56 protein-coding genes (2 of these 56 only partly in view) are annotated in these 54,013 nt (G+C 68.7%); 23 read left to right on the top strand and 33 right to left on the bottom strand.

Annotated features, from left to right (window positions below):
* The 3 genes in view from ACT4MF_RS04095 to ACT4MF_RS04085 are tightly spaced (at most 3 nt apart) and all read right to left on the bottom strand, a layout consistent with a single transcriptional unit that may run on beyond the window.
* Positions 1-2,725 carry the 5' portion of a molybdopterin-dependent oxidoreductase gene (locus ACT4MF_RS04095; protein WP_444681814.1) on the bottom strand. Its footprint begins 533 nt before the window's first position, so the window shows 2,725 of its 3,258 coding nt (coding positions 1-2,725); its start codon is at positions 2,723-2,725; its stop codon lies beyond the left edge, outside the window.
* Positions 2,722-3,993, bottom strand: coding sequence for an NrfD/PsrC family molybdoenzyme membrane anchor subunit (nrfD, locus tag ACT4MF_RS04090; RefSeq protein ID WP_099256645.1), 1,272 nt, complete (start codon positions 3,991-3,993; stop codon positions 2,722-2,724). The genes ACT4MF_RS04095 and nrfD overlap by 4 nt, the downstream gene beginning before the upstream one ends.
* Positions 3,994-3,996: 3 nt before the next feature.
* A complete protein-coding gene (locus tag ACT4MF_RS04085; protein WP_444681813.1) occupies positions 3,997-5,025 on the bottom strand; it encodes a 4Fe-4S dicluster domain-containing protein in 1,029 nt (342 codons plus the stop codon).
* 346 nt (positions 5,026-5,371) lie between these two features.
* Here ACT4MF_RS04085 and ACT4MF_RS04080 point away from each other — a divergent pair, with 346 nt between their 5' ends.
* On the top strand, positions 5,372-7,207 hold the full coding sequence (locus ACT4MF_RS04080) for a bacterio-opsin activator domain-containing protein (RefSeq protein WP_444681812.1): 1,836 nt from the start codon (positions 5,372-5,374) through the stop codon (positions 7,205-7,207).
* 28 nt (positions 7,208-7,235) lie between these two features.
* Here the strand turns inward: ACT4MF_RS04080 and endA are convergent, their stop codons facing one another.
* Positions 7,236-8,408: a tRNA-intron lyase gene (endA, locus tag ACT4MF_RS04075; protein ID WP_444681811.1), complete on the bottom strand. Its 1,173-nt coding sequence runs from the start codon at positions 8,406-8,408 to the stop codon at positions 7,236-7,238.
* 118 nt (positions 8,409-8,526) lie between these two features.
* Between endA and ACT4MF_RS04070 the strand changes: the two genes are divergently transcribed.
* On the top strand, positions 8,527-10,812 hold the full coding sequence (locus ACT4MF_RS04070; protein ID WP_444681810.1) for an AAA family ATPase: 2,286 nt from the start codon (positions 8,527-8,529) through the stop codon (positions 10,810-10,812).
* A 9-nt stretch (positions 10,813-10,821) separates the two neighbouring features.
* A complete protein-coding gene (locus ACT4MF_RS04065; protein WP_444681809.1) occupies positions 10,822-11,727 on the top strand; it encodes a hypothetical protein in 906 nt (301 codons plus the stop codon).
* 22 nt (positions 11,728-11,749) lie between these two features.
* On the opposite strand, the gene ACT4MF_RS04060 is transcribed toward ACT4MF_RS04065, so the two are convergent.
* The 4 genes from ACT4MF_RS04060 to lwrS form a co-directional block, all read right to left on the bottom strand.
* The gene (locus ACT4MF_RS04060) at positions 11,750-12,241 is read right to left on the bottom strand and encodes a CopG family ribbon-helix-helix protein (RefSeq protein ID WP_444681808.1); all 492 of its coding nucleotides are present in this window, start codon (positions 12,239-12,241) and stop codon (positions 11,750-11,752) included.
* Between the two features lie 25 nt (positions 12,242-12,266).
* On the bottom strand, positions 12,267-12,626 hold the full coding sequence (locus ACT4MF_RS04055) for a PadR family transcriptional regulator (RefSeq protein ID WP_444681807.1): 360 nt from the start codon (positions 12,624-12,626) through the stop codon (positions 12,267-12,269).
* 367 nt (positions 12,627-12,993) lie between these two features.
* The gene (locus tag ACT4MF_RS04050; RefSeq protein WP_444681806.1) at positions 12,994-13,647 is read right to left on the bottom strand and encodes an HAD family hydrolase; all 654 of its coding nucleotides are present in this window, start codon (positions 13,645-13,647) and stop codon (positions 12,994-12,996) included.
* Positions 13,648-13,772: 125 nt separating this feature from the next.
* Positions 13,773-14,138 carry an LWR-salt protein gene (lwrS, locus tag ACT4MF_RS04045; protein ID WP_444681805.1) on the bottom strand — a complete coding sequence of 122 codons (366 nt, stop codon included), beginning with the start codon at positions 14,136-14,138 and terminating at the stop codon, positions 13,773-13,775.
* Between the two features lie 64 nt (positions 14,139-14,202).
* Between lwrS and uppS the strand changes: the two genes are divergently transcribed.
* Positions 14,203-15,219 carry a polyprenyl diphosphate synthase gene (gene uppS / locus ACT4MF_RS04040; protein WP_444681804.1) on the top strand — a complete coding sequence of 339 codons (1,017 nt, stop codon included), beginning with the start codon at positions 14,203-14,205 and terminating at the stop codon, positions 15,217-15,219.
* A 36-nt stretch (positions 15,220-15,255) separates the two neighbouring features.
* Here uppS and ACT4MF_RS04035 read toward each other — a convergent pair whose 3' ends face one another.
* Together ACT4MF_RS04035 and ACT4MF_RS04030 are read right to left on the bottom strand one after the other, a co-directional pair.
* Positions 15,256-15,714 (bottom strand): NOB1 family endonuclease, encoded by a 459-nt coding sequence (locus ACT4MF_RS04035; RefSeq protein WP_099256754.1) that lies wholly within the window; start codon positions 15,712-15,714, stop codon positions 15,256-15,258.
* A complete protein-coding gene (locus ACT4MF_RS04030; RefSeq protein WP_099256756.1) occupies positions 15,714-15,959 on the bottom strand; it encodes a PRC-barrel domain-containing protein in 246 nt (81 codons plus the stop codon). Before ACT4MF_RS04030 ends, ACT4MF_RS04035 begins: the two co-directional genes overlap by 1 nt.
* A 184-nt stretch (positions 15,960-16,143) precedes the next feature.
* Between ACT4MF_RS04030 and infB the strand changes: the two genes are divergently transcribed.
* Positions 16,144-17,937, top strand: a complete 1,794-nt coding sequence (infB, locus tag ACT4MF_RS04025; protein WP_099256757.1) for a translation initiation factor IF-2 — start codon at positions 16,144-16,146, stop codon at positions 17,935-17,937.
* A gap of 36 nt (positions 17,938-17,973) precedes the next feature.
* Here infB and ACT4MF_RS04020 read toward each other — a convergent pair whose 3' ends face one another.
* Complete coding sequence (locus tag ACT4MF_RS04020; RefSeq protein ID WP_444681803.1) at positions 17,974-18,699, bottom strand: TOBE domain-containing protein; 726 nt, start codon at positions 18,697-18,699, stop codon at positions 17,974-17,976.
* Positions 18,700-18,809: 110 nt separating this feature from the next.
* On the opposite strand from ACT4MF_RS04020, the gene ACT4MF_RS04015 reads away from it, so the two are divergent.
* Genes ACT4MF_RS04015 through ACT4MF_RS04005 form a run of 3 tightly spaced genes read left to right on the top strand, consistent with a single transcriptional unit; the run spans position 18,810 to position 21,243 of the window.
* Positions 18,810-19,736, top strand: a complete 927-nt coding sequence (locus ACT4MF_RS04015) for an ABC transporter substrate-binding protein (protein ID WP_099256760.1) — start codon at positions 18,810-18,812, stop codon at positions 19,734-19,736.
* Positions 19,737-19,777: 41 nt separating this feature from the next.
* Positions 19,778-20,491 carry an ABC transporter permease gene (locus tag ACT4MF_RS04010; RefSeq protein ID WP_099256774.1) on the top strand — a complete coding sequence of 238 codons (714 nt, stop codon included), beginning with the start codon at positions 19,778-19,780 and terminating at the stop codon, positions 20,489-20,491.
* Positions 20,491-21,243 (top strand): amino acid ABC transporter ATP-binding protein, encoded by a 753-nt coding sequence (locus tag ACT4MF_RS04005; RefSeq protein WP_099256762.1) that lies wholly within the window; start codon positions 20,491-20,493, stop codon positions 21,241-21,243. The genes ACT4MF_RS04010 and ACT4MF_RS04005 overlap by 1 nt, the downstream gene beginning before the upstream one ends.
* A gap of 15 nt (positions 21,244-21,258) precedes the next feature.
* Here the strand turns inward: ACT4MF_RS04005 and ACT4MF_RS04000 are convergent, their stop codons facing one another.
* The 3 genes from ACT4MF_RS04000 to ACT4MF_RS03990 all read right to left on the bottom strand — a co-directional run bounded on the left by ACT4MF_RS04000 (position 21,259) and on the right by ACT4MF_RS03990 (position 25,022).
* A complete protein-coding gene (locus ACT4MF_RS04000; RefSeq protein WP_444681802.1) occupies positions 21,259-21,828 on the bottom strand; it encodes an HIT family protein in 570 nt (189 codons plus the stop codon).
* Positions 21,828-22,736: a type II methionyl aminopeptidase gene (map, locus tag ACT4MF_RS03995; RefSeq protein WP_444681801.1), complete on the bottom strand. Its 909-nt coding sequence runs from the start codon at positions 22,734-22,736 to the stop codon at positions 21,828-21,830. Before map ends, ACT4MF_RS04000 begins: the two co-directional genes overlap by 1 nt.
* 105 nt (positions 22,737-22,841) lie before the next feature.
* On the bottom strand, positions 22,842-25,022 hold the full coding sequence (locus ACT4MF_RS03990; protein ID WP_444681800.1) for a histidine kinase N-terminal 7TM domain-containing protein: 2,181 nt from the start codon (positions 25,020-25,022) through the stop codon (positions 22,842-22,844).
* Positions 25,023-25,101: 79 nt separating this feature from the next.
* On the opposite strand from ACT4MF_RS03990, the gene ACT4MF_RS03985 reads away from it, so the two are divergent.
* The gene (locus tag ACT4MF_RS03985) at positions 25,102-25,569 is read left to right on the top strand and encodes a peroxiredoxin (RefSeq protein WP_444681799.1); all 468 of its coding nucleotides are present in this window, start codon (positions 25,102-25,104) and stop codon (positions 25,567-25,569) included.
* 172 nt (positions 25,570-25,741) lie between these two features.
* Positions 25,742-26,533, top strand: a complete 792-nt coding sequence (locus ACT4MF_RS03980; RefSeq protein ID WP_444681798.1) for a hypothetical protein — start codon at positions 25,742-25,744, stop codon at positions 26,531-26,533.
* A gap of 307 nt (positions 26,534-26,840) precedes the next feature.
* Here ACT4MF_RS03980 and ACT4MF_RS03975 read toward each other — a convergent pair whose 3' ends face one another.
* The gene (locus ACT4MF_RS03975; RefSeq protein ID WP_444681831.1) at positions 26,841-28,082 is read right to left on the bottom strand and encodes an RNA-guided endonuclease InsQ/TnpB family protein; all 1,242 of its coding nucleotides are present in this window, start codon (positions 28,080-28,082) and stop codon (positions 26,841-26,843) included.
* Between the two features lie 99 nt (positions 28,083-28,181).
* Here ACT4MF_RS03975 and ACT4MF_RS03970 point away from each other — a divergent pair, with 99 nt between their 5' ends.
* Positions 28,182-28,538 (top strand): hypothetical protein, encoded by a 357-nt coding sequence (locus ACT4MF_RS03970; protein WP_144050476.1) that lies wholly within the window; start codon positions 28,182-28,184, stop codon positions 28,536-28,538.
* Between the two features lie 101 nt (positions 28,539-28,639).
* Here ACT4MF_RS03970 and ACT4MF_RS03965 read toward each other — a convergent pair whose 3' ends face one another.
* From ACT4MF_RS03965 to ACT4MF_RS03955, 3 genes are all read right to left on the bottom strand, one after another.
* Complete coding sequence (locus ACT4MF_RS03965; protein WP_444681797.1) at positions 28,640-29,566, bottom strand: DMT family transporter; 927 nt, start codon at positions 29,564-29,566, stop codon at positions 28,640-28,642.
* Positions 29,567-29,654: 88 nt separating this feature from the next.
* Positions 29,655-30,701 carry a geranylfarnesyl diphosphate synthase gene (gene idsA3 / locus ACT4MF_RS03960; RefSeq protein ID WP_099255615.1) on the bottom strand — a complete coding sequence of 349 codons (1,047 nt, stop codon included), beginning with the start codon at positions 30,699-30,701 and terminating at the stop codon, positions 29,655-29,657.
* The gene (locus ACT4MF_RS03955) at positions 30,698-32,050 is read right to left on the bottom strand and encodes a ribonuclease J (protein ID WP_099255614.1); all 1,353 of its coding nucleotides are present in this window, start codon (positions 32,048-32,050) and stop codon (positions 30,698-30,700) included. The genes idsA3 and ACT4MF_RS03955 overlap by 4 nt, the downstream gene beginning before the upstream one ends.
* 251 nt (positions 32,051-32,301) lie before the next feature.
* Between ACT4MF_RS03955 and ACT4MF_RS03950 the strand changes: the two genes are divergently transcribed.
* The 4 genes from ACT4MF_RS03950 to ACT4MF_RS03935 all read left to right on the top strand — a co-directional run bounded on the left by ACT4MF_RS03950 (position 32,302) and on the right by ACT4MF_RS03935 (position 34,748).
* On the top strand, positions 32,302-32,955 hold the full coding sequence (locus ACT4MF_RS03950; RefSeq protein WP_099255613.1) for a hypothetical protein: 654 nt from the start codon (positions 32,302-32,304) through the stop codon (positions 32,953-32,955).
* Positions 32,952-34,244 carry a hypothetical protein gene (locus tag ACT4MF_RS03945; protein WP_444681796.1) on the top strand — a complete coding sequence of 431 codons (1,293 nt, stop codon included), beginning with the start codon at positions 32,952-32,954 and terminating at the stop codon, positions 34,242-34,244. Before ACT4MF_RS03950 ends, ACT4MF_RS03945 begins: the two co-directional genes overlap by 4 nt.
* A gap of 88 nt (positions 34,245-34,332) precedes the next feature.
* Positions 34,333-34,575 carry an LSM domain-containing protein gene (locus ACT4MF_RS03940; RefSeq protein ID WP_444681795.1) on the top strand — a complete coding sequence of 81 codons (243 nt, stop codon included), beginning with the start codon at positions 34,333-34,335 and terminating at the stop codon, positions 34,573-34,575.
* Positions 34,572-34,748: a 50S ribosomal protein L37e gene (locus ACT4MF_RS03935; protein WP_008848129.1), complete on the top strand. Its 177-nt coding sequence runs from the start codon at positions 34,572-34,574 to the stop codon at positions 34,746-34,748. Before ACT4MF_RS03940 ends, ACT4MF_RS03935 begins: the two co-directional genes overlap by 4 nt.
* A 188-nt stretch (positions 34,749-34,936) precedes the next feature.
* Here ACT4MF_RS03935 and ACT4MF_RS03930 read toward each other — a convergent pair whose 3' ends face one another.
* The 4 genes from ACT4MF_RS03930 to ACT4MF_RS03915 are packed head-to-tail and all read right to left on the bottom strand — an operon-like array spanning position 34,937 to position 38,954.
* Positions 34,937-36,025: a deoxyhypusine synthase gene (locus ACT4MF_RS03930; RefSeq protein WP_444681794.1), complete on the bottom strand. Its 1,089-nt coding sequence runs from the start codon at positions 36,023-36,025 to the stop codon at positions 34,937-34,939.
* Positions 36,026-36,076: 51 nt separating this feature from the next.
* Positions 36,077-36,361: a ubiquitin-like small modifier protein 1 gene (locus ACT4MF_RS03925; RefSeq protein ID WP_444681793.1), complete on the bottom strand. Its 285-nt coding sequence runs from the start codon at positions 36,359-36,361 to the stop codon at positions 36,077-36,079.
* Between the two features lie 23 nt (positions 36,362-36,384).
* On the bottom strand, positions 36,385-37,647 hold the full coding sequence (locus tag ACT4MF_RS03920) for a cation:proton antiporter regulatory subunit (protein WP_444681830.1): 1,263 nt from the start codon (positions 37,645-37,647) through the stop codon (positions 36,385-36,387).
* Between the two features lie 50 nt (positions 37,648-37,697).
* Entirely contained in the window at positions 37,698-38,954 is a 1,257-nt protein-coding gene (locus ACT4MF_RS03915) for a potassium channel family protein (RefSeq protein ID WP_099255606.1), read from the bottom strand.
* A 133-nt stretch (positions 38,955-39,087) separates the two neighbouring features.
* Between ACT4MF_RS03915 and ACT4MF_RS03910 the strand changes: the two genes are divergently transcribed.
* Complete coding sequence (locus tag ACT4MF_RS03910) at positions 39,088-40,281, top strand: NAD-binding protein (RefSeq protein WP_099255605.1); 1,194 nt, start codon at positions 39,088-39,090, stop codon at positions 40,279-40,281.
* A 44-nt stretch (positions 40,282-40,325) separates the two neighbouring features.
* Here ACT4MF_RS03910 and ACT4MF_RS03905 read toward each other — a convergent pair whose 3' ends face one another.
* The 6 genes from ACT4MF_RS03905 to sdhC form a co-directional block, all read right to left on the bottom strand.
* Positions 40,326-40,961, bottom strand: a complete 636-nt coding sequence (locus ACT4MF_RS03905; protein ID WP_099255604.1) for a uracil-DNA glycosylase — start codon at positions 40,959-40,961, stop codon at positions 40,326-40,328.
* 82 nt (positions 40,962-41,043) lie between these two features.
* Positions 41,044-41,271 carry a helix-turn-helix domain-containing protein gene (locus ACT4MF_RS03900; RefSeq protein ID WP_099255603.1) on the bottom strand — a complete coding sequence of 76 codons (228 nt, stop codon included), beginning with the start codon at positions 41,269-41,271 and terminating at the stop codon, positions 41,044-41,046.
* A gap of 222 nt (positions 41,272-41,493) precedes the next feature.
* A complete protein-coding gene (locus ACT4MF_RS03895; protein ID WP_099255602.1) occupies positions 41,494-43,323 on the bottom strand; it encodes an FAD-binding protein in 1,830 nt (609 codons plus the stop codon).
* A 52-nt stretch (positions 43,324-43,375) separates the two neighbouring features.
* Positions 43,376-44,266 carry a succinate dehydrogenase/fumarate reductase iron-sulfur subunit gene (locus ACT4MF_RS03890; RefSeq protein ID WP_099255601.1) on the bottom strand — a complete coding sequence of 297 codons (891 nt, stop codon included), beginning with the start codon at positions 44,264-44,266 and terminating at the stop codon, positions 43,376-43,378.
* 3 nt (positions 44,267-44,269) lie between these two features.
* On the bottom strand, positions 44,270-44,644 hold the full coding sequence (locus tag ACT4MF_RS03885; protein ID WP_099255600.1) for a succinate dehydrogenase/fumarate reductase transmembrane subunit: 375 nt from the start codon (positions 44,642-44,644) through the stop codon (positions 44,270-44,272).
* A gap of 1 nt (position 44,645) precedes the next feature.
* Positions 44,646-45,074 carry a succinate dehydrogenase, cytochrome b556 subunit gene (gene sdhC / locus ACT4MF_RS03880; RefSeq protein WP_099255599.1) on the bottom strand — a complete coding sequence of 143 codons (429 nt, stop codon included), beginning with the start codon at positions 45,072-45,074 and terminating at the stop codon, positions 44,646-44,648.
* A gap of 258 nt (positions 45,075-45,332) precedes the next feature.
* Here sdhC and ACT4MF_RS03875 point away from each other — a divergent pair, with 258 nt between their 5' ends.
* From ACT4MF_RS03875 to ACT4MF_RS03860, 4 genes are all read left to right on the top strand, one after another.
* Positions 45,333-45,527: a cold-shock protein gene (locus tag ACT4MF_RS03875; protein WP_004046659.1), complete on the top strand. Its 195-nt coding sequence runs from the start codon at positions 45,333-45,335 to the stop codon at positions 45,525-45,527.
* A 136-nt stretch (positions 45,528-45,663) separates the two neighbouring features.
* A complete protein-coding gene (locus tag ACT4MF_RS03870) occupies positions 45,664-46,389 on the top strand; it encodes a TetR/AcrR family transcriptional regulator (protein WP_099255598.1) in 726 nt (241 codons plus the stop codon).
* 27 nt (positions 46,390-46,416) lie between these two features.
* Positions 46,417-47,793 (top strand): MFS transporter, encoded by a 1,377-nt coding sequence (locus ACT4MF_RS03865; protein ID WP_444681792.1) that lies wholly within the window; start codon positions 46,417-46,419, stop codon positions 47,791-47,793.
* Positions 47,794-47,988: 195 nt separating this feature from the next.
* Positions 47,989-48,465 carry a 50S ribosomal protein L11 gene (locus tag ACT4MF_RS03860; RefSeq protein ID WP_099255597.1) on the top strand — a complete coding sequence of 159 codons (477 nt, stop codon included), beginning with the start codon at positions 47,989-47,991 and terminating at the stop codon, positions 48,463-48,465.
* 47 nt (positions 48,466-48,512) lie between these two features.
* Here ACT4MF_RS03860 and ACT4MF_RS03855 read toward each other — a convergent pair whose 3' ends face one another.
* Positions 48,513-49,235, bottom strand: coding sequence for a DUF4013 domain-containing protein (locus ACT4MF_RS03855; RefSeq protein ID WP_444681791.1), 723 nt, complete (start codon positions 49,233-49,235; stop codon positions 48,513-48,515).
* Positions 49,236-49,375: 140 nt separating this feature from the next.
* Here ACT4MF_RS03855 and ACT4MF_RS03850 point away from each other — a divergent pair, with 140 nt between their 5' ends.
* On the top strand, positions 49,376-49,663 hold the full coding sequence (locus ACT4MF_RS03850) for a DUF8072 family protein (RefSeq protein ID WP_099255595.1): 288 nt from the start codon (positions 49,376-49,378) through the stop codon (positions 49,661-49,663).
* 14 nt (positions 49,664-49,677) lie between these two features.
* Here the strand turns inward: ACT4MF_RS03850 and ACT4MF_RS03845 are convergent, their stop codons facing one another.
* Both ACT4MF_RS03845 and ACT4MF_RS03840 read right to left on the bottom strand, forming a co-directional pair.
* Complete coding sequence (locus ACT4MF_RS03845) at positions 49,678-50,130, bottom strand: universal stress protein (protein ID WP_099255594.1); 453 nt, start codon at positions 50,128-50,130, stop codon at positions 49,678-49,680.
* Positions 50,131-50,193: 63 nt separating this feature from the next.
* Complete coding sequence (locus tag ACT4MF_RS03840) at positions 50,194-52,089, bottom strand: ATP-binding protein (RefSeq protein WP_444681790.1); 1,896 nt, start codon at positions 52,087-52,089, stop codon at positions 50,194-50,196.
* A 101-nt stretch (positions 52,090-52,190) separates the two neighbouring features.
* On the opposite strand from ACT4MF_RS03840, the gene ACT4MF_RS03835 reads away from it, so the two are divergent.
* Positions 52,191-52,526 carry a DUF7113 family protein gene (locus ACT4MF_RS03835; protein ID WP_099255592.1) on the top strand — a complete coding sequence of 112 codons (336 nt, stop codon included), beginning with the start codon at positions 52,191-52,193 and terminating at the stop codon, positions 52,524-52,526.
* 28 nt (positions 52,527-52,554) lie between these two features.
* Here ACT4MF_RS03835 and ACT4MF_RS03830 read toward each other — a convergent pair whose 3' ends face one another.
* Positions 52,555-52,758, bottom strand: a complete 204-nt coding sequence (locus ACT4MF_RS03830; protein WP_099255591.1) for a hypothetical protein — start codon at positions 52,756-52,758, stop codon at positions 52,555-52,557.
* A 100-nt stretch (positions 52,759-52,858) separates the two neighbouring features.
* Positions 52,859-53,584 carry a helix-turn-helix domain-containing protein gene (locus ACT4MF_RS03825; RefSeq protein ID WP_099255590.1) on the bottom strand — a complete coding sequence of 242 codons (726 nt, stop codon included), beginning with the start codon at positions 53,582-53,584 and terminating at the stop codon, positions 52,859-52,861.
* Positions 53,585-53,716: 132 nt separating this feature from the next.
* On the opposite strand from ACT4MF_RS03825, the gene ACT4MF_RS03820 reads away from it, so the two are divergent.
* A protein-coding gene (locus ACT4MF_RS03820) for a hypothetical protein (RefSeq protein ID WP_444681789.1) crosses the window boundary here: on the top strand, positions 53,717-54,013 show its start. Its footprint extends 297 nt past the window's final position; the window shows 297 of its 594 coding nt (coding positions 1-297); it begins with the start codon at positions 53,717-53,719; its stop codon lies beyond the right edge, outside the window.

Here is a 54,013-nt window from a genome sequence, read left to right as displayed (position 1 = left end):
GTACGGTGCCGTCGTAGTGCTCGACGTCGTCGACCTTCGGAAGCGGGTCGAACCGCTCGCCGGTGAAGGAGTGTTTCCCGTTCGGGACGACCTCGCTGTAGAAGTCGACCCGCGACCCGAGTTTGTACCGCATGTGATCGCCGTCGTAGGCGTTCGAGTCGTCCCCGCGCTCGGCGTAGTCGTAGCCGTGACCGTGCTCGGCGAACGCCTCGTCGTAGCCCTCGGTCGGCTCCTCGAAGCGGCCGCCCCGGTTCAACACGGTGACGACCTTCGGCCACTCCTCGTCGGTGACCGCTGCCTTCCAGCGGTCGAGGTCGAACCCCTCGCCGAGGCCGCTCTCGTGGCTCTCCCGGAACACCCGTCGCTCGTCCTCGCTCGCGTCTTCGACCGGGTCGCGGCTATACGCGATGTTGGCGGCCAGCTTCAGGTAGAAGTCCTCGGCCCGTTCGAGCGGCCACAGGTCGCCGTCCGCGTCGGGGATGGCGCCCTCACCGACGCCGGGCAGGTCGAGCTCCGACCACAGCTCGATGAGCACGTCCTCGAACGGACGCGCGTTGGGGACGACCGACACCGCCGGCTGACTGATCTTCTCGTCGGCCAGCCGCTTGTTCGGGTACGTCCCGAAGTTCTCCCACCGTTCGAGGTAGGTCGGCTCCGGCAGGATGTAGTCGGCGTACCGGCTCGTCTCGCCGATGACCGTGTCCGAGGCGACGATCAGCGGGATCGTCTCGGTGTCTTTGAGGATCGCCGGGATCTCGTCGCCGCCGGCGACCGCCATCACGTGGTTGTTCGAGTAGGGTCGGATGAACAGCGCCTCGACCCCGTACGGGTACTCGTCGGCGGCGCTGCCGTAGAGCTCTTGGGTCGCCTGCGGCGGCGCGACGGGGAACCACGGCCGCTTCGCCGGGTAGCCGTCGTCGCGGTCGAACAGCGAGGTGTCCTCGTAGTTGACGCCGCCCCGGAGCAGGGGGATCCCCCACGGCGAGTGCCCGTCCGGGACGGAGCCGAGTTCGTACCGCCCGGACATGGTGTCGTAGCCCGCGTAGGGCGTGATCTGGCCGCCCTTCCAGTCGTAGTTCCCGATGAGGTGTTGGAGGGTGGCGATCGCCCGCGTGTTGTAGAAGCCGTTGGTGTGCTTCGCCGGGCCGCGGTAGGCCATGATCGCCGCGCGCTTGCCGTGACTGGTGAACTCGTCCGCGATCTCGGCGATCTGGTCGGCGGGCACGCCGGCCATCTCGGCGTACTCCTCGACGGTGTGTTCGAAGACGCGCTCGCGGTACTGGCTCCAGACGCTTCGAACCGCCCTCCCGTCGACCGTCACGTCGACGTCGAGGACCGCCGTGTCGACCTCGCTCGCGGGGCGCGGCTCGCCCGTCGCCGCGTCGACGGCGACGAAGTCGTCGGCGGTGTCGGCGTCCTCCGGAACGAGCCCGAGGTCGCCGGCGCGCGCCTTCGGTCCCGCGGGCTCGTCGACGAGGACGAGGTGCGTCGCGTCGCTCCACGTGGGCTCGTCGTCGTCGCTCGCGGCCGACTGCGACGGGTTCTGGAGGTACGTCAGGTCGTGGCGGTCGTTCTCGATGATCCACCGCGCCATCCCGAGCGCGAGCGCGCCGTCCGCGCCGGGTTCGACCGGCACCCACGTGTCGGCCTTCTCCGCGGTCTTCGACAGCCGCGGGTCGACGACGTCCATCCGCATGCCGTCCTCGATGGCGTTCGTCAGCTTCGGCGCGAGCCACGTCGGCCCCTTGTTGGCGACCATGGGGTTGGTCCCCCACGCGATGAGGTACTCGCAGTTCTCGATGTCGGGGTACTGCCGCTTCTTCTTGGCGCCGTGGGAGCGGACGTTGCCCATCACGCTCGAGACCCCGCAGGTCCCGGCGTGGTGGATGCTGTTTATCGATCCGAGCCCCTGGTGCCAGAGCCGGTTTCGAATGAAGTTGCGCCGGAACCCGCCGACGTCGACGATCTGGTTGGACTTCGGTCCCAGATCGGGGTGGTCGGTGTCGATGAGGTCGTCGGCGTACCGCTCGTCGAACGCCGACTTGGACAGCTCGCCGTTCTGGACGGCCTCCCAGTCGCTCATCACCGCCTCCTGCGGGGCGTATCCCCAGATGTCTTCGAGTCCGGGGTGGCCGAGATCGTCGTCGCCCTCGACGATGTCCTGAATCGCCTGCTCCCACGAGACGGTCTTCCACTCGCCCGAGCCGCGCGGGCCGACGCGCTTCATCGGCTGCCGGACGCGGTAGCTGTCGAAAGCGGTCTGGATGCCCGCCTGTCCCTTCAGACAGATCCGGCCGCCCGAGAGCGACCACCGATCGGTGTCGACGTCGCCGCTCCCCTCGACGTCGCCCATCGCCACGTCCTCCGGATCGCTGTCGTAGGGCACCTGCGAGAACGGCTGCGTGTTGAGGAACGAGTACGGGTTCCCGGCGAGCTTCCGGACGAGCGAGCTGTACTCGCCGGTGCCGCTCCCGTCCGCGAGCTGTACCTTGACCGGACAGAACGTGTTACACTGGCCGCAGGTGGTGTGTATCACGTCGCTCGCGCCGTACTCGCCGTACTCGTCGCCGACGTAGTGGTGCTCGTCGTCCGTCCACAGGTCGTCGACGTCGACCTCGACCGCGGCGTTGCTCGCCGCCGCGATGACTCCGATACTCCCGGCCGCCTTGACGAAGTCGCGGCGCGAAATGCCCGCGCCGTCCTCGCCGGAATCGTCAGTACTCATTCGTGGTCACCTCCAGAGAGCGGGGTCAGCGGAAGCGTCTCCGCACCCAGCGTGTACAACAGCAGGCCGACGCCGATCATGCCGACGCTCGTCCCCCACTCGACGAGGGTCGGGAAGTAGGACCCGTGGGGGAGCCCCTCCATCACCGGCATGACCTGCGCCGGAACGACGATGTTGAACCGCACCGCGATGATTCCGATGACGACGCTCAGTCCGGCCAGCACCATCACCGACGGCGTGCGCCGCCAGGACCGCTTGCTTAACAGCACCATCGGGAACACCCAGCTGAAGCCGATCATGAACCACCAGAACGACCACGACATCGGGCCGTACATGATCACCTGCCAGGTCTCGATCTCGTGAGGGTGGAGGCTGGCGATCGCGATGAACGTCTCGATGGCGGTCAGGGCGGCGTCGACGATGATGAACCCGATCAGCAGCTGTGCGAGCCGATCGAGCAGGTCCGGATCGACCGAATCGCCGTCGAACAGTCGGGTCCGAAGCACGTAGATCATCATCACGAGCGCGGTCCCGCTGAGCAGCGCCGAGACGACGAAGATCACCGGGAACAGTCCGCTGTTCCAGTACGGACGGGCCTTCGAGACGGCGAACAGCACGCCGGTGCCGCCGTGGACCATGAAGATCGCCAGCGGGATGCCGACGATGCCGGCCCGCTTGAGCCAGCGCTGGTCGAACGCCTGCGACTCCTCGCTCGTGTCGAGTCGGCCGAGCGCGAGCGCCGCGTAGAACCGCTCTCTGAGCCCGGAGGTGCGCTCGGCGACCCGCGCGAGGTCGATCCGCATCGAGAAGTACAGCTCCGTGACCAGAATCCCGATGTAGGCCACGTAGGCGTGGACCTCCCACGAGAGCGCCGAGGTCAGCTGGCGCCAGATGAACGGGAAGTACATCCGGTCCATCCGCCCGAGGTCGATCCAGACGAACAGCAGCGCCACCGCCATGCTGATTATGGCCGCGAACAGCGCCTCGCGGTCGATCCTGTGCATCCCCTCGACCTCGAAGACGTTGGCCATCGTGCTCACGAGGAACGCCCCGGCGGAGAGGCCGACGAAGTAGATGTAGAAGGCGACCCACGCGCCCCACGGGACGATGCTCGTGAGGTTGGTACTCGCCATGCCGCCCGTGAGCCGGAGGTACGTCGCGTACGCGCCGACGGCGACGAGAACGCCGACGACCGCGTACCAGGCGACGCGTAACCTGTCGTCCTCGAACCCCGGATCGAACTCGAAGCGTGAGCGTTGTGTTGACATGGGTCACTTGAGGTAGTAGACGTTGGGGTCGGTCCCCTCGTCCTCTTTCAGTTGGAACGCGCGCGACGAGTCGGCCATCTGTGCGACGTCGCTGTCGGGGTTCTCGAGATCGCCCATGTTCCGGGCGTCGCCGACGCACGTCTCGACGCAGGCCGGCTCCTCGCCTCGCTCCAGCCGATGCGTACAGAAGCTACACTTGCGGATGTTGCCGATCGGCGACTTCCCCTCCTCGCGTGACCCGCGGTCGACGCCGTACTCCGGGCTCGTGATCTCGCCCGCTCCCTCGACCTCGTCGTCGTAGTTCTCGCCGAAGTCGAAGTACCGCGCGCCGTACGGGCAGGCGATGTTACAGTACCGGCAGCCGATACACCGGTCGTAGTCGATGTTGACCACGCCGTCGTCCATCTTGTACGTCGCCGAGACGGGACACACCTGGACGCACGGCGGGTTGTCACACTGCATACACGGGCGCGGGACGTTCGTCCGCGTGACGTTCGGGAACTCGCCGTGTTCCTCCTCCATCACGACGTTGTACGAGACCCCGGGCGGGGTCCGGTTCTCGGACTTGCACGCGACCGTACACGAGTCACAGCCGACGCATTTCTGGAGGTCGATCACCATCCCCCACTTCTCGCCGCCCGTGCCGATCCCCCCCTCGCCGTCGTCGACCTGCGCCGTCTCCGTCGAGACCGTGTCCATCGATCCGACGGCGCAGCTCAGCGACTCGGCCGTCTCGGTCGAGACGGTCTGGTCGCCGGCGTCGACCGCCGGGTTCGGCGTCTCGCGGTACGCGTCGCCGAACTCCTCGGCGGCGGCCTCGTCGTACTTCTCCCAGTACTCGTCGCCGGAGATCTCACCCCGGGCGACGCGCTGCGCGTCTTCGGCCATCGAAACGCCGAGGTCGGTGTCCGCCTCGACGTCCGCGAGCTCCTCCCGCGGGTCGGGCCGTTCGTTCTCCACCATCGCGTCGAGGTCGGCCTTCCCGACGTTCGGGATACCGGGGAGGGTGTCCCCGTCGTCAGCGGTGCTCATCGCCACCACCCGTTGCCAGTCGTCTCGTCGCCGAGCGGTCGGGGCCGCGCCGGCGGGTTGGTCCGGGAACTCATACACGTAAACGTACACAGAGCCCGGTGGAAAGGGTGATACCAATACAGTTTGCCCCGGGTGACTCCCGAAGAGATACCCCATACTCCGGGTACCAATACTGTTTGGATCGGGGGGTCGCTCCCCCGAACGGGTTCGCTTCGCGCCGCGCGCCGCCGACCGCCGACATTATCAACGAGAACTGACACCTCCCGATTATGAACGAATCGTACCGACCGAGACGAACGGTCGGCGGAGCGGCGACGACCGTCCGCCGAGGGGGGCGACGGAGCGCATGAACTGGATCATCGCGCTCTCGATCGGGCTTCGGCTGCTCGGCGTCGGGTACTCGATCATGCTGCTCGCGAGCACCCGCGATCGGCGGTTCGGCTTCCTGACGCTGCTTTTGGCCTTCATGACGCTGCGGCAGCTGCTCACCGTCCGAACGGCGACAACGGGGATCGAGGAGCTCCCCGGGCTCATCGTGAGCGGGCTCACCCTGCTGACGGTGTACTACCTCTCCGAATACATCGACGAGGAGGACGCCGTCAAAGCGCAGTTACAGAGCGCGAACGAGCGGCTCCGAGGGTTCCGGAAAGCCATCGAACACGCCGGTCACGCGATCTTCCTCACCGATCCGGAGGGGACGATCGAGTACGCGAACCCGGCCGTCGAGACGGTCACGGGATACGAACCGGACGAGGTGATCGGCGAGAACCCGCGACTCTGGCAGTCGGGGAAACACGACGACGAGTTCTACCAAGGGCTCTGGGAACAGATCGAATCCGGCTCGGTCTGGGAGGGGGAGCTGACGAACCGCCGGAAATCGGGGGAGCTCTGCTGGATCGACGCGACGATCGCGCCGATCACCGAAGACGGGGAGGTGGAGCGCTACGTCGCGATCGAGCGCGACGTCACCGAACGGAAGGAGCGCGAGCTGCGCATCGAAGACCAGAACGAGCGGTTGACCCTCCTGAACAACACCAACGAGGTGCTCCGTGACGTCAATCGGGAGCTCGTCGCCGCGTCGACGAGAGAGGAGATCGAATCCGAGGTGTGCGAGCAGTTCGCGTCCGCCGAGCTCTTCGACGTGGCGTGGACCGGCGGCCGCGGGCTCGTCGACGGCACCGTCAGTCCGCGCTCGTGTGCGGGGACCGACATCGACTCGCTCGACGGCCATATCGAGGGGCTGTGTGACACCGATCCGACGCCGATCGAAGCGGCGCTCGACAGCTCTCGTCCGGTGTTCACCGAGACGGACGACCTCGCCGGGACGCCCGGCGAGGCGCACTGCGTCGTGGTACCGCTCGCGTACCGCGGCGCGGAGTACGGCGTGCTCGTCGTGATGACCCGCAACGCCGACGCGTTCGACCTGATCGAACGCGACATCTTCGCCGAACTGGGTCGCACCGTCGCGGACGCGATCAGCGCCGTCGAGACCAAGCGGACGCTCGCCGCGGACAGCGTCACCGAACTGGAGTTCCAGCTGACCGGGATCGACGAGCCGTTGGCGAACATGGCGGCGCGGCTCGACTGCACGGTCGGCGTCGAGTACGTCGGCGGCAGCGAAGGCGATCGCGTCCAGTACGTCACCGTCGCGGACGCCGAGCCGGAGGCCGTCGCCGAGTACGTCGCCGAGACCGACCGCATCGACGCGGCACAGCACGTCTACACCCACGAGGGGCGCTCTCTGTTCCGGGTCTCGATCGACGAGCGGTCGATCGTCGCGACGCTGGCGCAGTACGGGGCGGGCATCGACGCTCTCTCGGTCGCCGGGACGAGCGGGACGCTGGTCGCCCACGTCGCCAGTTCGAACGACATCCGGTCGGTCGTCGACGCCCTCCAGACGGCGTACGACGGGCTGACGCTCATCGCGCAGCGCGAGCGCGAGCGAGACATCCAGACCGAGGCCGGCTTCCGGAAGCAGCTGGCCGGAGCGCTGACGGACCGACAGCGCGAAGCGGCGCGCACCGCGCACTTCGCCGGGTTCTTCGAGTGGCCCCGCGACCACACCGGCGAGGAGGTGGCGTCGATGATGGACATCTCTCAGACGACGTTCACACAGCACCTCCGCGCGGCCGAAAGCAAGCTGTTCTCCGCGCTGTTCGACGACACCGTGACGGTGTCGTGAACCGTTCGCAGGCCGGATATCCAGTCGGCTACGGCGTCAGCCGGCCGATCGAGGCCCACTCCACGTCGGCGTCGCGGACCCCGCCCTCATCTGCGGTCCCGCCGCGGCCGTCGTCGCCCACCGCGGTCAGCGCGAATACCATCTCCTTGCGGACGCCGCCCGCGAGCCGCACGTCGAGCGAGAGCTCGCGCGGCGAGAACCGGTGATCGGCTTCGACGACGCGAACGAGGTGCTCGGAGTGCGGCAGGTTCTCGACCGTCTCCACGTCGAGGTAGGTCCGGAAGTCCGCGCCGAACTTGAAGCCGGTCTTCGGGACGGCGTCGGCCTCCCGGAGGCGCCTGTACACCGCGAGCCGGCGGTCGAAGCGCTCGCCCTCCACGTCGCGACCGCGGGCGACGACCGCGGCCGCGGGGCCGTCCGCCTCTGTGGCGGCCTCGCCGGCGGAGTGGCCCGCCGCGTCCACCGACGCCGACAGCGAGAGCACGCCGTCGGCCGCGAGCGACGCGGCCTCGACGAGGGAGAGCTGGACCGCGCCCTCGATCGCCGCGGCGCGGCCGGTGAGCGGCTGGCCGTAGAAGCCGCGCTCGTAGAGCCCCTCGGGGGCGTCCCAGACGACGACGCGGTCGGCGAGGAGGACGCCCAGCAGGCGGTTCGGCGGCTCGTAGTCGGTCGCGCCAGAGACGCCGCCCTCGGTCGCCGCGAAGTACGTGATGTCCGACTCCTCGTCGACGACCGCGAGGGTGCGTCCCGCGAGTCCGGCCGCCCGGAGCGACTCGCGCTCGCCCACGACCTGCACGGGGTATTTGACGTTCCCCGTGTCGGGCGTCGAGCCGCGCTCGTAGGCGATGAAGTCGACCGCGTCGGGCGCGTCGATGTCGCCGCCCGGCCACGGCTCGCGGGCGGGCGAGAGGTAGAAGCCGCGGTCGCGCAGGTCGGCGTAGACGAGGTAGCGCACCGCGAAGCGGTCGGCCGCGGCGGCGCTCTCGACGAAGAAGCGCTCGAAGCCGGCCTCGTCGCCGTCCGCGTCGATCGTGACCCCCGAGAGGTCCCCGCGGAACAGCAGGTGAGCGGCCTCGACGCGCGAGAGCGCGATCTCGTTGCCGTCGAGCGGGCGACCGTAGCCGCCGGAGTCGTGGAACCGCTGGCGGGCGTCGCCGGCGACGTGAACGGCGTCGCCGCGCAGGTGCCCTGTCGGTTGCATATCGAACGACGGGTCCGGCCGGGGTAAGGGGGTTGCGGTCGGCGACGGGAGCGGACGTTCGACGGCGGAGGTGCCCCTGCCGGGTAAGGGTAAAGGGTCAGTGGCCGGAACGGAGCGTATGAACGACACCGCCGGCCTCCGGCTCACGGTGCGTGCCGCCGAGAAGCGGGACGCGGGCCGGGGCATCGCTCGGCTCCCCGAATCCTCCCGGAAGCGACTCGGCCTCCTCAGCGGCGACACCGTCGAGATCCGCGGCGAGCGCACCGCGGTCGCGAAGGTGTGGCCCGGCGGCGCGGACGCGCGAGAGGGCTCCGTCCTCATCGACGCCGACACGCGCGCGAACGCCGGGGTGAAGGTCGGAGACACGGTCACGGTCGCTCCCGTCGAGGTCGGGGACGCCGACCGCGTGGTCCTCACCGCGCCCGCGGAGCTCGCCGACGTCGACGTGAGCCGCGAGGTGGTCGAGCGAGCGCTCGCCCGCGACCTCCGCGACCGCCCCGTCACCGAGGACGAGGCCGTCCACGTCGAGCGGCTCGGCGGAATCCGGTTCGTCGTCGCCGAGACGGAGCCGGCGGGCACGGTCCGCGTCACGACCCTGACCGACGTGTCGGTGACGTACGGGGGCGAGGCGGAGTCGGGGTCCGACACGAGCGCCCGGCGCGACGACCGGAGCGCTCCCGCAGCGCGGTCGGGGGACGACGCTCCCGCGGACCGGTCCGCCGGCTCCGCCGGGGGCGACAGCTCGGGAACCGGGACCTCCGGACCCGACGCTCGGTCCGGCGGGAGCAGGACCACACCTCCGGCGGAGCACACCGCGGGCGCGACCTACGAGGACATCGGGGGGCTCGACGAGGAGCTGGAGCTGGTGCGCGAGACGATCGAGCTCCCCCTCTCGGAGCCCGGCGTGTTCACCCGGCTCGGGATCGACCCGCCGAAGGGCGTCCTGCTCCACGGGCCGCCGGGCACCGGGAAGACGCTGATCGCCCGCGCCGTCGCCAACGAGGTCGACGCGACGTTCATCACGGTCGACGGCCCCGAGATCATGTCGAAGTACAAGGGCGAGTCGGAGGAGCGTCTGCGGGACGTGTTCGAGCGGGCCAGCGAGGACGCGCCCGCCATCATCTTCTTCGACGAGATCGACTCGATCGCGGGGAAGCGCGACGACGGCGGCGACGTGGAGAACCGCGTCGTCGGGCAGCTCCTCTCGCTGATGGACGGGCTCGACGCCCGCGGCGACGTGATCGTCATCGGCGCGACCAACCGCGTCGACACCCTCGACCCCGCGCTCAGACGCGGCGGTCGGTTCGACCGCGAGATCGAGATCGGCGTCCCCGGCGAGGCGGGACGCCGGCAGATCCTCGACGTGCACACGCGCCGGATGCCCCTCGCCGACGGCGTGGACCTGGACCGCATCGCGTCGCGGACCCACGGGTTCGTCGGCGCCGACATCGAGGGGCTCACGCAGGAGGCGGCGATGACCGCGCTGCGGCGCGCCCGCGAGTCCGACGCCGCGGCCCTCGACGACGTGACCGTCGGGAAGGCGGACTTCGAGGCCGCCCACGCGAACGTCGAGCCGAGCGCGATGCGCGAGTACGTCGCCGAGCAGCCGACCACCGACTTCGCCGACGTGGGCGGCCTCCGGGAGGCGAAAGAGCGGCTGGAGCGCGCCGTCACGTGGCCGCTGACGTACGGGCCGCTGTTCGAGGCCGCCGACGCCGACCCGCCGACCGGCGTCCTGCTCCACGGGCCGCCGGGCACCGGGAAGACCCTGCTCGCGCGGGCGATCGCGGGCGAGAGCGGCGTGAACTTCATCCAGGTGGCCGGTCCCGAGCTGCTCGACCGGTACGTGGGCGAGTCCGAGAAGGCGGTCCGGGAGCTGTTCGACCGCGCCCGGCAGGCGGCGCCCGCGATCGTCTTCTTCGACGAGATCGACGCGATCGCGGCCGACCGCGACGGCGCGGGCGGGGACGGCTCCGGGGTGGGCGAGCGCGTCGTCTCGCAGCTGCTCACCGAGCTGGACCGCGCGAGCGACAACCCGAACCTCGTCGTCCTCGCGGCGACGAACCGACGGAACGCGCTCGACCCCGCGCTGCTCCGCCCCGGGCGGTTGGAGACCCACATCGAGGTCCCCGAGCCCGACCGCGACGCGCGCCGGAAGATCCTCGACGTGCACACTCGCACGAAGCCGCTCGCCGACGGGGTCGACCTCGACCACCTCGCCGACGAGACCGAGGGGTACTCCGGCGCGGAGATCGCGTCGCTGTGCCGGGAGGCCGCCCTGACCGCCATCGAACGCGTCGCCGACGAGCACGGCGAGGCGGCCAACGACCACGCCGACGAGATCGGTATCACCCCCGACGACTTCGCGGCGGCGCTCGAAAGCGTGCGCCCGGCGACGCCGTAGGCGGTGAGAATGGACCCAGACGGCGGCGACGCGTCCGCGTCGCCCACCCTTCGCGGGCTGATCGCGTCCGTGCTCACCGCCGTTCGCTCGCGGCCACCGGCGGAGCTGGCGCTCGTCGCGCTCCCGCTGCCGGCCCTGCTCGTCGGGGTCAGCCTGCTCCCCGGCGTCGACGCGTGGCGCTTCTCGCTGGCGACGGAGGGGGTGTTCGAGAACCGGTGGACGCTGTGGACCGCGTTCGCGTCGAGCTTCGTGCACGCGGACCATGCCCACCTCGCAGACAACGTGGTCAACTACTGGCTGCTCGTCGCGGTCGCGTATCCCCTCTCGGTCGTCGCCGGCTGGCGCCGGCGGCTTCTCGGGTCCGTCGCCGTCTACCTCGCGGTCGTCCCGCTCGTCTCGGCGTGGGCGACCGTCGTCGCGCTCGGCGGCGTGACCGACGCGCCGACCGCCGGCTTCTCGGACGTGAACAGCGCCCTCCTCGGCTACCTCGTCGCCGTCTGGTTCGCCGCGCTGGCGGCCGAGAGCGACCGGGTCCGCGACGAGGGCCCCGCCGGCGTCGACCCGCGCTGGTCGCTCGTCGCCGTCTTCGCCTCGCTCGCGGTCGCGTACCTCGCGCCGAGCGGCGCCGGCTACTTCCCGCCGCTTCCGAGCGTGGGCTCGCTGTTCGCGGTCGGAGCGGCCGCCGCCGCGGCCGCGCTGTACGGCGCGGTCGGCCGTCCGCGGATCGCGGGGCTCGACCTGGCGCCGGAGCGGGAGCTGCTGTACGTCACCGGCGCGAGCGTCGCGGCCGCCGGCGTGATCGGCTCGCTGGTGCTCGTCCCCTTCGGCAGCAACGTGTTCGCGCACCTCGCCGGCTACGTCGTCGGGTTCGCGGTGCCGTTCGCCGGCGTGCTCGCGGACGGCGGCGACCGGTGAGACGGAACGACGACGGCTTTGCTCAGTCGTCGTCGTGACCGTGCCCGTCGCTGTGGCCGTGTCCGTCGCCGTGTTCCCGGACGTCCGCAGTCGTGAGACCGTCGGCGTCGAACTCGTCGACCGGCGTGACGCTGTAGTCGACCGTGAGGGTGTCCTTCGTCGCGCGAACCTTCCCGACGAACGCCGAGATGTCCTCCAAGCGCCCTTCGAGCACGAACAGCTCCATGCAGTACCGCGGGCCGACGTGACTGTGGAAGTTGGAGGCGACGAGCCCCTCGTGCTCGTGGCGGAGCCGCATCATCCGCTCCTCGACGGTCGTGGTCTCGTAGTCGAAGAGCACGGTCACGACCGCCATGAGGTCTCTCTCCTCCAGCTTCGCGTCCTCGAACTCGCCGAGGAGGTTTCGGGAGGCCTCGCGGACGACCTCGCTGCGCCCGGTGTAGCCGTGTTCGTCCGCGAATCCGTCGATCCGTTCCAACAGCTCCTCCGGCATCGAGACGCTGACGACAGTCATGTATTAACTGAACGCACCGATGTTGTTAATCTTTGAGGTTGGGGTCGCTCCCTTCGGGGGCGTCGCCGCCGCTGGCCTCGGCATCGACCGGCGGTTCGTCGGCCGGAGCGCCGTCGATCCGCGCCGAGAGCCACTCGTAGTGACCGAGGAGGGCGCGCTCGCCGGCGTCGGTGAGCGCGTACACGTCGGCGAGCCCCTCCGTCCGCCGGTCGAGGAACCCCGACTCCACGAGCGACCGCAGCGTGGCGTAGAACGATCGCGGATCGATCCGCTCGTCGTAGTGCGATTCGAGCCGGCTCTTCAGCGACTGCGCCCGCAGTTCGCCGGCGTCGTACAGCAGCGCACACAGGTCGCGGCGGCGGCCGCTGTGGAGCCACTTCGTCATACGCCCGGTTCCGCCCGGCGCCTCACGACCGTTTCGGTCGCGGGTGAGGGGGGCGGCCCCGGCTCGCGATCGCCGAATGCGAAAAAACACGATTAATGTAGTCTGTCGGTTTCTACTGGAAGGACGTTGACTAGAGAGACAGATTGTAATCGATTGAAGTGTATAATGTGTATAATTGTGTGGTCACAGAACATTCAATAGTGGAGAGTCACGAACGAGGGGATATGCGCGCGACGATCGAACGCCTGGTGTGCCGACACCGATACGAGCGCCGAGCGGTCGTGGTCAATCCCGACGAGGTCGTTGAGTGTTGCGCGAAGTGCGGTAAAGAGCGCATACGGGGCACGGCCGGCTCGTAGCGGCCGTCTCAGGTCGGGCCGAGCAGTTCGTCGAGGCGGCTGACGCGCCGGTCCCCGAGCACGCACCGCCCGCGGTCCTCGTGGCCCACGCGTTCGACGTGGACCGCGTCGAGCCCCGCGTTCCACGCGGCGCCCACGTCGCTCTCGCCGTCGCCGACGTAGTAGCCGCGGTCGGCTCGGGGGTCGACGCCGAGGTCCGCCATCGCCAGTTCGATCGGGTCCGGGTCGGGCTTCCAGCCCGTCTCGTCGGTACAACAGATCACCGCGTCGAAGCGGTCGCCGAGGTCGAGTCGGTCGAGCACGGGATCGGCGAGGAACTGCTGGCAGTGGGTGACGAGGCCGGCCGGTCCGCCGGCGTCGTCGACGCGGTCGAGCAGCCGAGCGGCGTCGTCGTGGAGGTACGTGGCCTCCGCGCGGGCGAGCGGGTCCTCCTCGGCGTGGAACGCCGGCCAGAACGCCTCGGGGTCGATCCCGAGATCGCGGAGCGTGTCCCCGCGGGCACCGCCGAGCCCGTGCCAGAGCACGTACGCCTCCCGGTCCGAAAAGGGGCGACCGAGGCGGTCGCCGACGCGGTCGAAGACGTCGCGGGTGTACGACCACTCCGCGTCGACGAGCGTCCCGTCGAGGTCGAACAGGTGAAAGTCGTAGTCGGCGACGACCATGGAGCGCTCCTAATCAGCCGGTCGATAAGTGCGTTGTGGGGCCGGGGGTGAGGACGGTAGCGCGACGCGGGAGCTAGCGCGACGCGGGAGCGTGAGCGCGGCGCGCGGCGCCGCGAACCGCGACGTCACTCCCGCACGTGGATCGACGATCCGAGGTATTTGTGACACACTTCGTCGGCCGACTCGGCGTTGAACCGGTCGAGGTCAGCCGCGATCTCCCGTGTGAGCGCGTCGAGGTACCCCTGATCCGTCCGGAGTTCGCGGAAGTCGGCGGCGACGACCTCGACGCCGAGGCGGTCGCTCGCGAGGCGCCGGAACGACGGCCCGTCACCGATCTCGCCGCGCCAGAGGCGGTCGCGGAAGAACAGCCACCCGTCCGCTCCGGGCTCGCTCGCGGGGATCTCCAGCGTCGTCTCGAACCGGTCGGGATCGACCGTCGCCTCGTCCGGATCGAGCCGGAACGTGACGGCGAAGACGTAAGCGGCGTCCATCGGGCGCGATCTGGGGACTCGGAGAGTAAAAGTACATATCCCTCGGCCGAGTCGATCCGCCCGTATGTTGGACCGCCTCCGCGACCTCACAGAGCGCGCGTACCGCCGGCACCTCCGCCGGGAGATCGAGGACGTGCCGGCGCACGTCGCGATCATCCAGGACGGGAATCGGCGGTACGCCCGCGAACGCGGCGACGACGCGCCGGACGGCCACCGCGCCGGCGCCGCCACCACCGAGCGCGTGCTCGACTGGTGCGCGGATCTGGGCGTCGCGGAGCTGACGCTGTACGCCTTCTCGACCGAGAACTTCGCGCGTCCGGACGACGAGCTGGCGCCGCTGTTCGACCTGTTAGAGTCCAAGCTCCGCGACTTCGCCGACGCCGACCGCGTCCACGAGCAGGGCGTCCGCGTCCGCGCGATCGGCGACGTCGACCGGCTCCCCGAGCGCGTGCGCGAGGCGGTGGCCTACGCCGAGCGTCGCACCGCGGACAACGACCAGTTCACGCTGAACGTCGCGCTGGCGTACGGCGGCCGAACGGAACTGCTCGACGCGGCGCGGGCGATCGCCCGCGACGTCGACGCCGGCGACCTCTCCCCCGACGATGTCGACGTCCAGACCGTCGAGGACCGCCTGTACGACCGTCCGGTCCGTGACGTCGATCTCATCGTGCGGACCGGCGGCGACGAGCGTACCTCGAACTTCCTGCCGTGGCACGCCAACGGCAACGAGGCGGCCGTCTACTTCTGTGCGCCGTACTGGCCCGAGTTCTCGGAGGTCGAGTTCCTCCGGGCCATCCGCACGTACCAGTCGCGAGAGGAGTCGTGGCGCCGGGCCCGGACGGAGCGCGCGGTCGCGCTCGTCCGGGCGGTCGCCGAGGTCGAGATCGCCGAGGCGCACGCCGTCGCGGGCCGGCTCCGCGACCGGCTCCCGATCGACGCCGACGCGTTCGCCGCCGCGATCCCGGGCGACTCCCGAGAGCGGATCGGGGCCGAGAACGGGGCCGCGCGAGACTCCCCCGCAGGTACCGACTACAAGGCCTCGCCGAACGAGCGCGATTCAGAGATGGAGTCGGCCGGCTGAGGGCCGCCGAACAGCGACGAACCCGAGTGCTCCGTGCTACGCCGGGTTCTTCCGCGTCAGGTCGCTCCCGCAGATCGGACACCGCTCTTTGTTCTCGTCGAAGGTGCGGTTGCAGCCGACGCACTGGAAGCGCCACTCGCGCTCCTCGGAGATTCCGTCGCGCGCGATCGCTTCCACGTCGATGTCGAGGCGCTCCGCGACGTTCTGCATCGCGTAGTCGTCGGTGACGAGCGTGGCGCTCAGCTCCAACGCCGTCGCGATCAGGCGCGTGTCGGTGTCGGACAGCTCCTCGGCGTCGCCGGAGCCGCGCGCGGCGCGCCGCACGTTGTCGAGAACCTCCGGGGCCGGCACGTGGATCGTCATGCCGGAGCCCTCCATCGCGTCGAAGCGAAGGGCTCCCTCGCCGGTGAGCTCCTCGTGGACTTCGGGCACCGAGACGACGTCGTCGTCGGTGGTGTACTCGTGGATAAACGCCGATGTGTCGAGAACTTCCATCAGCGGGCGACGACGATGTAGTCTTTCACCGCCTGCACGTTTCCGACCGGCACCTTGAGTCGGCCCATCTCGTCGATGTCGAAGCCCGAGCGCTCCGGGCTGAGGTGTTCGTGGGGGCTCACGAGCAGGTCCGTCAGCTCGCCCGACTTGAGGTCCATCGTGATGTTGTACAGGTCCCCGAGCTCCGTTCCGTCCGCGCTCATCACCGCCTTCCCGGAGAGGTTCTCCGCGAGGATATCGACCATATCCCCATCGTCCGGGGCAACGGTCTTAAACTCCACGGGGGCGTCGGACGGGCGACGGACGCGACGGCCACGAGACCGTCCTCACCGGCTCCCGTGGCCGCGGCTCCGGTCGCGCGTGTTTTGAAAGGCTTAACTGACGTCCGGGCAGAACACCAAGTAACCGACCTTTTCGGGGCGATCACTGATGACCGATCACACAACCACGGACACCCTTCGGACGCCGATCGTCGCCGTGCTGGGCCACGTCGATCACGGCAAGACCAGCCTGCTCGACAAGATCCGCGGCTCCGCCGTCAGCGAGGGCGAAGCCGGCGCGATCACCCAACACATCGGGGCGACCGACATCCCGCTCGACACCATCTCGGGGATGGCGGGCGAACTCATCGACCCGACCGACTTCGATCTGCCCGGTCTCCTCTTCATCGACACGCCGGGCCACCACTCCTTCTCGACGCTGCGCGCCCGCGGCGGCGCGCTCGCCGACATCGCGGTGCTCGTCGTCGACGTGAACGACGGCTTCCAGCCGCAGACGGAGGAGGCGATCGACATCCTCAGACGCACCGGCACCCCCTTCGTCGTGGCCGCCAACAAGGTGGACACGACGCCGGGGTGGAACTCGCAGGACGGCCAGCCGATCCAGCGGAGCCTGGAGGCGCAGTCGGAGCGCGCCGAGTCGCGGCTCAACGAGAACCTCTACGAGATCATCGGCCAGCTCTCCGACGCCGGCTTCTCCGCGGACCTCTACTGGCGCGTCCAGGACTTCCAGAAGAACATCGGCGTCGTCCCGCTCTCGGCGGTCACCGGTGAGGGGGTCCCCGACCTGCTCACGGTGCTGATGGGCCTCTCACAGCGGTTTATGAAAGAGGAGATGGCGATCGACGTCTTCGGGGCGGGCGAAGGGACGGTGTTGGAGGTGAAAGACGAGCGCGGGTTCGGTGCCACCATCGACACGGTCGTGTACGACGGCGTGGTGCACAACGGCGACCAGATCGTCGTCGGCGGGCAGGAGGAGCCGATCGTCACCGAGATCCGGGCGCTGCTCCAGCCGCGCCCCCTCGAAGAGATCCGCACCGAGAAGAAGTTCGAGAAGGTCGGCGAAGTCGGCGCCGCCGCCGGCGTGAAGATCGCCGCGCCCGACCTCGATCGGGCGATGGCGGGCGCGCCGGTGCGAGTCGTCCGGGATCGTCCGGTCGAGGACGTCATCGAGGAGGTGAAAGCCGAGCTCGCGGAGATCGAGGTGGACACCGCCGAGGACGGCGTCGTCGTCAAGGCGGACACGCTCGGCTCGTTGGAGGCGATGGCGAACGCGCTCCGCGAGGCCGAGGTCCCCATCCTGCGCGCGGAGGTCGGCGACATCGCGCCGCGCGACATCGCCGTGGCCGAGACCGCGAACCAGGACGAACATAAGGCCATTCTCGGGTTCAACGTCGACCTGCTCGCGAACGCCGAGACGGAGCTCGAAAACGCGGACGTGAAGCTGTTCACCGACGAGGTGATCTACCAGCTGATCGAAGACTACGAGACGTACGTCGAGGAGAAACAGCGCGCCCAACAGGAGACGGTCCTCGACAAGGTCGTCCGGCCCGCCCGCTTCCGCATCCTCCCCGACCACACGTTCCGCCAGAACGACCCGGCGGTCGTCGGCGTCGAAGTCATCTCCGGGACGGTCCAGAACAACCGCAACGTCGGGTACTTCGAGGGCAACGAGTTCGAGCGCGCCGGACAGCTCTCCGGGATCCAGAAGCAGGGCGACGACGTCGACGAGGCGCGCGCCGGCGAGCGCGTGAGCATCGCCATCGACGGGCCCACGGTGGGCCGGGACATCGAAGAGGGGGACACCCTCTGGACCGAGGTCCCCGAGAAGCACGCCAAGATCTTAGAACAGGAGCTGAAAGAGGAGATCACGGCCGACGAGCGCGAGGCGCTGTCGGCGTACTTGGAGACCAAGCGGAAGCGGGACCCCTTCTGGGGGAAGTGACGGCCGCGGCGTCTCGCTTACTCTGTCGTCGGCGACTCACGGATCGGATTCCGTCGCGTGTCCCACCACTCGCGTGGCGGTCGCCTTCCACCGGATCGCTACCTCGTCACCGATGCCCAGGTCCAACCGCTCGGCGCTCTCCGCCGTGATCAACACCCGAAACGGAACCCCGTCCACCGCGACCCGAACCGTCGACACCGTCTCGCCCGCGTCGACGCCGACGACCTCGCCGCGCAGCCGGTTTCGGGCGCTCGTCGCATCCGGATCGACCCGCTCGCCTCGCTCGTAAATCGTCACCGCGTCCGCGCCGACCCGCACCTGCACGGCGTCGCCGACGGCCGTCTCGCCGTTGAGCCCGCGAACCGTCCCGACCGCGGTGTCGATGACGGCCAGCTCGCCGTCGACCGCCTCGACCGTCCCGGCCAGCACCGTCTCGGGCACCCGCGCGGTCGCGGCCAGCACGGCTTGGAGGCGATCGTACCGGTCGAGGAGGGCGCGACCGTCGTCCGTCAGCCGACTGCCGCCGCCGCCCGAGCCGCCGCGCCGGCGGTCGACGAGGGTACCGAACGCCTCCTCCAGCGCCCCGATCCGCGAGAGGGCGCGGGCGCGGGAGCGCCCCAGCTCCGAGGCCGCGCCCGCGACCGACCCCGCCTCGTGCACCGCCCGGAGGAGGGTGGCGTCGCGGCCGTCGAACTCGACGCCGTCCTCGATGAGCACGGCCCGGCCGCGTCCCGCGGCACCGCCGCCGTCGGTCTCGTCCATGGGCGACCGGAGGACCCGGGACCTGTTGGTACTTTCGTCGGATTCGACGGCGAGAGGGGGCCGAACCACATGACAAAAGTTATATCCGAGTTCGGTCCGCGGTTGTATCTATGCCGATACAACGACGGCAGTTTGTGGCTGCGCTGGGCGCCGGAGCGATCGCGAGTACGGCTGGCTGTTCGTCGCTCGGCGGCGGGGAGAGCGAGGCGGCGGGCGTTTCGGGGGAAACGCTCACGCTCACGACTACGACGAGCACCTACGACACGGGGCTGCTCGACGCGATTCACACCGACTTCGAGGAGATGTACGGCGTGACCGTCGACGCGGTCGCACAGGGAACCGGCGCGGCTCTGGAGTCGGCCCGCAACGGCGACTCCGACGTGGTGATGGTTCACGCCCGCGGGCTCGAAGACGAGTTCATGCGCAACGGGTACGGGGTCAACCGTCGCGACCTGATGTTCAACGACTTCGTGATCATCGGGCCCGAGAGCGACCCGGCGGGGATTCAGGGGATGGGCTCCGCCACGGAGGCGCTCACCGCCATCGCCGACGCCGAGGCGCAGTTCGTCTCCCGCGGGGACAACTCCGGCACTCACACCAAGGAGCTGAACCTCTGGGAGGCGGCCGGCACCGACCCCGGCGGAGACTGGTACCAGGAGACCGGCTCCGGCATGGGTGAGGCGCTGAACATCGCGAACCAGCAGGGGGCGTACACGCTCTCCGACCGCGGGACGTTCATCTCGCAGCGCTCGGAGATCGACCTCACGATCCTCGTACAGGGTCCCATCGAGGGCGGCCCGGAGATCCTCGCGAACCCCTACGGGATCATGGCCGTCAACCCCGGCGTCCACGACAACGCCAACTACGACCTCGCGATGGCGTACATCGGGTGGATCACCAGCCCCGGTGTTCAAAGCTCCATCTCGGAGTACCAGGTGAACGGGGAGCAGCTGTTCTTCCCCGAGGCCGTCTCGGAGGACCCCGACTTCCAGCAGTACGTTCCGGAAGGCTGGAGTAGCGATTCGTCCGACGAGTAAGCGTGCCACTCGAACCAGTCGTACCGCTGCTCCCGGAGGTACTGGGCGGTCCGACCCACCACCACCTCCCGCTCCTCCTCGATCTCTCGTTCAGGGAGGGGTACGTCCGGAGCATCATCTACGTCTCGCTGTATGTGAGCCTCACCGCCGTGGCGCTGAGCACCCTGTTCAGCGTCCCCGTCGCCATCCTGGTCGGGTTCTCCGAGTTCCCGGGTAAGCAGTTCGTGAAGTCCGTCGTCAACACGGGGATGGGCTTTCCGAGCGTGGTCGTCGGCCTCCTGGTCCTCTTCGCGGTCTCAAACCAGGGGCCGCTCGGGTCGTTGGACCTCGTGTTCACCAGAGAGGCGATGATCATGTCACAGTTCGTGCTCGCGACCCCGCCGATCACGGCGATCACCCTCGCGGCCGTCTCCGGGGTCGACGACGGGGTCCGCGACGCCGCGCGGGCGCTCGGCGGAACCCGCCTCGACGTCGCCCTCGTCGTGTTGAAGGAGGCGCGATACGGTATCGCCACCGCGATCCTGGCCGGTTTCGGTCGCGCCGTCAGCGAGGTCGGCTCCGTGCTCATCGTCGGCGGAAACATCACGGGCGCGGACGGGATCTCGAAGACGCGGACGCTGACCACCGCGATCCAACTCGAGGCGCGGCAGGGCCAGTACGAGACGGCGATGGTGCTCGGAGCGGTCCTCGTCGCGCTCGTGTTAACCGTCAACGCCGTGGTCGTCCACTTCGGTGACGAGGGGGTGGCGGGGTGATGCTCCGCGCGACCGCCGTCTCGCAGTCGTTCGGCGGCGAGCGGGTGCTCGACGACCTGTCTATCGAGGTGGACGCCGGCGAGGTGCTCGGGGTCATCGGCCCCTCCGGCGTCGGCAAGACGACGCTGCTTCGGACGCTCGCGCTCTCGCTAGAGCCGGACGAGGGGAGCGTCACGCTCGAGGGGACCGACGTGTGGGCCGCCGGGGAGGCCGATCGGCTCGCCCTGCGCCGGCGGGTCGGGATGGTGTTCCAGGAGGCGAGCCTCTTCGACGGCTCCGTCGGCCACAACGTCGAATACGGGATTCGGGTTCGGAAGCCGTGGAGCGACCGGATCGCGGCGGCGGTGGGGCTCGCGGGCCCCCCCGACGCGGTTCACGAGTCGCTCGACGTCGTCGGGATGACCGACAAGGTGAACCAACACGCCGACTCGCTGTCCGGCGGGGAGGCACAGCGCGTGTCGTTCGCCCGCGCGCTGGCGTACGACCCGGACGTGCTGCTGCTCGACGAGCCGACCTCGGATCTCGACCCGCGAAACACCGCCGTCATCGAGGAGGCGATCGACGAGGCCCGGAACCGGGGTATCGGCGTCGTGGTGGCGACCCACGACATGCACCAGGCCGAGCGCGTCGCGGACCGCGTCGCGGTGCTGCTCGACGACGGCGTCACGGAGGTCGGCCCGACCGATGTCATCTTCGACGACCCGACCGACGAGCGCACCCGGAAGTTCATCTCGGGCGAGCTGGTGTACTGAGGGGGGCGCGCGGAGTCAGTCGTCGCCGTCGATCGCGACCCCGAACTCGATCTCGACCGCGTCGCCGGCGGCGGCGTCGCCCGCGTCGACCACGTCGTCGCCGGCGGCGAAGCCGGCGTGGAGGTGCTCGTAGGTGCGGTCGATCGCCTCCACGATCACCTTCGTGTCGCTCGTGACCGGCATGAAGTTCGTGTCGCCGTCCCACCGCGGGACGACGTGGGTGTGGAGGTGGTCGACCGAGCCGCCGGCGGCCGAGCCGCCGAGGTTCTGGCCGGCGTTGATCCCGTCGGGGTCCACGTCCCGGCGCAGCGCCGCGAGCGTCGCCGTCTTTAGCTTCGCGTGGTCCAGCAGCGTCGCGTCGTCGAGGTCCGTCGGGTCCTCGTGATGCTCGCGGGGGATCACCATGGCGTGGCCCGGGTTGTACGGCGCGTTGTTCAACAGGACGTAGTTGCGCTCGCTACGGGCGACGATCCGCGCGTCGCGGGCGTCCTCGCGGTCCGGCAGCACGCAGAACGGACAGCCGTCGATCGGGTCCGCGTCGCGCTCGACCCACTCGATCCGCCACGGCGCGTAGATCTGGTCCATCAGCCGTCGAAATCGTGGATGCCGGCGGTCGTCACCTCGACGCCGTCCTCGGTGATCAGGAGGGTGTGTTCCGCCTGACTCACGAGCGCGTCGTCGGCCTCCTTCAGGACCGGGTACCCCTTCACCGCGTTCGCCTGCTTCAGCCGGCGCAGGGCCATCCCCACGCGGTCGCCCTCCACCCACCGCGCCGCGAACGGGAGGTCGTCGAACGCCTCGATCTCCTCTAAGGCTTGGCGCGCGCGGCGGTCACGGACGCTCGCGTCGCCCTCGCGCTCGAAGATCTCCTCGTCGGTCCCCTCGCCGACCTTCCCCCGGCCGTCGGTGGCGAACGGCTCGATCGCGACCGCCTGTCCGGGCTTCAGTTCGACCGAGCGGTCGACGCCCCGGTTCGGGACCGTCGGGCCCGTGTGGGCGTCGTAGCGCTCGACGCCGTGCCCGGAGAGGTTCAGCACGGGCGTGTAGCCGTACCCGCGGATCACGTCCTCGATCGCCTGTCCGACGACGCCGACCTCGACGCCCGGCCCGGCCTCGTCGACGGCGGCCTCGAGCGCCATCTCGGCGGCCTCGACCAGCTCGGGGGTCCCCGTGTGATCGACCGTGACCGCGGCGTCCGCGATGTAGCCGTCGACGTGAACCCCGACGTCGAGACACACCATCTCCTCGCCGAACTCGGTGTCGTCGTCGCGTCCCGGGGTGGCGTGGGAGGCCTCGGGGTCGACGCTGATGTTGACGGGGAAGGCGAGCCCCGCGTCCTGCTCCCGGATGAAGTCCTCCGTCCACTCGGCGACTTCGAGGTGGGTCCGCCCGGGCTCGACCATCTCGCGGGCCTCGTTCATCGCCTCGACCAACACCGCACCGGCCTCCCGGTAGCTCTCGACCGCGTCGTCGTCCAGGGGTCCGTGGCTCATGTTTCCGGATTCGGCGACGGACCGCAAAGAGGTTGCGGAGGGAGTTCGCTGACCGGCGCGCGTCGCCGGCTCCCCGAAGGGCCCGAGCCGGTCGGCGGAGCGGCGTTAGTTGTCGGCTCGCGGGTGATGTCCGGGTTGCCGTTCGGTTCCGTCCGCGTATTCGTCGTCGGCCGCCGCCTCCGCTTCGGCGGCGGCGCCGTTGGGTGTCGGGAGCCACATCGTGATCAGCGTCCCCGTCGGCTCGCGCGTGTGGATCTCCAGCTCCCCGCCGGACTCGGTGACGATCCAGTGGACGAGCCAGAGACCGAGCCCGCTCGCGTGTTCGAGCGCCGTCTCGCGGGCCTCAGAGAACACGCTCCGCTCGACCGGCGGGATCCCGGGGCCGTTGTCCGCGACGGCGATCCGGTACCCGTCGTCGTCACGGTCGACCGACACCTCGACGATCGGCTGGTCTCCGTTGTTGTGGACGACCGCGTTCTCCAACACGTTCCGGATCGCGGACTCCAACAGCTCGTCCGCACACACGACTGCCGCGCCCGGCGTCGACACGGTCACCGTCGCCTCCGGGAACGACGACTCCAGCGACTCACAGAGCCGCGTCACAAGCACCGACAGGTCGATCTCCGCGCGCGCGCCGTCGCTGTGGAGCGCGACGTCGATCTCCCGGGCCTGGTTGCTGAGGTGGGTCAGCGTCTCGACTTTCCGGTCGATAACGTCGAGGTAGTTATGCCCCTCGTCGTCGTCGACGTGGTCGCGCAGCACGTCGGCGTACCCGCCGATGACGTTGGCGTCGTTCTTCAGGTCGTGTCGGAGGACGCGGTTGAGGACCTGGAGCCGCTGTTCGTACCGCCGGTTCTCGCTCACGTCGGTGGCGGTGATCACCACCTCTTCGGTGTCTTCGAACAGGCGCTCGATCACCGTCTCGAACTGGCGCCAGTTCCCGTCCGCGTGCGCGATTCGGTGGTCGAGCGACTGCTGTTCGTCGGTCTCGAAGGCCTGCTCGAACGCGCGCTGTGCCTCCCGCCGGTCGTCGGGGTGAACCAGATCGACGACCGGCCGCCCTTCGACCTCCGCGGGCGCATGGCCGAGCAGCCGCTCTATCGACGGGCTCACGTATCGGACGAGGCCGTCGGTTCCGCAGACGGCGATGACGTTGGGCGACTTCTCGATGAGCGCCCGGTAGCGGCGCTGGAGGGTCTCGCGCTCGGTGACGTCGCGAAACAGGAGGACCGTCCCGCCCGCCGTCCCACCGGTGCCACCCCGCCGCCCGGCGGCGATCGAATGGGCGGCGACGGTCAGGAAGCGGGGGTCCGAATCCCCGTCGAGGGTCACTCTGAGGTCGCTGTTCGGCTCTCCCGGGGCGTGGTCGAACCGACTCGCCCCGGCGGCGCCGGTCGACGACACGAGGTCGGCCACGCCGGGCGCGTCCTCGAACACCTCCTCGACGCTGCAGCCAATCGCGGCGGACGGGAACAGCCGCCGGGCCGGCTGGTTCATGTCGACGACGCGGCCGTCGGCGTCGACGACCACGACGCCGTCGGAGATGTTCGAGAACACCGCGTCGCGGGCGACCGGCGAGAGGTCGAGGAGTCGGTAGCGGAACACGACCCAGCCGAGCAGGCCGGACGTAACCGCGAACGTGACCGGCGTGAGGTCGACGAACATGGGGCCGATCACCCCCATGACTCCGGCGGCGCCGACGGCCATCGGCGCCACGCCGGCGGCGAACAGCAGCGCGGCTTGGCGCCGGAACACGCCGTCGCGGACGAGCGCGGCGTAGCCGAGCACGCCGAAGGTGAACAGGTTCACGGCGTAGCTGTACGTGATAAAGCCGATGAGCGCCGGCGTCGGCAGGTACTCCAGGACGAGGAGCCCATTCGCGCCGTCCAGCGACGGCGACGTATACAACAGCGGGTCGGCGCCGACGGCGAGCACGCCGCCGACGACGGCCGCGGGAACGAGACAGAGGAGGGCGAAGCGACGCGGTCGGAGCCACGACGTCCAGCCGACGTACGCGAACACGAACGCCGGCCAGGCGACGGCGAGCATCGCGACCCCGACCCAGACGAAGCGGTTCCACAACAGAGCCGCCTCGAGAGACGCCGACGACAGCTGGGCGGCGTAGGCCAGCGACCAGACCCCGCTGGCGACCGTGACCGCGACGAAGCTCCGAACGAGCGACGTCTCTCCGCGTGACCGGTTCCAGAGGGCGTACGCGGCGAAGGAGAACGAGGCGAGCGCCGCCACGAGCAACGGTGCCGTGTACGGCGTCGGTTGCCACTCCATCGGTACCATCTCCATGGCAGTGCCAGATAAAAAGGAACCGGACCAAACGTCCTAATACCCGGGCCAAACCACGGGACGTATGCTCAACCCCGGCGATCCGGCACCCGACATCACGCTGTCCGACCACCACGGAGTCACAGTCACCGTCGACCCGTCCGCGGCGCGGTACACGGTCGTCTACTTCTACCCGCGGGCAGACACGCCGGGGTGTACCGCCGAGGCCTGTAGCTTCCGCGACGAGTGGGACGCCTTCGAGGGCGCCGACATCGCCGTCGTCGGGATCAGCGACGACCCCGTCGAGGACCTCGAACCGTTCGCCGAGGCGTACGACCTCCCGTTCACGCTGCTTTCGGACCCCGACGGCGAAGTCGCGACGGCGTACGACTCCTACGGCGAGAAGCAGATGTTCGGCAACACCTTTGACGGCGTGTTCCGGAACACGTACGTGCTCGGCTCGGACGGGACGATTGCGCTCGCATACGAGGGCGTCTCCCCCGAGGACCACGCGGTCGAGATTCTCGACGACATCGCCGCGCTGGACGACTGAACCGGCGTGCGACGCGCGTCCCTCCCGTTGAATCTCTCGCGGGGAGTCAACGATCTCCTGCGAGATGACGGGCACGTGGCCGGCACCGTCGATGGGGACCCGTCACCGCATAACACAAGCCCCGGTTTGAGTGTCAAGTACGTATAACACGACGGCGGGAGTCTACCCCTGCATGGACCGACGCGACCTCGCCGTTGGCCTGCTGATACTCGTCACCGTAGTCGTCGCTTCCTTCGCCGTCGTCACCGTGTGGTCTGGCCCGTCCGGGCCCCTCGCGGCCGATCAGACGTATCCGCCCGGAGCCGACGCGGATCGCCTCAACTTCTCGGCTCTCGATGCCGGCGACGCCAACCTCACGCACACGCCGCGGAACCACTGGGACTCGTACGCGATTCGCTACACGGCACCCCCCGAGCGTCGACTCGTGGAAGGGGAGTACTACATCAACTCCACGACGGGAGAAATCGTCGCCGACCGCTGGCACGACGCCACGGTGTATCGCAACGGGACGGAGTACGCGTTCCGCCAGCCCGCGGAGAGCATTCCCGAGCACCAGCGCGAGCAGTTCGCTTCGGATCCCCAGTTCGTCCACGACGACGCGACCGACGCGTACTATCGGTACGACCCACGGTACGGACGGATCGCCCCCACGAACATCGGTCGGCATCCGACGCTCCTCGACGCGTACGCGTGGGAGGCGGTCGACACGACGACTCATCACGGCGTCCCGGTCATCACGTATCGAGCGACCGGGACACGTGCGGACTCCCAAGGGGCACCGGTGATCAACGGCACGCTCCGACTCGGCGTCGACGACGGCCTCATCTACGGGTACGACCTCACACAGGACGCGGAGGGGGGACCGTATCGCTACACGTACAGCGTGGAACCCGCTCCGTTCCCGGAGCACGAGTGGGTGGAGACGGCTCGAGACCTGGCGGCGAACACCACGGAGCGGAGGTGATCGGACCTCTGACTTTGTCGAACTCCGCCGATTGATCGGAGTGGCTTGCCGAATACAGAGGATGTAGTCAGCAAGCTCTGTATTCATCTCGCTCTGAGCTCGGAGGTCCAGCAAGTGTTTAACAAGGGCTCATAGAAATTTGGGTATATGACGGAAACTGGAGAAGAGCCTGAACACTTCGTTCAGAAGGAGGTGAGCTTGAGCTATACAGCAAAACTGGTAGATGGCGATCTCGAATTGACATCCTCCCCGCGCTGAAGCGCGAGGATTCCCACAGCACCGTGCCGTTGGGTTGGGATATTGTGGTTTACGACGTGACTTGTTCTTGAGGTGCGAACGCACCAGTTTCCTTGTCAAACAAGAACGTCGATGGCTGTGCCAACCAGCCGTTACTCCTATCATCGCTATCCGTAGCGAGAGTCGGAGATACTTTCTGCCGAATGTTCTCAGCACCGTTCACGTCTGCGTTCGCCACTGTACCGCACTCATCGCAAACATACAGTCCCCGTTCAACACGGTTGGCTTTCTGTTTCCGGCCACAGCACGAACACGACTTCGATGTGTCCCGCTCAGACACGTCCTCAACCGTGATGCCTTCTATCTCAGCTTTGTATTCGAGGAGGTCTGTGAACCGGTCGAACGCCCACGAGTGCAAGTCAAGATTACCGTGCTTACCCCAGTCCTTTGACTCGCTGTTCTCCTCATTCTCCCGGATGCCGGAGAGATCACCCACCACGATAGTCCCAATTTCCTCGTCAACACACCGCTGGACGATATGCTTCGAGAGGGTGTGGAAGTAGTGGGTGCGGCGGGCCGACTTCTTCTGATTCAGCTGGGTGGCCTGATCGGAGTTCGAGTCGTCACACCGAGCGATTCGCTTGCTGAAGTAGTAGTCATCCTGTTTCAAGCAGTTCAGCGGGTACAACTCGCTGTGGCGGTCTTCATAGGCGAGTGCGGCGAAGTTGTTGATACCCAGATCAACACCCACCGTCTTCTCACCAGGGGCTTCATCCACGTCGATTTTGACCTTACAGACGAAGTGTAGCTCCCACTCGTCGCCCGCCCATACAATCTTGACTTGTTGGACGTTCTCCACGGTGGAGAGGTCAACGTCGGGGCGAGTTTGGAACTCACACAGTACAACATCTGACCAATACTCTTTCAGGTTCGATCCTTTCGAGAGTCGGACTCGATCGTACTGTGTGTCGAGTTTGAAGCCTTTCTGCTTGAACGTGACCGTCGAACGCGGGTGTTCGGTGCCGTGTTTGCGGTAGCCAGGCGGGTTCGCTTTCGTGGCTCCGTTACGTCGTTTGCCGTACCAGCCGTTGAACGCCTCAGCGAGTTCTTGAAGGACTCGCTGACTTGACTGCGAATGCAGATCACCATAGCGTTCGTGGCTCTTGAGGTACGCGGTGAGTTCGTTGTGATTCGGGATGTGGTCGATCGCTGACCACACTCGATCACAGACCCACCGTCCGACGTTCCAGAGTTTACTGGCGGCAAACCCGAGCGAATCAAGATCGTCAGACACCTGCGACTGATTCCGAATTACCCTATAGACTCTGTCTGCGAACGTATCTGCATGACTAGCTAAAGCGTCTGTTTGTTTCTGGACATCTCCTTTATACCACCCGTCCAAATCACATATATGAACAGGAGAACATATCTGTCTGCGGCGAGCGTGACCGTGGTGTCTGTCCTCGGAGGTTGTTCGGCAGTGATAGGAGAATCTGGTAATGTCCGTGTTGATGACACGACACAGCGAGAACAGACGTATGAATTAGACCTACAGAAGGGCGATACGGTGAGAATCATCGTTGGGATACGGAAAGGGTCTGGTGGAGAAGTTGCTCTATCTCATGACTCCCAAGAAGTTCTCTCAAAGGCGTTCGAAACGAAGCAGACGTTTGAGCGTACAATCACAGTTAACGGTGTTCACGAACTCTCAGTGAGGCCATCCGAATCTACGGTGATAAGTATAAAAGCTGTACTGAGCGATTCCTAATTCTGTCTCTCAGCGGACAGACCACTGACCGATTTGCGCGCCGTATTCAGCGCGGTCGCAACGACCGATCAGCTGCTGGGTGGCAACTAAGCCCAAACGGCTTAGAATAATCCCCCGACGCGAGCGAGGATCCGCGGCACTTCCGTGGCGATCGCGTGCCGCTTCAACAGCGCGAACCCCGTGACGATGACGGCGAAGCCGACGACCGTCAGCGGCGTCACGGGCTCCGCGAGCAGCACCGCGCCGGCGACGGTCGCGACCACCGGGACGACGTAGGAGACGAGGTTGATCTCGAACGCGCCCAGCCGGTCGAGCAGCGTGAAGTAGATGGTGTACGCGACCGCCGAGGACAGCACGCCGAGGAACAAAAGCGATCCGACCGCCGGCGGCTCCGCGACCGGAAGCTGTTGCGTTTCGCCCAGTCCGACGCTCAGCCCGTGGATCAACAGGGCGCCGAACAGCATCGCCCACCCCGTGAGCGCGATGCTGGAGAAGCTCGTCTCCACGGTGCGGAGCCCGACGCTGCCGACCGCGACCGCCATCACGCCGACCGAGATGAGCCCGACGCCGATCGTGACGCCCCCGGCGAGGTTCGCGGGGTCCGGCTGGGCGACGAGCCCGACGCCGACGAACGCCAGCACCACGCCGAGGGTGCCCCGCGCGTCGAGGTCGGAGCCGCCGATCCAGGCGGCCGCGACCGCGGCGGTCGCGATCGGAACGAGGCTGTACGTGATCGAGGCGATACCGCTCGTCGTGTACTGCTGGCCGATGAACAGCAGCGAGTTGTTGGCGGCGACGGAGAGCCCCCCGCTGAAGCCGATCGCGGCCAGGTCGCCTCGCGTGCGCGGGATCGGGCCCGACTCGGTGAGGAGGACGTACGAGACCAACACCAGCGCGGCCACGTCGAACCGATACGCGGCGTACAGTACGGGCGGGTAGTAGTCCAAGCCGACCTCGATGGCGACGAAGGAGCCGCCCCACAGGAAGGCGAGCGTGAAGAACAGGACGACGTCTCGGTACCGGGACACGGACGGGAGAACGGCGACCGGGGATAAAGCGGTGTTCGTTGCGGACGGCGCCGCCGGAACGGCGCCCAGCGACAACTCGCCGGGCCACTCAGTAGCCGCGGACGATCAGGTAGTCCGCGAGATCGGCCAACAGCTCTCGGGACCCGCTTTCGGGGAGGATCTCGAGGTGTTCTTTCGACCGCTCCGTGAGGTCTTCGGCCGTCTCGCGGGCGTACGCGATCGACCCAACGTCCTCTAGGGCCGCCACCGCGTCGTCGATGGCCTCCTCGGTCACCTCGGCGGGGGTGTCGGCGTCGACCAGCCCGTCCACGTCGACGCCCTGTTGGCGAGCGTGGAGGGTGATCAGCGTCTCCTTCCCCTCCACGAGGTCGGAGCCGCGCTGCTTGCCCAGATCCTCGGAGGGGACGGTGAGATCCAGCACGTCGTCCTGGATCTGGAACGCGCGCCCCGAGTCGATCCCGTACTGGTAGAGCGCGTCGACGACCTCGTCGTCGGCGCCGAGCAGGACGGCGGGCGTCGCGGCCGAGGCGCCGTAGAGGACCGCGGTCTTCAGCTCGACCATCTCCAGATACTCTTCCGGAAGGATGTCGTCGCGTGACTCGAAGGAGACGTCGAGCGACTGCCCCTCGCAGATCTCCGTGCAGGTGGACGCCAACATCCGCATCGCCTCCAGCCCGTTGGCGGGGTCCGCGCCCGTCTCCGTCATGAACTCGAACGCCTTCGAGTAGAGCGTGTCTCCGGCGAGGATGGCGGTCGAGGTGTCGTACTTCTCGTGGACGGCCGGGACGCCGCGCCGGAGCTCGTCCTCGTCCATGATGTCGTCGTGGATCAGCGTGAACGACTGGATCACCTCGATGGCGACCGCGGCGCGCATCACGTCGACGGTGTTGCCGTCGAGGGCCGCGAACTCGCGGAAGTCGGCGCTCATCGGCTCAGCGCCGGTCACCGCCTCCGCGGCCAGCGTCGTCACCGTCGGGCGGAGCCGCTTGCCGCCGGCTTCGAGGATGTATCGCGTCGCCTCGTAGAGCCGCTCCGGGTGCTGTACCGGCAGCTCCTCGTCGATAGCGGCGTTGACGAGGTCACGCCGCTCGCGGATGGCCTCCAGCACCCGCGCCTCCTTCGTCTCGCTCGTCATTCGACGAGTTGGATAACGCTCCCGTTCTGCGTGACGTGCACGTCACGTCCGAGCTTGTACCCCTGAGACTTCGCGAGGTCGACGTACGGCGAGCGACCCTTCAGCGTCTGGTGGCCGGGGATGAGGTGCTGGGGCTGGAGCGCCTGCAGCATCTCGTAGTGGCCCTCCTCGCGGAGGTGACCGGAGACGTGGATGTCGTCGTAGAGGCGCGCGCCCTGCATCCGGAGGAGCTGCTCGGACTGGTAGCGCTGCCCCTCGTTGGTCGGCTCCGGGATGACGCTCGCGCTGAAGACGACCTTGTCGCCGTCGTCGATTTCGTACGGCGTCTCGCCGCGGCCCATGCGGGTGAGCATCGCGCGCGGCTCGCCCTGGTGCCCCGTCACGATCGGGAGGAAGTTCCCCTTCCCCTCCTTCATGATGCGCTTGAACGCGCGGTCGACGGACTTGCGGTGGCCGTACATCCCGACGTCGCCCTGGAAGTCGACGAAGTCGAGCCGCTCGGCCGTGCCCGAGTACTTCTCCATCGAGCGGCCCAGGAGGACCGGCTGACGGCCGATCTCGCGGGCGTACTCGACGAGGGTCTTCACGCGGGCGATGTGGGAGGAGAACGTGGTGGCGATGATGCCGCCCGAGTAGTCCTCCATCGACGTGAGGGTGTCCTCGACGTGCTTCTTCGCGTACGCCTCCGAGGGCGTCCGGCCCTTGCTGCCGGCGTTCGTACAGTCCTCGATGTACGCGAGGACGCCCTCGTCCTGGCGGCCGATCTCGCGGAAGCGGTCCATGTCGATCGGGTCACCGATGACGGGCGTGTGGTCCAGTCGCTTGTCGAGGCCGTAGACGATGGCGCCCTCGGGCGTGTGAAGGACCGGGTTGATCGCGTCGATGATCGAGTGAGTGACGTTGACGAACTCCATCTCGACCTGCTCGGAGTCGCCGATGGCCATCGTGCCGCCCGCCTTCATCTTCACGAGGTCGTTGTCGACCTGGAACTTCCCCTCGTCGTCGATCTGCTGTTTGACCAGCTCGATCGTGTACGGGGAGCCGACGATGGGGGCGTCGTACCGGTGCGCGAGCTTCGGAATGCCCGCGATGTGGTCGAGGTGACCGTGGGTGGGGACGATCGCCTGCACGTCGCCCTCCAGCTCGCTCATGACGCGGTCGTCCGGGATCGCGCCCATGTCGATCAGGTCGAGGCTGTGCATGCTTTCGGTCTCCACGTTGTCGTGGATGAGGACCTTACTGAGGTTCAGGCCCATGTCGAAGATGACGATGTCATCGCCCGCTCGGACCGCCGTCATCTGTCGACCGACCTCTTCGTAACCGCCGAGTGTCGCAATTTCGATTTCCATGATTGTCGAGTTGGAACGCCCTTGATCGGCGTCCGGCACTGGTTCCCCGCAAGGAGCCGTCTGCGCTACGTCCTACCGCGCGTCGTTGAAGGCCCCGCTACGGCCGAGCCGACGTCGTCGACCCACCGTGTCCCGCGGGAGTGTGGTATCCCTCGCTACTCCCGCGCACATTAAAAACACCCGGGTTCGGCCGCGCCGGCTCGCGTCCGCGCCCCGCAAAGCGTTTGGGCCTCTCGGTCGAAGGCTCGCCGATGACAGACGTTCCCCGCCGCCGCGCCCTCCTCGCAGCCGCGTCCGGCATCGCCGCGCTGGCCGGCTGTTCCGGCAGCGAGACCGCGACGAACAGCCGTCCGAACCGAGAGCGGCCGATCGACGACTACGAGATCGAAACGGTCCGCGACGAAGACGGCCGCGCGCTGGTCACTACGGGCGACGCGCTCCCGGAACTGTCCGCCGACGAGCGGGCGCGCCAGCGCCGCAGCGCGCGGCGCGTGTTGGTCGCCGAAGAGAACCTCGCCGAACTCACATTCGCCGAGACGCCCCCGGGCGAGACGCTCCGGTCGTTCTGCGCCGAGACGGAGTTCGACGCCGAGTCAGTGTACCTGCTCGCGATGCCCGTCGAAGCCTGCTACGAGATCCGGTTCCGGTCGGTGGCCGTCGAGCGCGACGAACTGGCGGACGACGACCTCCACCCCCGCGCCGACTTCTGCCAGACCTACCGCCCAGCGGACGTCGAGTGCAGCGCGGACGCGATCCACACCGCTGGGTTCGCGATCCGGCTCCCCGTCGCGGCCGACCGCTCCACCGGGAGCGGGAGCGGGATGTCCGGCTCGTGTCGACGGTCCGACCTCCCGACCGTGTTCAACGGATCGGTGGCCCCTGCTAACGGAGGTGGGGACGCGTGACCCGGTCGGACCCCTCCCGGCGTCGGTTTCTCGCGGGGATCTGCGCGGCCGGCGCGGCGACGCTCGCCGGCTGCTCCGGCCTCCCGTTCGGCGAGGAGTCGCCCAGCGACGAGGCACCGGTGTCGCTCTCGAGGGACGACATCGCGGCGATCGAGCGGCCCCCGTCCCCGTTTCCCGCGACGGTCCCGGGATCGATCGCGGACGCACACGAGAGCCGCGCCCGCGAGCTGCTCGACGCCGTCCCGGCCGACCCGTCGGTTCCGAACGCCGCGGTCGTCGCGAAACTCGAACGCGACCGCGAACGGGCCCTCGGTCGCCTGGATCGCGACCCGACCGGCCCCTCCCCGATCGACGCGCTCGGCGCGTGGCGCCGCCGCCGGGAGGACGCCGCAGCGGTCCGGGGTGCGTATCGGGCCGCCACGGGCGGCGACGACGGCGCGAGCGTGGCCCGGCAGCGGCAGGCGGTGCGGGAGGAGCGCGCGGCGCTCGCCGCCGACCTGACGTACCGAGCCGGATCGCCGGCGACGGCGGTGCTGGCGTACGAGCCGATCGAGTCGCTGCTCGCGGAGTGCGAACGCCACGTCCGCCCCCGCGAGACGTACCCGAGCGATCCGGTCGCCGAGCCGTTTCGCGCCGGCGAGGCGGTCGGCGCCGTCGAGCGCGCACGGGCGGCGATCGGAGACGCCCTCGCGATCCGCGAGGCGCACCTCGGCGGACGGGACGACGCGACCTCGCGGTGGACGTCGCTCGTCGCGGCCGCGGACGGGCTCGAGGCGTCCGTGAACCGTACCCGCGGGAGCGTTCTGCGCGGTGATCGCGGGCCAGCGGACGCGAGCGACGAGGACCTGAGCGGAACGGTCGCACAGGAGCTGATCGCCATGACCGACATGCGCGTCGAGTCGGCGGTCGAGGACACCGTGGAGGCGACCGACCGCGGCACGTACGCCACGGCCGTGATCGAGGCCGGTACCGCGCTGGCCGCGATCGAGGCGTCCCGGGCGGTCAACTCCGGAATCCGCGACGGCGGGTACCGCGAGGCACCGTCCGCCTCGTCGATTCGGTCCACCTCGGAACGCGTCCGCGAGGCCGTCCGCGAGGCGACCGGCGGCGGGGATCCGCTGGCGATCCGGTTCGTTCGTCCAGCCGTGGAGACGGTCGCGCTCGCCGCCGATCGGATCGAAGAGGGGTACGGATCGCCCGGCCGAGCGCAGGCGGAGCTGACCTACGCCGACCTGTACGTCCGCGCCGTGCCGGCCGCGACCGAGTTCGTGCGCGAGCGGCTCGACTGAACGACCACCGTCGGTTCGCGTTCGTCTCGGGGGCGTTCCGGGTCGCGTCCCGGTATTTTTATTACCGCGACGGGCGGCGATACGGACAATGAGTGGACGACCCCTCGACGTGCTCGAAGCGTCGCTCGAGGAGCCGGTGACGGTTCACCTGAAGGACGGGACGACATACTACGGCGTCCTCGCCGGGTACGACCAGCACATGAACGTGGTCATCGAGCCAGAGTCGGACGTGGGCGACCGCGTCGACGGCGACCTCGACGGCGAGTTCGCGGTCGCAATCGAAGACACAACGATTATACGCGGCGATAACGTCGTCACCATCAAAGCATGACCGGCTCCGGAACGCCCTCTCAGGGGAAAAAGAACAAGACGGTTCACGTGAAGTGCCGCCGCTGCGGCGAGAAATCCTACCACGTCAAAAAGGAGCGCTGCTCCTCGTGCGGCTTCGGCGACTCGCCGTCCCGTCGCGACTACGCCTGGCAGTCGAAGTCCGGCGACAACTGACGACCGCGCTCTCTTTCGACGCTTCGTTTTCACTCCTTTAGCGGTCGCGCCGTTCCGAACAGTTCGGAGTCACTTTTCGTCCCCGACGAGACCGTTGGGAGCCGGCGACTACCGCGAGCGGCTCCGATCGCCCGGCTGCGGCGGGTTCCGGAACAGCCCGTCGATCATCGGTACGCATCCCGCGAGCGCTACTCCACGCGCTCGCGGGCGGCGGCGACGAGCATCGGCAGCATGACGGTCGCGTCGCCGTACACCGAGGCGTTCCGCGCGTCCTTCTCTAACTTCCCCCACGATCGAGCCTCCTCTAAGGTCGCTCCGGAGAGCCCGCCGGTTGCCTCCGGATCCATCGTGATCTGGACCGCGTAGTCGTAGGCGCGCGGCGTGACGAGCATCGTCTGGAGCGTGAAGTTCTTCGGAACGCCGCCGCCGACGAGCAGACAGCCGGCGTCGTCGGCCTCGAACGCGAGGTCGGTCAGCGCCGTCATGTCGTCGAGGGCGTCGAGCGTGAAGTCGGCGGTCTGGGCGTACATCCACGCCTGTAACCCGAGCACGGAGTCCTGCACGGCGGGGCAGTAGATGGGGACGTCACACTCGTAGGCCGCGGCGGCGACGCCGGGGTCCTCGGCCACGTCGTCGCGCTCGTTGACCGCGGCGTTCGCGCGGCCGAGCTCGCGCGTGAGGTCGGCGATGCCGACGGCGCCGGTGCCCGCTCCGCGCTCGCCGTCGTCCGGGTCAGCCTCCAGCGCCGGGAACACCTCCTCGCGCAGGTGCCCCTCGAAGGCGGCGAAATGCTCCTGTGGAAGGTAGACGTTGTAGATGCGATCGACGCCCTCGTCGCGGAGCCCCTCGTCGTGCTCGCGGAGGCTCTTCTCCGGGTCGTGGGTCCGCCCGTGGTGGTGTTTCCCGCCGATGGCCTCGATGGCGTCGTGGGTCAGGTTCGCCCCCGTCGTCACCACGGCGTCGACGTAGCCGTCGCGGATGAGGTCGGAGACGATCCGGCGCATTCCGGCGGGCACCATCGCGCCCGCCAGCGAGAGGAACACGGTGCAGTCGTCGTTCGCCCACATCTCCGCGAGTACGTCGCCCGCCTCGTTGACCGAGGCCGCGCCGATCCCCGCGTCGCCGTACCCCTCGACTAACTGTCCGACGGTCATGTCGGCGGTCGCACGGGTGTGGCCGACCGGGTCCTCGTGGAACTCCTCGCGGGGTGGGTCGCCTCCGGCGTCGTCCGTGTCGTGGTCGGCGTCGGATGTGCGTCCGTCGTCGCTGTCGCTCATAGCGAGAGGTGCGGCGCGCGACCGTTTGAAACGACCGATCCGTCGACCGCGCTACCGCCCGACCTCACCCCCGCTCACCGGGGGGAACAGCGCCAGCTCGTCGCCCGCTTCGAGGGGCGCGTCCATCCCGTCGCCGTGACGGACGTTCTGGCCGTTCCGAAGCACGTTGATGTGCTCGGCGACCTCGCCGTCGTCGAGCACTCGATCGCGGAGGTCCGGGTGCGCTTCCAACAGCGCGTCGAGCGCGTCCCCGACCGTGTCGCCCGGCTCCGCCGCCACGCTGATCTCGCGTCCGCCGGCGATCTCCGCGAGGTCGGCGAACAGCTTCCACTGCATACGTGGATCCCCGCGCGGGCGGCTCAAGAGCGTTGCGCCCGGTCGGCATCGTCAGGGCGGTCCGTCTCCTCGTCGTCCGTCTCCTCGTCGGCCGAACGACCGGGTTCGGTGCCCCCGTCCGTCGGGACCGCCCCGGCTCCCGCCGCGGCGGCCGCCTCGATCCGACGGATCGCGTCCGGACGGCCGACGAGGTACACGAGGTCGCCGGCGCCGAGCGCGTACGCGCGTCGCGGGATCGGCTGGACGGAGCCTCCCTCCGGGCGGATCGCGGCGACGACCGCTCCCACCTCGCCGACGGTGCTCCCCTCGAGATCGCTCCCCGCCTCGACGGTGACGGACGCCATCGTCTCGTCCGCGTTCCGCAGCAGGGAGGCGAACTCGCGGTCCGCGTGCGGCTCCGCCGGGAGCGTCACCAGCCGGTACCCCTCCTCGTCGGTTAGCCGCTCGGCGTCCGACTCGTCGAGCGCGACGGTGACGGCGTCGTCGGCGACCCCCCGCAGCTCTCCGGTCGCGACGCGCTTCGGCTCCGGCTCGTCCCGCCACAGCTGGACCGTGTCGCCGACGGTGGCGGTGTTCGGCGGGTCCGCTGCCACCGCGATCGCGACCGATCCCGGCGCGAGCGTCGGGCCGAGTCCGGCGGCGCGGGAGCCGACCGCGAAGTACTCGACCGTCCCGTCGGCGTCGAGGTCGACGTCGACGTAGCCGACGCCGTACTCCTCTTTGAGCCGAGCGACGAGCCGATCGCGGAGCTCCTCGGTCGAAAGCTTCCGCGGGAAGAGCAGGGTCGTCTCCGCGAGTTCCGCCTTCTTCTCCGGCGAGACGGGGTCGTACGTGTCCATGTCCGCGATCGCGTCGGCCGCCGGGAGCGTCACCGCCGTGAACCGGCCGACCGCGCGCACGACGCCGCTCAGCTCGCCTTCGAGCTGTTTGGCGCCGGAGAGCGCGAACACGTCGACCGCGAGCCGGTCGCCGACGTACCGACCGACGGGCGCCATCACCGCCGCGACGCCGAGCGAGACGAGGTTGAAGAACACGCTCTCGGGCGCGAGCAGCGCCGGGTTATCCCCGACCGCGACCGACCCCAACGAGGTCGTGTTGAGGTACAGCGCCACGACCGAGATCCCCAGCAGACTGGTCACCCCTTCGGGGATCTCCGTACGGAAGTACCAGCGGTAGGCGAGCGCCGCGGTCGCCGCGACGAGCACGGCGACGACCACGAACGTGACGAGGGTGACTGCCGCCTGCCGCGGCCGCGCGAAGCCGACGTCGGCGGCGGTTGCGGCGATGGCGCCGACGCTCGCGGGGTCCGCGCCGACGGCCGCGGCGACCGCGGGCGTCACGCGGCCACCTCTGCGAACCGGTCTATCGCGTCGCGGCTCCCGACGACGAACAGCTCGTCGCCCGCCGACAGCGGCTGCGACCCGCTCGGCGCGATCGTCCACGAGTCGTGACGCGCCGCGAGGACCGCCACGTCGTACGCCTCGCGGACCTCGGCCTCGCCGATGGTGTGGCCGTCCAACGGTCCGCCGGCGACGACCGAGACCTTCCGGAACCGCTTGCCGGTCCGGCGCAGCAGCGCCGTGAGTTCGTACTCCCGGCGGGTCCCTCGCGACAGCACCAGCACGCGCCCCCGGTCCACACCTAGGAGCGCCGTCGCTTCGGACCGGTCGACGGCGACCGTCACCCGTCCCTCGCCGCCGGTCGTCGTGGGCGCGGTCGCCGCCGGGGGAGAGGGGACCGCCGCCTCGCCGCCGTCGGTCCGGAGGTCGTCGTCCGGCGTCGGATCGTCGCCGCCCGCCGGCTCGGCGGCCACTCCCGGTTCCGGCTTGCCACTCGATCGGGCAGCGAGCACGGCCCCTTCGACGACACGGTCCGGGGTGATCACGCGGACCACGTCACCGCGGGCGATCCCGGTCGGCACGAGCGCCGATACTGACACCGCGCGCTTGCCGGCCGGCACCCGCTTCGAGAGCGCTCCGGTCGGCGGCGCGGCCGCCACCGTCGCGCGCGCCTGCTCGTCGATCCGGACCGCCACGTCGGAGAGGTCGAGCTCGGTCTGCAGCCGCTCCGCGAATCGGGCTTCGAGCTCACCGAGCGGGAGGTCCGCCGGGAAGGTCCAGTCGCCGTCGAGGATCGCCTGGCGCGTCTCGGCCGGCAGCGGCGGATACCCCTCCATGTCGCTGACCTCCCCGGACACCTCGACGGAGACCCGTCCTCGACCGCCGACGAGTTCGATCACGTCGGTCGAGAGCGTCCGGTCGCGGAGCTGTTTGAGCGAGATCCGCTTGGGGACGCTGGCGCCCAACCGGTCCCCCTGTGCGTGGGCGTACAGCGAGATCATCAACACGACGACGATCGCCGTGAGAATCGCCGGGGCACGCTCCGACGATCGGATGGTCTGGTCGTTGAGCGCCAGCAGCCCGCCGTTGATGCCGGCGATCGCGAGCGACAACACGACGACCCCGAGCCCGGGAATCGTCACGTCGGTGACGTACTTAAAAACGAACCCGAGCACCCCGGCGACCAGCGCCGGGACGATCCCCGTGATGATGCCGAGGTAGATCCCGAAGACGATCTCGACGGGAAGTGACATACGCCCCTCAACCGGCGGCGGGGTTAAACGTGTGTCGCCACTTGCGGGGTGACCGACCGAGGCTCCCGTTCCCACGCAGAACGGGCTCGTTCCGGCTCGCGGGGTTTAAGTTCGGCGTCGGCGACGAGCCACCATGGAGCTGACCCGTGATTGGGTGACCGTCCGGGCGTCCATTCTGTTGACGTTCGCGGTCGCGGTGCTGTCGATCCTCGCCGGCCTCGCTCAGATCGGCGGGCTCGGTGTCGACGGTCCGCTCTCCCCGCACGTCCCGGAGGTCGTCCGACAGACCGTCGGGTTCACCGGGACGATCACCGGCTTCGCGATGTTCGGGAGCGGGTTTGCGCTGCGGAACGGCTACCGCGTCGGCTGGTACTCCACGGCCGTTCTGCTCCCGTTGACCGCGCTTCAGGGGCTGATGCAGGCGTCGGTGTTGTCGTTCCCCTTAGTGGCGCTGTCGGTCGTCTCGATGCCGGCGCTGATGTACAACCGGCGCCGGTTCGACAGGCACTTCTCGCCGTCGCCGACCCAACTCGCGGCCGGCGCGGCGCTCGTGACGGCGATCTCGTACGGAACGGTCGGGACCTACGCGCTCAGCGACCAGTTCGAGGGGGTCGAGACGATCGTCGACGCGTTCTACTTCACGGTCGTCACCGCCTCGACCGTCGGATACGGCGACGTTCACCCGGCGAGCGGTCCCGCCTCCGACATCGCGCAGCTGTTCGTGCTCTCCTCGCTCGTGATGAACGTCGCCGCGTTCGCGGTGGCGCTCGGTGTCCTCCTCACGCCCGCCATCGAGGCGCAACTCTCCAAGGCGCTCGGAAAAATGACTGACAAACAGATCGACCTCCTCGACAACCACGTCCTCGTGCTCGGGTACGGGGACCTGACCGAACCGATTCTCGAAGAACTCGACGCCCGCGACGGCACCGAGTACGCCGTCGTGACGACCCACCAGACCGCCGCCCAGCGGCTCGCGGACCACGACGTTCCGGTGCTCACCGGCGACCCGAGCGACGTCGAGCCGCTCGAACGCGTCAACCTCGAGGGCGCCCGCGCGGTTGTCGTCGCGACCGAGGACGACGCGCGCGACGCCCTGGCGATCCTCACCGCCAGACAGCTCAATCCCGACGTGCGGATCGTCGCGGCGGTGACCCAGCGGGAGAACATCAACAAGCTCCGCCGAGCCGGCGCGGACCAGGTGATCTCGCCCACGACGCTCGGCGGCCACATCCTCATCGACTGCGCCTTCGGCGCGGACAGCGCCGACGCGACGACCGACCTCCTCGGCGACGCGATCGACGACGTGGAAGAGCTCGACGACGACTGATCGCGGGGGCTCTGGCCGCCCGACGTTCGGTCGTACGAGCGCCTTCAGCGACTCTGCCGCCCCTTCGTCTGTCGGTAATCCCGACTCAGCACGTTCTCGCGCATATGCGTCCGGAACGCGTCCGCCTCGTCGTCAGTCATCGCCGCCGGCTCCTTCATCGGCACCAGTTCGAAGCCCCGTCCCCGGATCGTCGTGGCGTGCTCGGTGTCGATGTCGAAGGAATCCGGGCGCCGCGTGGTGTACTCGACCGCCAGCTCGCGGAGCGGTCGCTCGCCGACGGGGACGATGATCTGCGGGTTTATCATCCGGATCTCCGCGTTGAGGAACGGCTCGCAGGTCTCGACCTCGCTGTCGGTCGGCTCGCGCTCGGGGTGCCGACACCGCGTCAGGTTCGTGAAGAAGGCGTTCTGTACGTCCGGCTCCGACGCGTCCGGCGCCGACCGGACGAACCCGAGGTCGGCGAAGATCGACTGTATCCGCTCGCCGGCGCCCGCACCGGTGAAGGGGATACCGTTGGCCTCGGCGGGCGCGTTCGGTCGCGCGCCGACGACGAGGAACTCCCCGCCCACGTCGCCGTAGCCGTGCACGACGCGATCGCGGGGGCCGCACAGCTCGGGACAGTTCTCGCAGTCGGTGTCCATCCCGAACGGGTTCCGGAGCTCTTTCTGGTTCGCGTCCACGGCCTCACTGCGTCCCGCGGGCTGGTAAACGCTCCGCTGGCGGGATCGAAGCGTCGAGCCCCGAGAAGAACGACCGTTTCCGTCAGTTCAGCGCGTAGGTGTCGCCGTCGCAGTCGACCATATCCTCCTTCCGGAGGGTCTTCAGAATACTGTACAGCGAGAGCTTCTTCATCCCCAGCGACTCGCCCATCTCCGAGACGGTGGCGTCGCCGTTCGTCGTCAGATACAGGTAGACGAGCTTCGCCCGGGGAGACTGCAGCTCCGGCGGAAGCGCCGGCGCCGCGGCGGGTGCGGTCTGTGTCTCTAACATCTTGTCCGATGCATTGGGTTCGACGATAATAAATCCCCTATTCAACGATCGTCGAAATCACAGAGACCGGCTGAAACGGAGCAAAAACGCCCAAAGCGCGTCGGAACGCGGTCGGAACTGTCGGCGCAGAACGCATCGACGGCCGCGATCGTCGGCCGGATTTCGACCGACGACGGATAGGAAACCGTGAACGATCCGGATCGATCGTGGCTGTGCCGGCGTTCAGTACGACCGGTTCTTCGGCTCGTAGGTCTTGTTCTCACCTTCGAGGATCGTCGGCTTGTACCAGAGTTCGGGTTCGCCGTCGTTCCACGAGATGAGGGTGTGTTTCAGCCAGTTCTCGTCTTTCCGCTCCTGGTGTTCCTTCCGCCAGTGGGCGCCGCGGAACTCCTCGCGCGCGAGGGCGCCCATCGTGAGCGCCTCGGCGATGTCGAGGATGTTCCGGGTCTCCATCGTGTGGATGAGGTCGGTGTTGAACGTCCGGGACGGGTCCGAGACGGCGACGTCTTTGTACGCCTCGCGGGCCTCGCGGAGGTCGCCGAGCGTCTCGGCGAGCCGGCCCTCCTCGCGGAACACGTTGACGTTCGCGGTCATCGTCTCCTGGACCTTCGAGCGGATCTCGGCGTGGTTGCGTCCCTTCCGCGAGAGCAGTTCCTCGACGCGGGACTTGGCGCGCTCGACCTCGGCTTCGAGGACGCCGTCGGGGTCGGTCGCCACCGCGCCGCCGTCGGCCGCGGCGGGACCCTGTCCGCCGACCTCGCCGACCTCGATCTCGAACTCGTAGTCGGCCGGCTCCCAGTCGCCCTGCTTGCCGGTCGTGACCTCGGCCTCGCCCATCTCCTCGCCGGCGGCGTGGCGCCCGGCGCGCTTGCCGAAGACGATGAGTTCGGGGAGGGCGTTGCCGCCGAGGCGGTTCGCGCCGTGGACCGACGCGCAGGCGCACTCGCCGGCGGCGTAGAGGCCGCCGATGACGGTCTCCCCGAACTCGTTCGTCTCGATGCCGCCCATCGCGTAGTGTTGGCCGGGCTTGACCGGCATCGGCTCCGTGAGCCCGTCGGCGCCCTCGAAGTCCTCCGCGAGGTGGAGAATGTTCTCCAGTCGGTCGAGAATGCGCTCCTCGCCGAGGTGTCGCATGTCGAGGTGGACGTACTCGTCCTCGATACCGCGACCCTCGTTGACCTCGGTCAGCTCGGCGCGCGAGACCACGTCCCGGGAGGCGAGCTCGCCGTCGTTGTTCGCGTAGCCGTGCTCGAACATGAACCGCTCGCCGTCCTCGTTGTAGAGGATACCCCCCTCGCCGCGGACCCCCTCAGAGATGAGGACGCCCGTCGACGGCAGCGTCGTCGGGTGGAACTGGATGAACTCCATATCCTCCATCGGGACGCCCGCGCGGTACGCCATGGCGACGCCGTCGCCGGTGTTCGCGACCGCGTTCGTGGTGTGATCGAACACCTGTCCCATCCCGCCGGTCGCGAGGATGACGCCGTTCTCGGCGCGGAACCCGCTGATCTCGCCGCTCTGGATGTCGTACGCGACGACGCCGTGGCAGGTCCGCTCCGCCGGGTCCTCCTCGTCGGTGACGGCGAGGTCCATCACGTGCCACTCGTCGTACACCGTGATCCCCCGTTTGACCACCTGCTCGTACATCGTGTGGAGCATCTGGTGGCCGGTCTCCGCGCCGGCGTACGTCGTCCGGGGGAAGGAGAGGCCGCCGAACGGTCGCTGGGAGACGCGTCCGTCCTCCTCGCGGGAGAAGGGCATACCCCAGTGTTCGAGCTGGATGACTTCTTCGGGGCTCTCCTGACAGAGGGCCTCGACCGCCGGGGCGTCCCCGAGGTAGTCGGACCCCTTCATCGTGTCGTAGGCGTGGTCCTCCCAGGAGTCGGCGTCGCGCAGCGCCGCGTTGATGCCGCCCTCTGCCGCACCGGTGTGCGATCGGACCGGGTGGAGTTTCGAGACGATGGCCACGTCGGCTCCCGCTTCCTGTGCCGCGATCGCCGCCCGGAGTCCCGCCCCCCCGGCGCCGACAACGATAACGTCGTGTTCGTGCATTGTTGTATGATCTCTCGTTAGGTTCGGAGTGACTTGAGCGTGTCCACCGTGCTCACCAGAACTTCAGGTTGTTCTTGACCGCTTCGCGCTTCAGCTCCTGGATGTGCTCGGTGAGGGGGATATCCTTCGGGCACACCTCGGTACAGGAGAACTGGGTCTGGCACCGCCAGACGCCGTGCTCCTGTTCGATGATCTCCAGCCGCTGCTGTTTGATGTCCTCGCCCTCGCGCTCGTCCATCGCGAACCGGTAGGCCTTGTTGATCGCGGCGGGGCCGAGGTACTCGTTGTCGCCGGCGGCGATGTTGCACGAGGACATACACGCGCTACACCAGATACACCGGGTCGACATCTTGATCTTCTCGCGGTTCTCCCGCGTCTGCCGCTGCTCCTCCAGCTCGCCGTCGGGGTATTCGTTCGTCTGGAAGTACGGCTCGACGGCCTCCATCTGGTCGTAGAAGTGCTCCAAGTCGACGACGAGGTCCTTCCGAACGTCCGCGTGCGGGAGCGGCTCGACTCGGATCGGCTCTTCGAGGTCCGAGATCTGGGTCTTACACGCCAGCTTCTGGCCGCCGTTGACGAACATCGCGTCGGAGCCGCAAACCGCCTGCCGGCAGGAGTGTCGGAACGTGAGCGAGGAGTCGTACGTGTCCCGCGAGTACATCAGGGCGTCGAGGACGGTCATCCCCTTCGTGAACGGGACGTGGAACGTGTCGAATCGGGGCTCCTGTTTCCCCTCGATCTCGGGGTCGTACCGGAACACCTTCAGCTCGATCGTCTCCTCGTCGGCGGCGGCCTTCTCGGCCTCTTCGGCCTGTCGGCGCGCCCGCTCCTCGGCGGCGCGTCGCCGCTTCTCGTCGCGGCGCTCGTCGCCCTTCGAGGGAACGTCCGCCTCGGCGTCGGTCTCGCTCGATTCCTCCGTCTGTGTCGGTGTCTGTGTACTCATAGTTCAGAGCAGTGGGAAGCCGCCCGCCCACGCGTTCGCCGTCCGAATCCCCTGGAACAGCAGCACGACGCTCGCGGCCACGAGCGACCACTTGACGACCGTGCGCTTGGTACCGGTGAGCCCCTGGTTGACGAGAGCGTTGTACACGCCGTTGACCCCGTGGAACGTCGCGGTCACGAGGAACAGCACCATCAGCGAGTAGTAGCTCAGCTGCTCCATCCGCGCCGAGCTCGCCGCGAGCGTGACCTCGTCGGCGTGGTGGACGAAGTGGAGCAGGAAGAAGTGGAACGCCAGCACGACCAGCAGGAACGCCGCCGTGACGCGCTGGATCAGCCACATCCGACCGCCGGAGTTGAACGAGGAGTAGCGCTCAGCCATCTCAGAACGCCCCCGCGATGAAGGTCGGAACGGACGCGACGGTGATCGCTCCGGTCAGGATCAGCGACGCGTAGAAGCTCTTGTCCTGTGCCTCCAGCCCGACTCCGAGGTCGACGAGGAGGAGCCGGGTGCCGTTGAGCATGTGGAAGACGGCGACCGCGAGCAGGCCGACCTCCAAGATGCGAACCAGCAGCAACCCTTCGAGGCTGACGATCGTCCCCGTGAACACGTCGGTTTCCGAGCCCTGGAACATCATCGTCGCGCCGTTGGCTGCCGGGATCGCGGTACTCAACACAGCGATGTGAGTGAACAGATAGCCGATGAGCACCCACCCCGTGAACTTATGGAAGATCCAGGCCCACATCCCCGCTTGGAACTCCCGCCAGCGGCTGAAGTCCTCGATGAGGCCTCGATTGTACGACTGACTCATACCTACCGGTTTCAACCGCGGTCGTATAGTAGTTACTAACACGGCGGGATCCACCCCGACAGATCCCCCTCCCGCATCCGGGGTCGTTCTGTCCGGCGTGTGGCACGCGACTCTGTCCGGCGTGGGCACGCGACCCCGTACGAGTGGAACCTGGCCCCCTAGACGCAGCTCACAACACCCCGACGGTGTGTCGAACGATGGCATGTCCGTCTCGCTCGCGGAAGCCTTTTATGCGGTCCGCCCTCGAGTACGGATGCAATGGCGAAAGGCGAAGTTGACTTCTTCAACGACACTGGCGGCTACGGATTTATCGAGACTGACGACGCGGACGAGGACGTGTTCTTCCACATGGAGGACGTCGGCGGCCCGGACCTCGAAGAGGGTCAGGAAGTCGAGTTCGACATCGAGGAAGCGGACAAGGGTCCGCGCGCGACGAACGTCACCCGCCTGTAACTCCGGCGACGACGTTCACGGGAGTATCGGCTTTTCGACTGTTCTACACCGCTGAGCCGCTGCTCCGTCCGGCGTAGCGGCCGGCGGGTTCCTCGATCGACAAGGATTTACTGATCGCTGACTGACTGGTCAGTCAATGAGCGACCAGCCGGGCGCGGCCGACGAGATCATGGACGGGGTTTACCACGCGCTCCGCGCCCACGGCTACGCCGGCCTGACGATGCAGGACATCGCCGACGAGTGCTCGAAGAGCAAGTCGCTGCTCCACTACCACTACGACACCAAGGAGGACCTGCTCGTCGCCTTTCTCGACCGCGTCATCACCGACTCCGAGAACCGCATCGCGGCTCACGCGGACGACCCCCCCGCCGAGCGCCTCGTGGGGTTCATCGGCTGGTTCGTCTTCGATTCCGGAGCCGTCGATCGCGAGGCGTTCCACATCGCGCTTCTCGAACTCCGCACGCAGGGGCCGTTCAACGAGCCGATCCGGAACCAGCTCGCCCGGAGCGACGACCTGCTCCGGGGGACCGTCGTCGACATTCTCGAATCGGGGATCGAAGAAGGGGTCTTCCGCGACGTCGACGTCGGGGAGACCGCGGCGCTGCTGGTCGCGACCCTCGACGGGGCGCGGACGCGACAGATCACGCTCAGTCGGGGCGCGGACGCGGTCGACGGTGACGGGTCGGAGGGGGACGGCGGGGACCCGGAGGGCTCCGGCCCCGAGCCGACCTACACGCGAGCGGTCGCGGAAGCGACCCTCCGACGAATCGTCGAGCCGCTCCTCGCAGAGGGCGCGGAACTGCCGTCGCTCGAGGCGGGCATCGCGGCGATGGCGCCCGTCGACGAGAGCGGGAGCGAATGACCGGCGCCCCGAAACGAGGCGACTGACGTGGGGCTGCTCAGGATCGATCGGCCGCCGACCGTGCTGCTCGCGGTGATCGCCAGCACCTTCTTCGTCGGCTTCGGCGGCGGCGTCGTCTTCCCAATCCTGCCCAACCTCGGCGCGGTGCTCGGCATCTCGGCGTTCATGGTCGGCGTGATCCTCTCCGCGAACCGGTGGGTGCGGCTCGTCGCCAACGCGCCGGCCGGCGCCCTCGTGGACCGGTACGGGACGAGAACGCCGTTCGTACTCGGCCTGTTCGTCGAGGGCGTCGCGACCCTCGGCTACGTCGCCGCGCTCGTGATGCCGCCGGCCGAGTCGCTTCGACCGCTCGCGGCGTCGCTGCCGGCGCTCGCGGCCGGTCCGGTGACGGTCGGCCCGGAGGGATGGTTCGCTGCGGTGGCGGCCGTCGTCGCCCCCGAGACGTGGTTCTTGATCGCGCGGGTCCTCTGGGGGGTCGGCTCCGCCGCGGTGTTCGCGACCGCGTACACCATCGCCGCCGACCTCTCGGACAGCGGCTCGCGGGGGACGAACATGGGCGTCGTCCGCGGCGGCATCACGATGGGATTCCCGGCCGGCCTCGTGCTCGGCGGCGTCGTCTCCGCGGTCGCCGGCAACGTCGCGGCCTTCGCCGTCGCCGCCGCGTTCGCGCTGACGGCCAGCGTCGTCGCCTACCGCTACGTCCCGGAGACGCACGTCACGAGCGACCGGTCGGAAGAGTCGATCCGGCCGTGGGACATCGACACCGCGGTCCCCGCGCTGACGGTCGGGCTGGTCAACTTCGGGCTGATGTTCGCGTACATCGGCGCGCTGTTCTCCACGCTCGTGCTGTTCCTCGGCGCAAACGACATCTCCCTGCTGGGGCTCGCTCCGCAGGGAACGTCGGGGCTGTTCATGGCCGGGACGGTCCTCTCGGCGGCGTGCTTCATGTTCGTCGGCGGGCGGATCTCGGACACCCGCGACTCCAGGACCCCGATCCTGTTGACGTTCCTCGTGGTCTCGTTCGCCGGATTCCTGTTGCTCGCTCGCGCCGGGTCGGTGGCCTCGCTCGCCCTCGCCTGCGTCTTCATCGGTGCCGGGCAGGGCGGCACGAGCGGCCCGATGATGGCGCTGCTCGCGGATCTGACCCCCGACGAGCGGATGGGCCGAGCGTCGGGGACGAACAACGTCCTCGGCGACGTTGGGGGCGGCCTCGGTCCGATGGTGTCGCTGCCGCTGATCGAGGCGGTGGGCTTCGCACCCATCTACGCCGCCTGCGCCGTCCTCCCGCTCGCCGCGGGCGCCGTGCTCCTCGTCGGCGTCCGCCGCGAGACCGGGACGTTCCTCCCCGGGCGCACCGCGAGGGAGTCGGGGTCGGGAGACGGGTCGGCGACTCCGGATCCGTAGTCGTCCACTCCTCCAGCCGCGCCGCCGCCTCGGTTCACCCACCGTGTGAACGAGCGGCCGTAACCGATCCCCGCCCTCGGTTCGCCCGCGGACGGGCGACGGCCGCCCCGACGCCGATATCGGAAGTGTGCGAACCGCTGGCTCCCCCTGCCCGAAAGAACAACCGTTAAAAGTCGTCATCGGGTTCGTACGGATATGGCTGGAACTATCGAAGCGCTCGTCCCCGGCGGGCAGGCCAACCCCGGTCCGCCGCTCGGTCCCGAGCTCGGACCGACGCCGGTGGACGTTCAGGACGTCGTGTCGCAGATCAACGAGGAGACCGCCGCGTTCGACGGCATGGAAGTGCCCGTCACCATCGAGTACGACGACGACGGCTCCTTCACGATCGAGGTCGGCGTCCCGCCGACGGCCGAACTGATCAAAGACGAGGCCGGCTTCGAGACCGGCTCCGGCGAGCCGCAGGAGGACTTCGTCGCCGACATGTCGATCGAACAGGTGAAGAAGGTCGCCGAGCAGAAGTCGACCGACCTGCTCGCGTACGACGTGAAAAACGCCGCCAAGGAGGTCGGCGGCACCTGCGCCTCCCTCGGCGTCACCATCGAGGGCGAGGACGCCCGGACGTTCGACGACCGCGTCGACGCCGGCGACTACGACGACGTTCTCGAAGCGTAACGCGGCGGTCTCGGCTTTTCGTCCGCTGCTTGTTTCTCACCGTTCGTTTACACTGCGGGCCGTTCCGCGGTTTCGACCTCCGCCGTATCGGTCGAGACCGGCCGCACGTCGGTCCACGTCCACCCGATGATCGCAGCGGCGGCGACGGTCGCATAGAACTGGACGAAGAGCCCGGCGATCGTGCCGAGCATCGGAACGATCGAGAGCACGCCGATCGCCAGCGCACCGACAAACACCACCGCGACGGCGGTGAGCCATCCGACGGCGTACGTCCGCTTCGTGGCGATGCCCCAGAGCGTGCCGATCGCGAAGCCGTCGCCGACGCGCCCCGAGTCGGCGACCGCGGCCAGCGCGGCCGGCGTCACGTAGGTCCCGGCGAGCGAGACGACGAGCGCGACGACGACGAGCAGCAGCGCCAACAGCCCGCCGATCAGTCCGCCGAGGAGACCGCCGGCGCCGTCGCCGGATCCGACGACGGCCGCGCCGATACCGAACACGGCGGCGAGCGCGAGGACGGCGAGCGGCAGCAGCGAATAGACGAACGTGACCGCGAACGCCTTCACACCATCCACAAGCAGGTCGCCCCACGCCTCGAAGACCGGCGGTTCGTCGTCGCCGTCAGCCGTCCGCCGGATCACGCGCATGAGGTAGCCGAGCACGAGGAACGAGGGGATCAGGAGCGGGCTCGCGAGCAGCAGCAGCCCGCCGATTGCGACCGTCACGACGGCGTCCTCGCTGTCGCGGAGGTAGTTTACCGAATCTGATAGCATGGGTGATCCCAGGTATCGACGCTCCGAGCGGAGTTAACCTCGTACGGTCGGCTCACTCCGGAAACGCGGTGTGGATCCGGTCGATCGGTCGCGGACAGCGCGCACGGCGGTTTTATCCCCGACCCCACGGACGTTCCGATATGCCCGACCTCAATCCGATCGCCAAGCGCATCCACAACGTCCAACCCCGACCCGTCCGGCTCTCCCTCGACGACGGCGAGACGGGCGTCTTCGAGTTCTCCTCGACGGAGTTCTTCCAGCGGGAGTTCCGTGGCGAAGGCGTCCGCACCGACGCGGACGGCGACGCCGACTTCCGACTGATCACCTCGGAGGACCACGAGTCCGTACTGCTCGGGCGCTCCGGTCCCGACGAGGAGGGATGGACGGTCGTCGGCGAGGTCGTCGAGGCGGAGCGCGCGGCGGAGTGATCGCCGGCCGCCGCCTACCGAACGACGGTGACGGGGGCCTCGGCGCGGCGGACCACGCCTTCCGCGACGCTCCCGAGCAGGACCCGGGAGAGCCCGGTCCGCCCCTGACTCGCCAACACGATGTGATCGAACGGCTCCCCGGAGCCGTCGTCCTCGCCGACGGCCTCCTCTCCGCCGGCCACGCCGAGGATCGTTCCCGTCGGTCGCCCGACCTCCAGCCGCGTCTCGACGGATCGGTCGACCGCGGAGCTCACCTCGGTTAAGATCCGCTCGCCGCGCTGTTTGGCGCTCTCGTACCACTGATCAGCGGCGCCCGGGAACCCTCCCTCCGCGCCCGTGGCGGAGTCGGCGGGGTTGATCACGTGCAGCGCCGTCAGCTCGGCGTCGGGCCACTCCGACGCCGCGAACTGGAGCGCCTCGGTCGCCTCCGTCGATCCGTCGACCGCCACGAGGATGCGCTTGGCCATGTTCTCGCTTCTCTCACTCGGGATAAAAAGGGCGGCGGCGGCTCCGGCGCGGCGACAATCCGGTCAGTCGTGCCGCGTCACGCACTCCGAGAGCCCGATCAGCTCCACCGGCTCGGAGTTGTCCGGCGAGTAGACGACCATCTGCCCCTTCTCCATGTACGGCACCTTCCCGGCGAGGTTGGCGGGGATGTTCACGCTGGAGATCGCGTCCTCGTCGCCGAGGTTCAAGACGATCTTGGTGTTCACCTGTTTGAACACCGACTCGGCCACGTCCTGCGGATCCTGCGTGATCAGGAAGAGGCCGAGCCGCTCCTTGCGGCCCTGCTTGGCCGCCTCCGTGAACTTCTGGACGACCTTCCGGGCCTGCACCGTGTCGGCGTCGGCGAGGAAGTTGTGCGCCTCGTCCATGCCGACCAGCAGCGGCGTCTCCTCGATCCGATCGCTGTCGGGGTCGTTCGAGAGCTTGTCGTCCACGAGCAGCCCCGCGACCGCGAGCACGACGATCTCCTTCTGCCGGGAGGTCGGGAGGTGATAGGTGGGAACCACGGAGAGCCCGCCGGGCCGGACGAGGGTGTGGTCGAGCTCCGTGATCGGCTTCGCGTCCTGGTCGAAGACGCCGCCCGGAACGCCCCGAACGCGGCGCTTGACGGCGTCGAACGTCGCCTCGTGGACGCGGCCGCTCTCGTCGAGCTCCTCTTTGAGCGCCGGGTCGTCGAGGTACGAGAGGAACTGGCTGTACGTCCCGTCGTCCCCGTAATCGCCGAAAAAGCGGTTCAAAAGCGTTAGCAGGGCCGGATACTGGTTCTCGTTGAGCCCGGAGCCGGCGACGAGCCACGGCATGTCCCGCGCCAGCGAGAAGGGGATCGTGAACTCCACGCGCTCCGCCCGGTGCCCCTCGCCCGGATACGTCGCCGTTTCGACCCGCGGCACCAGCGCGACGGTGTCGTCGTGGCCGCCGTGCGCGATCCCCTCCCGATCCAGCCGCCGCGCGAAGTCGGCGTCGAGGTCGGGGTTGTCGTCGTGCATCTGCGCGTACTCGTCCTGCGGGTCGAACTGAACGACGGCCATCCGCGACTCCCGCCCGTCGCCGGTCGGGTAGGTCCGGTCCGAGTCGAGGTACTGCCGGAGGACGTTCTTCGAGGCGTGGGTCTTCCCGGAGCCGGTCCCGCCGGCGACGAGGGTGTGCCGGAACGCGAGGGGGTCGCCGTCGGCGTAGTCGTCCTTCACCCGGTAGTCGACGGTCGGGGGCTCGGCCGCCGTCCGGACCTTCTCGCCGCCGACCGAGAGGTGCCCGAGGAAGACGCCGTCCTCGGGGATCTTCAGCCCGGTCTTGATCTCGGCGTCGTCGGAGGCCTCCTCGACGACCGCGCCGGGCTTCGGCACCCGATCGGTCATCCGGCGTTTCATGTCGTCGCCGGTCCCGTACACGACCGACATCGGCTCCAACTCGGCCATGAACTTGTAGTCGCGCTCGGCGAAGTCGTCGCGGCGCATCTGCCGCCGGGCGTGGATCTCGGTGGCGTCGTCCGACCGGAACTCCTGGGCGTACTCCAGCCCGGTGATCCGACAGAACAGCCGCTCGCCGTCCGGGTACGGGATCAGGAGGTACTTCCCGAGCCGGACCGCCTCGCGGTTCCCGGTCGTGACGAACGCCCGCAGCGTGGTCTCGTCGTCCTCCTCGGCCACCCGGAGCCCCTGCGAGACGGAGACGACGCCGAGCCCGGTGTCCTCGCCGGTCGCCTCCACGTCATACGCCGCGAACGCGTCGTCGGTCGCGGCGTCGCCGCCGGCCGTGTTCGCACCGGCGCCGTCGGTCGCTCTGCCGCCGTCGACCCCGTCGCGTCCGGTGCCACCGCCCTCGGTGCCGCCGGGCTCGGCAGCCGCGGGGTCGGCAGCGTCGGCGCCCCCGCCGCCGTCGTCCTCGTCGTCGCCGAACTCGGTGAAATCCTCCAGCGTCATGACGGACCCACCACCTCCCGCGCCGAAAGCGTTTCCCCCTGTCGTCCGGTTCGGGAGCGCCCGCACGGACCCCTTTTGAGTCTCCGGGCCGTACCGGAGACATGATACTCGTTCGCGGCAGCGGCGGCGGGACGGATCTCACCGGCACGGTGTTCGAGCGCGGTGAGGATCCCCCCGCCTACAAGGGCGCACCTGACGAGGACGCCCCGTACGTCTGGGTGTGCGACTCCTTCTACGAGGTCGAGAGCGGCGGGTCCGCCCTGCGCGTCGACGGCGAGGAGATCCGGGTCGCCTTCGAGGAGCCGATGCCCCGCGGGTTCGACACCCGCGATCAGGCCCTCGACGCGGCTGAAGAGCACGTCCGGACGCAGTTCGCCAGAATCGGCGTCGACTCCGACGCCGTCGAGATCGAGGTGACGAAAGAAGAGCCGGCCTGAGCGCGCTTCGCGATGCCGACGGCGCCGATCAGTCGGAGTCGTCCGCGTCGTCGTCGGCGTCGCACACCCCGAGCGGGAGGGCCTCGGCGCGGGCGGCGTCGGCGTCGATCCCCTCGTAAGCGTCGTCGATGAGGCGCGCCAGTTGGGTCTCTGGAGTTACGCCTCGAGCGGCCGCGAGCGCCGCGAGCCGCTCGTACTGCTCGTCCGGCACCGACACGGTCCCCTCGTTCATACGAGACGCTCCAACCCGGAGGTACAAAAGTATTGTTCGGAACGCGGCGCTCCCGGCGCGCATCGGAGGGAGCTCCGGGGTCGCGTTCCGACTCGCGCTCTCAGGAACCGCGGTCCGCCCCGCGCTCCCCGAGCAGCCCCCACTCCTCGAACCGGTCGAACAGGGCGTTCATCACCGTCGCTTCCGCCCGCGAGAGGTGTTCCCACGCGGTCGTCGACCCGATGCCGAGCTCCGTGGCGACGTCTTCGACGCCGACGCCGCCCCCGTGGTCGTAGTACCCGACCGCGATGGCGGTCGCGAGCACCTCGCGCTGCCTGTCGGTGAGCCCGTCGAGGATGCCCGCGTCGGGCAGTTTCGGTGAGCGATCGAGAGCGGAGAGCTCGATGTTGCGGGCGAGCTCGACGTCGTTTCCGCCGCGTTCGATCCCGCGGATCAGCGCCGAGAGGTCGTCATCGGCGTCGAGGTACACTGTCCAGCGCTCGATCCCCCCGGAGATGGTCGTGCCCATCCGGTAGTGGACGCCGAGGGACGCGAGCCGCTCGCCGATCCCCTCCCAGCCGTCGGTGTTGACGGTGAGTATGACGTACGCGTGGCCGCCGTCGACCGGCGAGATCGGCTCCGCCGACACCACGGGATCGGCGCGGCGGAACTCGGTCAGAAACGACTCGATCTCGGCCGTGGGCCCCCGCAGCTCCACGATCCGCTTTCGCTCGCCGCCCGTCCCCGTCATCGAGGAGACCGAGCGAAGCGTCACCTCCGGGTGCCGTGCACTCACCTCCGACTCCGGGCCCCCGCGGTGGCGGACCCGCAGCGTCACTTCGCGCATGCGTGACCCGTGATCGCGGGCGTTCAAACGGCTTCCGACAGCGCGCTGCGCCCGCGTCCGTCGTCCGCGTGCAGGGAGGAGAACCCCCCGTCGGCCACGCGCTTATTGCACCGCGCCGCCAAGGGCGACCGGATGCCCGACCGACCCTCCAGCGGGGGCCGAGACGTGGCGGCTCCGGACGATCAGGCGTCGACGACTGTCGCCGCCGAGGTCGACGACGCTCCCGAACCGCCCGGCGACGAGGTCGACGACGAGGTACAGCGTCGCCTCCGAGAGGCGTACCTCAATGACGCGGAGCGCGAGCTGATCGTGACCGGGGTGCGGTCGGCGGACGAGGAGGTCGTCGTGGAGTTTCGCACCCCGCACGGCGACGCGACGCACACCGAGCGGTTCCCCGCCCCCCGCCACGGCTCGCTGGCGGAGTCGACG

The organism is Halorubrum sp. FL23 (assembly GCF_052439115.2).
Lineage (GTDB): Archaea > Halobacteriota > Halobacteria > Halobacteriales > Haloferacaceae > Halorubrum > Halorubrum persicum.
Note: the sequence above shows the minus strand (reverse complement) of the source record. Positions and strands in the feature narration are given on the sequence as shown.

Excerpts from the sequence above, each read along its gene's own strand:
- ACT4MF_RS03830 (WP_099255591.1), bottom strand. The coding sequence starts at position 52,758 with ATGAACGAGGGGACCGTGTCGGTGCCGGACGAGCAGTACGAGCGGCTC.
- ACT4MF_RS04065 (WP_444681809.1), top strand. The coding sequence starts at position 10,822 with ATGGACCCAGACGGCGGCGACGCGTCCGCGTCGCCCACCCTTCGCGGG.
- ACT4MF_RS03860 (WP_099255597.1), top strand. The coding sequence starts at position 47,989 with ATGGCTGGAACTATCGAAGCGCTCGTCCCCGGCGGGCAGGCCAACCCC.
- uppS (WP_444681804.1), top strand. The coding sequence starts at position 14,203 with ATGTTGGACCGCCTCCGCGACCTCACAGAGCGCGCGTACCGCCGGCAC.
- ACT4MF_RS03870 (WP_099255598.1), top strand. The coding sequence starts at position 45,664 with ATGAGCGACCAGCCGGGCGCGGCCGACGAGATCATGGACGGGGTTTAC.
- ACT4MF_RS03990 (WP_444681800.1), bottom strand. The coding sequence starts at position 25,022 with ATGGAGTGGCAACCGACGCCGTACACGGCACCGTTGCTCGTGGCGGCG.
- ACT4MF_RS03925 (WP_444681793.1), bottom strand. The coding sequence starts at position 36,361 with ATGCAGTGGAAGCTGTTCGCCGACCTCGCGGAGATCGCCGGCGGACGC.
- ACT4MF_RS04060 (WP_444681808.1), bottom strand. The coding sequence starts at position 12,241 with ATGACTGTCGTCAGCGTCTCGATGCCGGAGGAGCTGTTGGAACGGATC.
- ACT4MF_RS03930 (WP_444681794.1), bottom strand. The coding sequence starts at position 36,025 with ATGAGCGACAGCGACGACGGACGCACATCCGACGCCGACCACGACACG.
- ACT4MF_RS03890 (WP_099255601.1), bottom strand. The coding sequence starts at position 44,266 with ATGAGTACACAGACACCGACACAGACGGAGGAATCGAGCGAGACCGAC.
- ACT4MF_RS03855 (WP_444681791.1), bottom strand. The coding sequence starts at position 49,235 with ATGCTATCAGATTCGGTAAACTACCTCCGCGACAGCGAGGACGCCGTC.
- ACT4MF_RS03910 (WP_099255605.1), top strand. The coding sequence starts at position 39,088 with ATGGAGCTGACCCGTGATTGGGTGACCGTCCGGGCGTCCATTCTGTTG.
- ACT4MF_RS04030 (WP_099256756.1), bottom strand. The coding sequence starts at position 15,959 with ATGGTCGATATCCTCGCGGAGAACCTCTCCGGGAAGGCGGTGATGAGC.
- ACT4MF_RS03950 (WP_099255613.1), top strand. The coding sequence starts at position 32,302 with ATGACAGACGTTCCCCGCCGCCGCGCCCTCCTCGCAGCCGCGTCCGGC.
- infB (WP_099256757.1), top strand. The coding sequence starts at position 16,144 with ATGACCGATCACACAACCACGGACACCCTTCGGACGCCGATCGTCGCC.
- ACT4MF_RS03935 (WP_008848129.1), top strand. The coding sequence starts at position 34,572 with ATGACCGGCTCCGGAACGCCCTCTCAGGGGAAAAAGAACAAGACGGTT.
- ACT4MF_RS03825 (WP_099255590.1), bottom strand. The coding sequence starts at position 53,584 with ATGCGCGAAGTGACGCTGCGGGTCCGCCACCGCGGGGGCCCGGAGTCG.
- ACT4MF_RS04055 (WP_444681807.1), bottom strand. The coding sequence starts at position 12,626 with ATGACGAAGTGGCTCCACAGCGGCCGCCGCCGCGACCTGTGTGCGCTG.
- ACT4MF_RS03900 (WP_099255603.1), bottom strand. The coding sequence starts at position 41,271 with ATGTTAGAGACACAGACCGCACCCGCCGCGGCGCCGGCGCTTCCGCCG.
- ACT4MF_RS04015 (WP_099256760.1), top strand. The coding sequence starts at position 18,810 with ATGCCGATACAACGACGGCAGTTTGTGGCTGCGCTGGGCGCCGGAGCG.
- ACT4MF_RS03840 (WP_444681790.1), bottom strand. The coding sequence starts at position 52,089 with ATGACGCTGGAGGATTTCACCGAGTTCGGCGACGACGAGGACGACGGC.
- ACT4MF_RS04085 (WP_444681813.1), bottom strand. The coding sequence starts at position 5,025 with ATGAGCACCGCTGACGACGGGGACACCCTCCCCGGTATCCCGAACGTC.
- idsA3 (WP_099255615.1), bottom strand. The coding sequence starts at position 30,701 with ATGACGAGCGAGACGAAGGAGGCGCGGGTGCTGGAGGCCATCCGCGAG.
- ACT4MF_RS04005 (WP_099256762.1), top strand. The coding sequence starts at position 20,491 with ATGCTCCGCGCGACCGCCGTCTCGCAGTCGTTCGGCGGCGAGCGGGTG.
- ACT4MF_RS04035 (WP_099256754.1), bottom strand. The coding sequence starts at position 15,714 with ATGGAAGTTCTCGACACATCGGCGTTTATCCACGAGTACACCACCGAC.
- ACT4MF_RS03955 (WP_099255614.1), bottom strand. The coding sequence starts at position 32,050 with ATGGAAATCGAAATTGCGACACTCGGCGGTTACGAAGAGGTCGGTCGA.
- sdhC (WP_099255599.1), bottom strand. The coding sequence starts at position 45,074 with ATGAGTCAGTCGTACAATCGAGGCCTCATCGAGGACTTCAGCCGCTGG.
- lwrS (WP_444681805.1), bottom strand. The coding sequence starts at position 14,138 with ATGGACGCCGCTTACGTCTTCGCCGTCACGTTCCGGCTCGATCCGGAC.
- ACT4MF_RS04020 (WP_444681803.1), bottom strand. The coding sequence starts at position 18,699 with ATGGACGAGACCGACGGCGGCGGTGCCGCGGGACGCGGCCGGGCCGTG.
- ACT4MF_RS04050 (WP_444681806.1), bottom strand. The coding sequence starts at position 13,647 with ATGGTCGTCGCCGACTACGACTTTCACCTGTTCGACCTCGACGGGACG.
- ACT4MF_RS03885 (WP_099255600.1), bottom strand. The coding sequence starts at position 44,644 with ATGGCTGAGCGCTACTCCTCGTTCAACTCCGGCGGTCGGATGTGGCTG.
- ACT4MF_RS03915 (WP_099255606.1), bottom strand. The coding sequence starts at position 38,954 with ATGTCACTTCCCGTCGAGATCGTCTTCGGGATCTACCTCGGCATCATC.
- ACT4MF_RS03980 (WP_444681798.1), top strand. The coding sequence starts at position 25,742 with ATGGACCGACGCGACCTCGCCGTTGGCCTGCTGATACTCGTCACCGTA.
- ACT4MF_RS03895 (WP_099255602.1), bottom strand. The coding sequence starts at position 43,323 with ATGCACGAACACGACGTTATCGTTGTCGGCGCCGGGGGGGCGGGACTC.
- ACT4MF_RS03940 (WP_444681795.1), top strand. The coding sequence starts at position 34,333 with ATGAGTGGACGACCCCTCGACGTGCTCGAAGCGTCGCTCGAGGAGCCG.
- ACT4MF_RS03985 (WP_444681799.1), top strand. The coding sequence starts at position 25,102 with ATGCTCAACCCCGGCGATCCGGCACCCGACATCACGCTGTCCGACCAC.
- ACT4MF_RS03970 (WP_144050476.1), top strand. The coding sequence starts at position 28,182 with ATGAACAGGAGAACATATCTGTCTGCGGCGAGCGTGACCGTGGTGTCT.
- ACT4MF_RS04000 (WP_444681802.1), bottom strand. The coding sequence starts at position 21,828 with ATGGACCAGATCTACGCGCCGTGGCGGATCGAGTGGGTCGAGCGCGAC.
- ACT4MF_RS03835 (WP_099255592.1), top strand. The coding sequence starts at position 52,191 with ATGATACTCGTTCGCGGCAGCGGCGGCGGGACGGATCTCACCGGCACG.
- ACT4MF_RS04070 (WP_444681810.1), top strand. The coding sequence starts at position 8,527 with ATGAACGACACCGCCGGCCTCCGGCTCACGGTGCGTGCCGCCGAGAAG.
- ACT4MF_RS04080 (WP_444681812.1), top strand. The coding sequence starts at position 5,372 with ATGAACTGGATCATCGCGCTCTCGATCGGGCTTCGGCTGCTCGGCGTC.
- ACT4MF_RS03875 (WP_004046659.1), top strand. The coding sequence starts at position 45,333 with ATGGCGAAAGGCGAAGTTGACTTCTTCAACGACACTGGCGGCTACGGA.
- endA (WP_444681811.1), bottom strand. The coding sequence starts at position 8,408 with ATGCAACCGACAGGGCACCTGCGCGGCGACGCCGTTCACGTCGCCGGC.
- nrfD (WP_099256645.1), bottom strand. The coding sequence starts at position 3,993 with ATGTCAACACAACGCTCACGCTTCGAGTTCGATCCGGGGTTCGAGGAC.
- map (WP_444681801.1), bottom strand. The coding sequence starts at position 22,736 with ATGAGCCACGGACCCCTGGACGACGACGCGGTCGAGAGCTACCGGGAG.
- ACT4MF_RS03845 (WP_099255594.1), bottom strand. The coding sequence starts at position 50,130 with ATGGCCAAGCGCATCCTCGTGGCGGTCGACGGATCGACGGAGGCGACC.
- ACT4MF_RS03850 (WP_099255595.1), top strand. The coding sequence starts at position 49,376 with ATGCCCGACCTCAATCCGATCGCCAAGCGCATCCACAACGTCCAACCC.